We start from the raw sequence: 57671 nt of genomic DNA, 5'->3' as shown, positions 1-57671 counted from the left end.
TTCGAGATAGTGCGCCAGCCCCTGATGATCGTCCGGATCTTCCAGCGAGCCCACGGGAACTACCAGTGCAGAAAGGGATTTCACGGCCTGAGGATCGGATACCAGCAGCACAACCATGCCGTTATCAAGGCGCACGGCCTGATACTGACGGGTATCTTTATCGCTTTTACGGATGGTTTCAGCTAAAGGCTGCCAACCGGTATCTGCCTGACTTACGGGAACCCAAAGGGCGACGAACAACAGTAATGCGCTGAACCAGGTGCTGCGGGGCATTCACAAACCTCATCATTAACGTATTCACCTGTTCACTACAAACCACGCATAAATACATGGTCTGAACAGGGCAAGACTATGTGCTGAACGAGCCAGCATCTTCTCTTTGTAAGAATCAGTCCGTGACAGAATGCGCATCATAGTGGAAGCTATCGAATTGCGCAATTTTTATACAGCCATCATGACTGATTGAAGCGAAAAATCGGTAACAGGTAGCGTTGAGACTGTAAAACAATAGTCTCCAGCGTATCAGCATCCAGTTGACGCCAAAGACGCTGATACCAGATATCATCACCTTCGCCACGTACTATCATGTTGCCTTCATAGGCTTGCAGAAACTTACTGCGCGCTTTTTGCAACGTTGCATCGTCATCTAACATGGCATCATTTGCGGCGTCATAACAGGTTTTTATCCATGCACCGCCGCTTTCCGGCAATACCAGCAATGGTGACGACATGCCTTCCCGATACCCCTCAATGAGTTGCGACAGATACAGCAACGCCTGTTCTGCATCCAGCGGCGGAAAACGCCATTCCCCGTCTTTACGCAGGAATAATCGGCTCTCTCCCGTACCGCCACTCGCACAATAGACAAGATGTTCCAGCCAAAGTTGCACGCCCTGCGCAATGCTTATCAAAGATGGGCGCCAGCGCAACAAACCGTCCTCTTGTACCTGCGGCAACCAACCGGTGATTTGTACGCCGTTACAGTTAAGATCGATTTCCACGCTCTGACAGGGCTGACGACAGGCGATAATACGCTCAGCCAGCGACTGCATATCCTGACGCTGCGTATCCCACAGAATTTCGCCAAATGGCCCATAGGGTAGCGTGCCCGCCGCACGAAAACGGCGGAACAGTCGTTCAGCGTCGTTCTCTTCAACCAGTGTATTAAGCAATTGCTGATTAAGCTGATAGCGGGTTAATCCTTCAAGGGTGAAAGGCTCCGTGTCCGGGATCTCACTCTCTTCAGAGCGGAAGTTGACCCTCAAACGCATCTGGAAAAAGGCGCGTACCGGATGTGCCCAAAATCGCTGCAGTGTTTCCAGCGTTAGCGTTTCTGGCATTTCAAAAGGAAGAGGCTGCACAAAATCCGTGTGCGCTTTTCCTGACAGACTCGCCGCAGGCAGCCATTCCCGGGCATAGCTTTGCTGTTCACCCGGCAAATAGTTTTGTGCATCAAAGGGCATACGGGTATGCAAACGGGTAATGTGCGCTTTTACCCTTGCCTCGCTTTGATCGCAGGTCAACAATTCGTCACCCGGCAGATAATGGCTTTGCCCAATGTAGTCCATCAGTTCTTGCACCAGCACCGACGGGAAGCGCTCACTGTTATCCTGGATAGAGCGGCCAATGTAGCTGATGTAGAGCGTCTGCTGTGCCGAAATCAATGCTTCGAGGAACAGATAGCGGTCATCATCACGACGGCTGCGATCGCCCCGCATCGGTTTTTGACTCATTAAATCAAAGCCCAGCGGCGCAAGCTGGCGTGGATAAACGCCATCGTTCATACCCAGCAGGCACACCACTTTAAACGGAATGGAGCGCATCGGCATCAGCGTACAAATGTTAACGGGACCCGCCAGGAAGCGCTGGCTGATGCGTTCCTGATCAAGGCGCTGGGCCAGCTCATCACGTAACAGAGAGAGCGGTATAGCATCGCCGTACTCGGCCCCTAAACCTTCGGTGATAATAGCCTGCCACTGCTGTTCAATCAGCGTCATCGCCGCTTCGGTATCCGCGTCCGGCAGGAAGAAATCATTGAGCATTTCCCGACAAACAGGTAGCCACTCTTCCAGCGGTCGTTCCTGCGCTAACCCTCTACGCCAAAGATTAAGCTGCATCAGCAACGAGGCCAGATGCCCTACCAGCTCGGCAATCAAACCGCTGGACTCATCGTAAGGCAATACCGATTGCCACTCGCCCTGCGCACTTTCCATCGCGTAGCCGAGCAGCATACGCGTTAAACCAAATTGCCAGGTATGCTGACCTGTAGGCGGAAGTTCCAGTTCACGCACGTTATCGTCGTCAATTCCCCAACGAATCCCTGATTCATTGACCCATAAACGAAGATAGCGCAACCCTTCTTCATCAATGTTGAAACGCGCCGCCAGCACGGGGACATCCAGTAACGCCAGGACATCCTCTGAGACAAAACGGCTATCCGGTAGAGACAGCAGACTAATAAAAGCCTGTAAGACGGGATGAGACTGGCGTGCCCGACGGTCGGAAATCGCATAAGGTAAGTAACGCTCGGCTGGTGCACTGCCAAAGACTGACTGAATGAATGGGCTATAGCTGTCGATGTCCGCCACCATCACGATAATATCGCGCGGCGTCAGCGTTGGGTCCGCTTCCAGCATCGCCAACAGCCGGTCATGCAGAATTTCCACCTCGCGCTGTGGGCTATGGCAGACATGGAAAGTCACGCTGGTATCGTTCAGATCAAGCCGGCGTTTATTGTCACTACGGGAATATTCTTCCAGCGTGACGCCCGCCACGGCATGACTTTCGAGTTCCAGAATATCTGATTGAATATTATGCAAAAGGTTGTCAGGCGTAATGTCGACAAACGCATCCAGTTCCTGACTATTTTCCAGCTCCGAAAGCAAATAAATGTAATCACGCCCCAGCTTGCCCCACGAGGCCAGCATCGGGTTGCCCACATCCTGTTCGCCATCGCTGTTAAATAATCCTTCGGCTTTCTGGTTATCACGAAACAGCGGCAGGTGCCGTTCTTCAAAGCTGTGCCGACGCTGACGCGCCATCAGCTTCGCCAGCCAGGCAGGATCTTTAATATCTCCCCAGTAGTAGCGACAAGGGTTGGTAAACAGCAGATGAATATCGATGTGCTTACCCAGAGCCTGCAATGCCTGCAAATAAACCGGCGGCAGCGCCGAAATGCCGCAAATAAAGACGCGAGAAGGCAGTCCCTGCGGGCACTCGGACGCGTTTTCCAACGTCTGAATAAATCGTTGGTATAAATTGGCACGATGCCAACGCGGCTGGCCCAACTCCGCGGTGTATTCCACCAGCGCTTTCCACAACGGTGCCTGCCAGGCCTGAGACTCGCCGAGTCCCTCAACCAGTCGCCCCGCTTCCCACTGGGTCAACCAGTCAGGGCGGTAGACTAAATACTGGTCGAAAAGGTCAGCCGCGCGCGAGGAAAGCTGAAAAAGCTTACGTTTATCGGTGTCGTCCGTCAGATAGTGGCGCAGCAATGCAAAGTCATCGCCATCCAGCAATTGCGGCAACAGCGTCATCAACTTCCAGCTCATGCTCTGTTTGCTGAACGCGCTCTCTTTCGGGATATCCGGCAGCACACGCACAAACATATCCCAGATAAAACTCGCGGGCAGCGGAAAATCGATATTGGCGGCAATACTAAACTTCTGTGCAAGAGTCATTTGTAACCACTGCGCCATACCGGTACTTTGAACCAGGATCATCTCAGGCTCAAAGGGGTCGTCCAGCCGCTCGCGCTCAACGATAAACTCCATTAACGCTTCCAGCACATCCAGACGGTTGGAGTGGTAGACCCTTAACATAGCGACTCCTGACTACTGACGATTCGGGCAATGCAGACGCGTCATCTGACCCTGCCTGCCGAGGGGTGAAGAAATTATGACGTTGATGCTGACACATCCCGCTCTCGTTGTCTGCATTCGGTTAACCTGCCAGTTCACAGGCGATGAAAACTGGTACAGCTGGCTTTGCTGCCAGGCGTGACGCCAGAGTTGTTGATACTGGTTTCTGATAATAAAGCTGTTCATTAGCACCCGCTGGTATCCTGACAACGCGGTCACAATCATGATCATCAGTACCATTGCCAGCATAACTTCCGGCAGACTAAAGCCACGCTGACTGTTCAGGGGATCTGGCATAACGTCTGCTCCTTAATCGGACAAAAATCGCTCCAGCCATGCGCCGAGAATTCTATGTTGCCATCAATAACCGCCCCCTGACGCCATAAAAATACTCCTTCATAGTGGGCGATTAGCAGCACGAAATTATTGGTAAGCAGGCGCAGGCAAACCGCGGCATTCTGCGTGGGATCGCGCCGACACTGTACGACGGGTTGTAAGTGCCAGGGTTGTATACGCCCCCATTCCATCGCGGATTGCACTACCGCCTGACGCTGCAGCGCCTGACTTTGTGTGACCACACGCGCAGCAAAACTAGCCTCCTGTCTGATAACGCCTTGCAGCAGCAGACTACCGAGCACCAGTAGCAACAGGACCATTGCCAGAGAGGATACGCCTCGCTCACGGTTCACAGGTTAAATCCCGTAACGCTGTAGACCGCTTCAACAACTTTTTGTGGTTCGTCATTGCTCACTCCACGCAAACGCAGCGTAAGAAGCGGGGAATATCCGCTAAAATTCAGCCGTTCAACCTGGAATGCCTCAATCTGGATGGTAGTCTGATCGGTCATTTTCTCCCATCCTTTTCCAGTGCAGCCGGTGGCTCCACGCAGGGTTTCCAATACCTTGTCCTGTAAACGAAACCCGATAGCATCAGCCTATTTCGCGGAACTGCTCTCCCAAACGCCGTTGCCGTTGGCATCCCAGCGTGCAATGACACAGTCCCCCTTAGCCGATATCACCAGTCCCTCTCCGACACAGTTTCCCCGGCAATACCCCGCCCGTTGAAGATGCTTCGCCACGGTGTAGGCCCGCTGCCATATTTCATCTTCCAGCGCTAACTGGCGCGTGTTACGCAGAATCTCTCGCTGTAGCGCCGGTAAAAATCGTGCCGAGCTAAGTAATAAAATACTGCTAATCGCCATGGCAATGAGCACCTCCAGCAGTGAAAATCCCCGTTCGTTTACTGACATAATCTGGCCTCATCGCGCTCACAAAGCCTGATTCGCCCCCAGCCAGATACCACCACGCGCCATTCCCCTGCCGCATTTTTCAGGCGTATATGTCCGGCCCATGCCGTATTGCGCAGTCCAAAAAAAGCCAGTGAAGGCGTGATATCTGCCATTTCGACATCAGCCCAGAGTGGCGCAAATATCAACGGTGAAACAGGCTGACACGAAGCTTGTGATGTCGCTGAGCTTGCCAGACACCATGTCCCCCCTTCGCGGAGTACGTTGATGACGTGATCACGATTGCGCCAGTTAGCATCTTCACGCAGTTGCAGCAGGTAGTCCCGCACCTGGCAGGCGGTCTGCCACAGCTGCTGTTGCTGCTGCCAGCGCTGCCAACCATACAGCCCAGATGCACCAAGCGCCGCGACGATCAGCATCGCAATCAGGGTTTCGAGAAGCGTGTAACCTTGTTGTTTTTTCATGTCGCCAGTATGGCGTGAGGAAAATGAATAACGAGCGGGAAATTCGGTTTCTACGGCGAGCTACGGGAAATATTTGTCGCGTTGCAGACCGTTGCACTATTTCAGGAATGTTCGCCGAAGAACGTGATTTTAGACAAAAAAAACCGACGCTCACGGGCGTCGGTTGTGTCAGCATGAAGCTGGTTAGATAGCCACCGGCGCTTTAATACCCGGGTGGGGATCGTAGCCTTCAATTTCGAAGTCTTCGAAGCGATAGTCAAAGATAGATTCAGGCTTACGTTTGATAACCAGTTTCGGCAACGCGCGAGGTTCACGGCTAAGCTGCAGATGCGTTTGATCCATATGATTGCTGTACAGGTGAGTGTCGCCACCGGTCCAGACAAAATCACCCACTTCCAGATCACACTGCTGCGCCATCATGTGTACCAGCAAAGCGTAGCTGGCAATGTTAAACGGCAGGCCGAGGAACACATCGCACGAACGCTGATACAGCTGACAGGAGAGCTTGCCATCCGCGACGTAAAACTGGAAGAACGCATGGCACGGTGCCAGCGCCATTTTATCCAGCTCACCGACGTTCCATGCAGAAACGATAATGCGGCGAGAGTCCGGGTCATTTTTAAGCTGGTTTAACACGGTGGTGATCTGGTCAATATGGCGACCATCTGGCGTAGGCCACGCGCGCCACTGTTTACCATAAACCGGGCCTAAATTACCGTTTTCATCCGCCCATTCGTCCCAGATTGAGACGTTGTTTTCATGCAGGTAGGCAACGTTAGTGTCGCCCTGCAAAAACCACAGCAGCTCATGAATGATCGAGCGTAAATGGCAGCGTTTCGTCGTAACCAGCGGGAACCCTTCCTGCAGATTAAAACGCATCTGATGACCAAAAATGGAAAGCGTTCCGGTTCCGGTACGGTCGTTTTTCTGTGTGCCTTCATCCAGCACTTTTTGCATCAGTTCTAAATACTGTTTCATGGTTCCTCAGGAAACGTGTTGCTGTGGGCTGCGGCGGTACGCCCAAACCATCATAATAATGCCTGCGACAATCATCGGGATAGAGAGGATCTGCCCCATGCTGATGTACTGTACCCAGGTGCCAGTAAACTGCGCATCCGGCTGGCGGAAGAATTCAACGATAATACGAAACGCGCCATAACCAATCAGGAACAGACCGGATACCGAGCCCATTGGACGCGGCTTACGAATGTACAGGTTGAGAATGATAAACAGCACAACACCCTCGAGCGCCATCTCATAAAGCTGTGAGGCGTGGCGCGGCAGCGAGCCGTAGGTATCAAAAATAGACTGCCATTGCGGGTTAGATTGCAGTAGTAAAATATCTTCGGTACGGGAGCCCGGGAACAGCATGGCGTACTTGAAGTTCGGGTCAACGCGTCCCCACAGCTCACCATTGATAAAGTTACCCAGACGCCCTGCACCCAGACCAAACGGAATCAGCGGGGCAATGAAATCAGAAACCTGGAAGAACGAACGTTTGGTGCGTTTGGCGAAGATAATCATCACCAGGATCACACCGATAAGTCCACCGTGGAAGGACATACCGCCGTCCCAGACGCGGAACAGATACAGGGGATTATCGAGGAATAACTCGAAGTTATAGAACAGTACGTAACCAATTCGCCCACCGAGGAAAACCCCGAGGAAGCCCGCATACAGTAAGTTTTCTACTTCATTTTTGGTCCAGCCACTGCCCGGGCGATTCGCGCGGCGCGTCGCCAGCCACATCGCAAAAATAAACCCCACCAAATACATTAAGCCGTACCAGTGAAGCGCGACGGGTCCGATTGAGAAAATGACCGGATCGAAATCCGGAAAATGCAGATAGCTACTGGTCATCTGTCACCACAAGTTCTTGTTATTTCGCTGAAGTCAGACAGCAATTGATAAGCGCGCCTGCATAATGCAGGCGCTCCAAAGGTGCGAATGATAGCACAAGGGGTTAGAAGCGGATGCCGGGAAGATGTAAAAGATCTGTATAAGTAATCTTTACCCCGTAATGCCTGATGACGCTACGCTTATCAGGCCTACAATCCTCCGCGAATCAATCCCCCCATGCCGCGGCGCTCCATAAAGGCCGCTACCTGATGGCGTACCTCAGCCGCCATCTGCGCTTCCAGGCTGCGCTGCGCCAGCGTTTGCGCCTCATCAAAATCGATATGACGCAGCAGATATTTTACGCGAGCGACAGAACGACCGTTCATCGACAAATGACGGAAACCCAGGCCGATCAGAATAGCCACGCACATCGGGTCGCCCGCCATTTCACCACACAGGCGTAAATCGATACCGCTTCTTTCGGCTTCCTGCGCAATCATCGCCAGCGCACGTAGCATCCCCGGATGCAGACTGTCATAAATGCTGGCTACCCGTGTGTTGTTACGATCGACGGCCAGTATGTACTGGGTAAGATCGTTGGTTCCGACTGAGATAAAGTCAATCCGGTTTGTCAGATGCGGCAACATGAACACCATCGACGGAACTTCCAGCATGATGCCAATACGCGGTTTCGGGATCTCGTAACCGATCATCTCCTCCACTTCGCGTCCGGCGCGTTCAATCAAACGTCGCGCTTCGTCCACTTCATCAATGCTGGTTACCATCGGCAGCAAAATGCTGAGGTTGCCGGTTGCCGCGTTGGCACGCAGCATGGCGCGAACCTGGATCAAAAAGATCTCTGGCTGATCGAGCGTTATGCGGATCCCTCGCCAGCCAAGGCACGGGTTCTCTTCACTGATCGGCATGTAGGGCAGCTGTTTATCGGCACCGACATCCAGCGTACGTAGGGTCACCGGCTTGTCGTTAAACATTTGCAGCATGCCCTGATACTGCGCAACCTGTTCTTCTTCCGAAGGAAAACCGCTTTGCAGCATGAACGGGATTTCGGTGCGATACAGGCCAATACCGTCGATCCTGCTACCCAGCTTTTCTTCATGTTCCGGGCTGAGACCCGCATTGAGCATCACCTTCACGCGCTCGCCGCTTTTCAACTGTGCTGGCTGGTTGACGTCGTCTTCCGCCAGGCGGCTCAGCTCAATTTCTTCACTGATAAGACGCTGGTATTCCTGAATCAATACCGGTTCCGGATCGACCAGCAGTTCACCGCGATAACCGTCCACCACCAGCGTGCGACGATGCAGCACCGACGGCTGGATATCGGCCCCCATAACGGTAGGAATACCCAGCGCACGAACCATAATTGCCGCATGAGAGTTGGCTGCGCCGTCCCGGACAACCACGCCGACTAACCGGTCCTGAGGAAGCTCCGCCAGCGTGGTCGCCGAAAGTTCATCCGCCACCAGTACGAAGCGTTCCGGCCAGGCATTCGGCCCCTGGATAGAGTCGTCGAGGTGGAACAGCAGACGCTGGCCGAGCGCGCGTAAATCTCCGGCCCGCTCTTTGAGGTAGTTATCGCTCAGCGCGGCAAATTGTTCGGCAAACTTTTCAATGATCGTTTTAACCGCCCACTCGGCCACTGAACCGTTATCCACTTCCGCAAACAGCTCGCGGCGCAGACGGGTATCGGAAAGCAAGTGCGAGTAAAGATCAAAGATCGCCGCCGTTTCTTTCTGCGCCCCAGCGGTAAAACGCTTGCTGTAACGGCGGAATTCGTTCGCCGCCTCTTCCAACGCACCGGTCAGTCGCTCGCGCTCAAGCACCGGATCCAGCGTTGAAGCCTGATAGACCTGCTCCATCAGCGGTAGCGTCGCATCCTGCCAGCCTTCAGCTATTGCCACGCCGGGGGCGGCAGGCAATGCACGGATGCGCGTTTGCCGGTATTGACCGAACAGCGCGTTTAGTTGCGACTGCGAAAGTATGGCCGCCATTTGCGTGGCGAGCGTGACGAGGAAAGACTCTTCACTTTCATCGTACTGACGCAGTTCACGCTGCTGCACCACCAGCACACCTAAAAGCTGGCGGCGCTGAATGATCGGTACGCCCAGGAATGCACGAAAACGCTCTTCTTTTACCGAAGGTATGTATTTAAAGCTGGGATGTTTTTGCGCATCGGCGAGGTTGATAGGTTCCGCCAGCCTGCCAACCAGGCCAACGATACCTTCATCAAACGCGAGTGCGACAGTGCGACCACGTGGTTTTTTCAGTCCCCGGGTCGCCATGAGGTAATAACAACGTCGATCGTGATCGGCCAGATAAACCGAACAGACCTCAGTATCCATCGCAAGACAGATGTCGGTAACCAGTATATTCAGCGCTTCATTCAGACGCGGAGCACTGGCCACCTTTTCGACTATTTCGCGCAGGCGGGTGAGCATAATTTGCGTAGCTTAACCTCTTTTACGTCTGTACGCAGGTGTGCTTTGCGGCTTAGGAGTGCTCTCCTGAAGCGCCATGACAACACTTGCGAATTCTTTCATCACCCTGCGATAGACATCGCGTTTAAATGACACCACCTGTCGAACCGGATACCAGTAACTCACCCAGCGCCAGCCGTCGAACTCAGGTGTACTGCTGGTTTGCATATTGATTTCAGCATCGCTGCTGACCAATTGCAGAAGAAACCATTTTTGTTTCTGGCCGATACAAACTGGCTTCGTGTCCCAACGCACCAAACGTTTCGGTAACTTGTAACGCAACCAGTTACGAGTAGAAGCAAGGATCCGTACATCTTTACGACTGAGACCCACTTCTTCAAAGAGTTCCCGGTACATCGCCTGCTCTGCTGTCTCTCCTGCGTTGATCCCACCTTGTGGAAATTGCCAGGAGTGCTGACCAAATCGCCGGGCCCACATGACCTGCCCCTGGCGGTTACAAATTACTATCCCTACATTCGGGCGGTAGCCATCGTCATCAATCACCGGACTACCTCAACATAAACCTTATATACAAACGATTGTTTCACACTCCTGAGGGGCGGTAAACCACTCTGTTAAGGGTGCGATATTCTAATAACAATTGAATAACTCACAGTTAAAGGCCGAGTTATAAACAGAAGAAGGGCAAGCAAGGCGATTTTATTCACCTTTTCTGTGGATATAGTTGTGAAGAAGTACGGAATTACTATGGGAAAACCCAGAACAGTCCGAATAAGACATTCGTCACAGAGTAAAAATAGTCTTATACATTCATAAAGTTAAAACTGATCCACGCAGATAAACACACAGAAATGTGATGTACATCACTCATACGATCTTCACGCTGATGAAAGATCGACCAGCGTCGGTTTTATCCACAGATTATGCCAATAAGTTAGGCACAATTTGTGTGAAAATTCGATTTTCGTCGCACGTCAAGGCTGTAAATTGAAACAGTAGTGGGGGTTTTTCACAGTTATCCCATCTTTCTGTGGATAACATGGTGTAAGATCCTGTTCATTGTCAGTGACCAGAATTGGAAAACCCGCTTCGCTGTTGCGCAACTCTGCAAACGTGAATCTAAAAACCAATATAAATCATATAATTGAATAAAGCATGTGGAAAAAGATAAACTCTGTCCACACGGTATAAAATCATTGCTTATTTTTTCACCTAAGGGTTAACCCGATGCCAGAACTCCGTCCGTTGCTTTCTCCCCCTGAATCTGAAGCCCAGTTGCTGAGCCAGGCACGACAGCTTTCGGGCTACGCGTTAGGAGAATTAGCGGCAATGGCGGGAATCGTTACGCCGAAGGATCTTAAGCGCGATAAAGGCTGGATTGGCGTGCTACTGGAAATCTGGCTCGGTGCCAGCGCGGGCAGTAAACCAGAGCAGGATTTTGCGGCGCTGGGCGTGGAGCTGAAAACGATCCCTGTGGACAGTCTTGGCAGACCGCTGGAAACCACCTTTGTGTGCGTGGCACCGTTAACCGGCAATACCGGCGTCACCTGGGAAACCAGCCATGTACGGCACAAACTCAAACGCGTTCTGTGGATCCCGGTAGAAGGCGAACGCAGCATCCCGCTGGCTGAGCGCCGCGTCGGCTCTCCCTTGCTGTGGAGCCCGAATGAAGAAGAGGACCGGCAATTGCGTCTGGACTGGGAAGAATTAATGGACATGATTGTGTTAGGTCACGTCGAACGCATCACCGCTCGCCATGGGGAAGTACTGCAACTGCGTCCTAAAGCTGCTAACGCCCGCGCGCTAACCGAGGCCATTGGTGCCAACGGCGAGCCCATCCTGACCCTGCCACGCGGCTTTTATCTGAAAAAGAACTTCACCCGCGCATTGCTTGAGCGACATTTCTTGCTCCAGGCGCAATAGGCACCGCCCGGCCTTTCACCCGCCGCGTTACGGGCCTATAATTACCGCTTCTTTTTTTTGGCAGGACTTTGTTCGATGTTATTTGCATGGATAACCGATCCTAACGCCTGGCTTGCGCTCGGTACGCTGACGCTGCTGGAGATCGTTCTTGGGATCGACAATATTATTTTCCTTTCTCTGGTTGTAGCCAAACTCCCGACAGCGCAACGCAATCATGCCCGACGTATTGGGCTGGCGGCGGCGATGATCATGCGTCTGGCTCTGCTGGCTTCTATCGCCTGGGTAACGCGACTGACAAACCCGCTATTCGAGTTGTTTGGCGAGGCAATATCAGCACGCGACCTGATCCTTCTGCTGGGGGGATTGTTCCTGATCTGGAAAGCCAGCAAGGAGATCCACGAATCCATTGAAGGTGAGGAAGAGGGGTTAAAAACCCGCGTATCTTCTTTCCTGGGCGCGATTGTGCAGATCATGTTGTTAGACATTATCTTCAGTCTGGATTCCGTGATTACTGCGGTTGGTTTGTCCGATCATCTGTTTATCATGATGGCGGCAGTAGTGATTGCCGTAGGCGTGATGATGTTTGCTGCTCGCCCAATTGGTGAGTTTGTCGATCGCCACCCTTCAGTAAAAATGCTGGCGCTCTCGTTCCTGATTCTGGTCGGTTTTACGCTGATTCTGGAAAGTTTCGACGTCCACGTTCCGAAAGGATATATCTATTTCGCCATGTTCTTCTCTATCGCGGTAGAGACCCTGAATCTGTGGCGTAATAAAAAAAATCCGCTCTGATAAAATTCATCGCTCCCCGCAAGGGGAGCGAATGCCCACCACACCTACCCCTTCTCACAGTTTAAGATTTTACTGCTTTCACCCTGCACAACTTCGCGTTATTACTAAACTATTGTCAGACGCAGGCCATGTGAGGATAAGCAGATGAAAAAATGGGCAGTTTTGATTTCCGCCGTAGGACTGGCTTTTGCCGTTTCCGGATGCAGCAGCGATTATGTAATGGCGACAAAAGATGGTCGAATGATCCTGACCGATGGAAAACCAGAAATTGACGATGATACCGGTCTGGTGAGCTATCACGACCAGCAGGGCAATGCGATGCAGATTAACCGCGATGATGTGTCCCAAATCATTGAACGCTGATGGTTGAGGTCAGCAGCGCGCTGGCCTTAACAATTTTACTTTCCTTTTTCGCTTCCCTCAGCCATTTTTATAATCCTTATGTCGTGATTATAAAAAGGAAACGGCTATGCAATATCACCGTATACCCCACAGCTCGCTGGAAGTCAGTACACTGGGGCTGGGCACAATGACGTTTGGTGAACAAAACAGCGAAGCCGACGCACATGCACAGCTCGATTATGCCGTAGCACAGGGCATTAATTTGATCGACGTTGCCGAGATGTATCCGGTACCGCCGCGTCCTGAAACCCAGGGTCTCACCGAAACCTACGTAGGTAACTGGCTCGCCAAACACGGCAGCCGCGAAAAGCTGATCGTCGCTTCTAAGGTCAGTGGACCATCACGCAACAACGACAGCGGCATCCGCCCGAATCAGGCGCTGGATCGAAAAAATATCCGTGAAGCGCTGCACGACAGCCTGAAAAGACTGCAAACCGATTACCTGGATCTGTATCAGGTTCACTGGCCGCAGCGCCCGACCAACTGCTTTGGTAAGTTAGGCTACAGCTGGACAGACTCCGCGCCGGTCGTTTCCCTGCTGGATACGCTGGACGCGCTGGCCGAGTTTCAGCGCGCCGGGAAAATTCGCTACATCGGCGTTTCTAATGAAACCGCATTTGGCGTGATGCGCTATCTGCACCTGGCGGACAAACACGATCTGCCACGCATCGCCACCATCCAGAACCCCTACAGCCTGCTGAACCGCAGCTTTGAGGTTGGACTGGCAGAAGTGAGTCAGTATGAAGGCGTTGAGCTGCTGGCCTACTCTTGCCTGGGCTTCGGTACATTAACCGGGAAATACCTGAACGGCGCGAAACCTGCCGGTGCACGCAATACGCTGTTTAGCCGTTTCACGCGCTACAGCGGCGAGCAGACGCAGAAAGCCGTTGCGGCCTATGTGGATATCGCGAAACGCCATAATCTGGATCCTGCGCAAATGGCGCTGGCATTCGTGCGTCGTCAGCCGTTTGTCGCCAGCACTTTGCTGGGCGCCACGACCATGGAGCAGCTAAAAACCAACGTTGAAAGTCTGCATCTGGAGTTGAGCGAGGAAGTGCTGGCAGAGATTGAAGCGGTGCATCAGGTGTATACCTATCCTGCACCTTAACATTTAGCGCCTGATGGCGCTGCGCTTATCAGGCCTACAGACAGCGTTCCCTGTAGGCCTGATTGCAACAGCATATAACAGACTAATGGCGGCGCTGCCAAATCCACAGCGCCGCAATCGCCAGCGCAAACAGTGCACCGAACCCAATACCAATCGCTACCGCCGGGATCCCCACCAGCACCGCCAGTGAGTAAATACCCAGCATCAGTAGCATCGCGCTGTTTTCACCCAGGTTCTGCACCGCAATCGCATTACCTGCGCCGACGCTTTTCTTACCCCGCTCCTGCAGTAACGCATTCAGCGGCACCACAAAGAACCCACCACACACGCCGATAAGCATCAGCAATGCGTAGGCCGGAAGCAGCGAATGTTGAAGAGAAAAAATCAGCACCACGACGCCAATCAGGATCCCCGCAGGCATACAGCGCGACACGGTTTCCAGCGTCACCAGCTTCGCAGCCGCCCCCGCGCCGACGACAATCCCGATCGCTACCATGGCATTGAGATAGGTCGGCGTGGCGTTATCGGTGATGCCGAGCGCCACCGGAACCCACAGTACCAGCAGAAAACGCAGCGTAACGCCCGCCCCCCAAAAAAGGCTGGTTCCCACCAACGAGAAGCGTGTTTCACCGTTGCGCCACAGCGAAGAGGCGGCACAGAAGAAACTGCGCGTCATTTTCCCCAGATGCCAGGACTGGCCAGGGCGAGCCGCGGCCAGTTTCGGGATATACAGGTTAGCGACCACTGCGCCAGCATAGGCCAGCGCACAGGCAGAAAGCGCGGCAATCACGTGCCAGTCGGCCAGAACGCCGCCGGCGACAGAACCGAGCAAAATCGCGGCAATGGTGGAAGCTTCCATCAGGCCGTTGGCTTTCACCAGTTTGTCGCCGGTGGTCAGTTCACCGAGAATGCCATACTTGGCCGGTGAATACGCCGCCGCGCCAATCCCCACTAGCGTATACCCGAGAAACGGATTAATGCCGAAGCAAATACTTGCCGCACCCAGCAGTTTCAGGGAGTTCGCGAACATCATCACTCTGCCTTTGGCAAAGCTATCCGCCACCTGTCCAACAAACGGCGCAAACAGAATGTAAGCACCCACAAACACCATTTGCAGGATAGGCTGGCTCCAGTCCGGATAAAATTGCTCCTTCAGCAACGCCAGCGTAGCAAACAGCAACGCGTTATCGCCAAACGCCGACAGAAACTGCGCGGCGATAACGGACATCATCCCTTTGGACCAGATTGACGTGTTAGTGTGCACTGACTCACTCATGTTGTTTTTCCGGCTCATCGACCCAGCTTTTCAGCGTAACAAAATCCGGCTTACCGCTGCCGAGTAATGGGAGTTGCTTCAGGTGGCGTATATCACGCGGTACGGCGAGTTCAGGTACGCCGTGCGCCCGCGCATACTGCTGTAGTTTTTCACGCGTGAGTTCGCTATCGGTGGTAAACAGCACCAGCGCCTCACCTTTGCTGGCATCACTCTTGATCGCAGTAGCATGCATTTTGTCTGCAGACACCGCCAACGCCAGTTGCTCAACCATTTCCAGCGACACCATCTCTCCGGCAATTTTAGCAAAACGCTTAGCGCGCCCCTGAATCTGTACAAAGCCGTTTTCATCAAAGCGCACGATGTCTCCGGTGTCATACCAGCCGCGCTCAATCTCACCTTGCGCATTCTCTGCCGTTGGCACCTCCAGCACCCCAGGTTTTTCGACGCGCAAATAGCCGCTCATAATATTAGGGCCTTTCAGCTGTAAACGCCCACCGTCCTCAATTCCCGGAACGGCCAACAGTCGAGCATCCATACCAGGCAAGATGCGCCCTACCGTTCCCGATTTTGCCGCCATCGGTACGTTAATCGACACCACCGGCGCACATTCCGTCACCCCATAGCCCTCAAGGACACGCAGGCCAAATTTCTCCTGCCATAGTTGCTTTGTGCTGTCCTGCAGTTTTTCCGCTCCCGCAACCACATAGCGCAGGCGATGGAAATCGTAAGGATGCGCGAAACGCGCGTAGTTGCCGAGGAACGTTGACGTACCAAACAACACGGTGCAGTTCCGGTCGTATACCAGCTCTGGCACAATGCGGTAATGCAGCGGGCTGGGATAAAGAAACACTTCTGCGCCAGTCAGTAGCGGCGTGAATAATCCCACCGTTAGCCCAAAGGAGTGGAACAGCGGCAGCGCCGACATAAAGCGGTCATCGGCGGTGAAATCGGCAATCGTTTTAATCTGCTCAACGTTCGCCAGAATGCTTTTATGACTGTGAACCACGCCTTTCGGATGGCCTTCTGAACCGGAGGTAAAGAGGATCACCGCAGCGTCTTCCGGCTGCTGCTTCACCTGCGCCAGATGCGGTGCCAGCAGATGTGAGAAAATCCACAGCTTATCGCTAAAGGTCACATCGGCTTTCAAGTCCTCCAGATACACCCAACGCACCTGGGTGAGCTGTTCTGGTAAATGCCAGAGTTTGCCTTTATCGAGAAACTGTCGGGATGTGAAGATCGTCTTTATTTCAGACGCAGTAATGGCGCTGGTTAATCCTTTCACACCCGCGGTGTAGTTCATCATGGCTGGAATGCGTCGACGCGCAATGGCGCCAAAAATGACCGCCGCGCTGATTCCCGCATTTGGCAGCATCAGGCCGATTCTTTCACCCTCGGTGCTGTATTTTTCCAGAATACGCGCGACAAACAGCGTTTTCGTCAGCAGTTTGCGGTAGCTGTCCGGAGTGAAATTAATATCTTCAATGCAGTTTTTGCCTGCGCCAAAACGGTATTTCGCCGCCAGCAGCGACTCGTAGAGCGTCTCACGCGGACGAACCGCCATGCGTGCTTCCATCATAATTTGATGCAGCATCTCTCCGGCGATTTTACGGCGATCGCGAGCTCGCGGTGCTTCCGGCATCGGCAGTTGTGTCGGCGGTAGGATGTGTAAGCGGATGCGCGGGAAGAATCGCTGTTTAACCAAACCTTTCAGGCGGCTAAAGCGGGAAAGCTCTGCGCCCTCAATGCGCACAGGTACGACCGTCGCTCCCGACTTAGCGGCGACAAACCCGGCACCGTCATAGATTTTCATTAACGAGCCGGTGGTCGAAATACGCCCTTCCGGAAAGATAACCACCGGGCGGCCCTGTTCGACCAGACGAACCAGATGTTTAATCGACATCGGTTTGGTTGGATCTAACGGTACGAAATCAATCAGCGGGGTTAGCCAGCGCATATACCATTGCTGGCTGATCGAGGTGTAAACAGCGAAGACGGGACGAATCGGTAAAAAGAGCGCCAACAGGATGCCGTCTATAAATGAGACATGGTTGGGAGTGATTAGAACGCGTTCTCCCTGTAGCGCGCTGACATCGCCCGTGACGCGAACGCGGAAAAGCACGCGAAACAGATTACGAAAAAAGCCAAATAGCATCTCAACTCCCTGTGCCATTAATTATATAAACATCAATGGTGGGAGAGTATACGAGTTGGGGAATAGGCGCGACAGGTAACTGTTAAATACAATCCGAAAAAAAACCTGCGCATCCGCGCAGGTTGGTGCAAGAGACAGGTACGAAGTGCGTACCGAATAATCTCACCAATCAATACCTCTGGGATCTTGATTGTGGTCGTCAGCAGCCAGATACGCCAGTGCAAAAACGCAAAGGAATGAACCCAAATGCAACGAGTTGTGTAAATTATCGGTTACTGTTACAGATAGGCTGAAGGTAAAAAAAACCTGCGCATCTGCGCAGGCTGGTGTAATTCTAGTGATCAACCCGAAAGTTGATTTCACCTATCAATACCTCTGGGATCTCAACTCTAGCAATCTGCTCAGTTCCCTCACCAGCGAACAATCGCAACAGCACATCGCAAAGTGTAAGCAAAAATTAGCATTTTCTATTTTCTGTCTTACTTCGCTCGTGTGCGCTCACATTTGCGACGTTCTGACGGGCAATCTGCTTGAACAGCCAGCCATTTTCCGTAACACTGACGGAATGTAAGCGTTTACCCACAACAGGTACTATCATGGCGACCATAAAGGATGTAGCCCGACTAGCAGGTGTATCAGTCGCCACCGTTTCTCGAGTGATTAATGATTCCCCTAAAGCCAGCGAAGCATCGCGCCTGGCTGTAACGAGTGCAATGGAATCACTCAGCTACCACCCCAACGCCAATGCGCGTGCGCTGGCACAACAATCCACAGAGACCATCGGTCTGGTAGTTGGTGATGTGTCCGATCCATTCTTTGGGGCAATGGTTAAAGCTGTCGAGCAGGTGGCCTATAACACCGGTAATTTTTTACTGATTGGCAACGGCTACCATAACGAACAGAAGGAACGACAGGCGATTGAACAGCTCATTCGCCACCGCTGCGCAGCCCTTGTTGTCCACGCAAAAATCATCCCGGATGCTGAGCTGGCATCACTAATGAAGCAAATCCCCGGCATGGTATTAATTAACCGAATTCTGCCAGGATTCGAACAACGCTGCGTTGCCCTTGATGACCGTTTCGGCGCATGGCTCGCGACCCGACACCTCATTCAACAGGGCCATACACGCATTGGCTATCTGTGCTCCAATCACACAATCTCAGATGCGGAAGATCGTCTGCAAGGCTATTACGACGCGCTGGCAGAGAGCAATATACCGGTCAGCGATCGCCTGGTAACGTTTGGTGAACCGGATGAAAGCGGCGGTGAACAGGCGATGACCGAGTTACTTGGTCGTGGCAAAAACTTCACTGCGGTAGCCTGCTACAACGACTCAATGGCGGCTGGTGCCATGGGCGTATTAAATGATAACGGCATTGATGTACCGGGAGAAATCTCGCTGATTGGTTTTGATGATGTGCTGGTTTCCCGCTACGTGCGCCCGCGTCTGACCACGGTGCGCTATCCGATCGTGACGATGGCAACCCAGGCTGCCGAACTGGCGCTCGCGCTGGCGGAGAAGCGCCCCGTGCCTGAAATTACCCACGTTTTTAACCCAACTCTGGTGCGTCGCCATTCCGTTTCGACGCTGACAGAGCCGGGGAATTCATCGTCAAACGATTAACCAGGATAGCGTTATGACTACGATGTTGGACGTTTCACGACACGCAGGCGTCTCAAAAGCGACCGTTTCGCGCGTACTGAATGGCACGGGTCAGGTAAAAGAGAGCACGCGCCAGAAAGTGTTTAAGGCCATGCAGGCACTTGATTATCGGCCTAATTTTTTAGCACGATCTTTGGCAAACCGCACCAGCAACAGCATTGGTCTGGTGGTTTCTACATTTGATGGATTCTACTTTGGCCGGCTGCTGCAACAGGCTTCACGCCAGACGGAATCTCACGGCAAGCAGTTGATCGTCACCGACGGACACGACACACCAGAGCGTGAGCAGGAAGCCGTGCAAATGCTGGCGGACAGACAGTGCGACGCCATTATTCTCTATACCCGCTATATGAGTGAAAAAGAGATAATGTCGCTGATGAACAGCATCGCTATGCCCTTGCTGGTCATCAACCGTGATGTCAGCCAGGCCCGCGATCGCGCGATTTTCTTTGAACAGGAAGACGCGGCCTATCAGGCGGTCAATTATCTTATCTCCCAGGGCCATAGCGATATTGCTTGTATCACTGTGCCAGGCCATACCCCGACCGGTAAATCCCGCCTGATGGGGTATCGTAAAGCGCTGGAAAAAAACGGTATTCCCTGGGATCCCGACAAGGTCAAATACGGCGACTCCACGATGACGCGAGGTTATGAAGCCTGTCGTGAACTGCTGGAGGAAGGGGTGAAATTCAGCGCATTGTTCGCCTGTAACGATGACATGGCATTAGGCGCATCAAAAGCGTTACATCAGGCCGGGCTGAGGATCCCAACGGACGTCTCACTGTTTGGTTTTGATGATGCACCCAGCGCCAAATGGCTGGAGCCGGGGCTGTCTACCGTTTATCTGCCGATTGATACCATGATAACCACGGCAATCGACCAGGCCATCCGGCTGGCCAACGGCGAGAGCGTCGAGCCAATCCCACCGTTTACCGGCAAACTGGTACTACGTGACTCAGTAACGCTCGGGCCGTATTTTAAGTAATTAAATGCCGGATGGCGGCACACGTGCCTTATCCGGCCAACAGCGCCCACAGTTAATTTCGTAGGCCGGATAAGCGTAGCGCCATCCGGCATTTCACCACGCTGTAATCAGATTAATTCCAGCGCTAACAGCTCATCAATGGTCTGGCGACGGCGAATCAGCCGCGCCACGCCGTTATCGAACAAAACCTCCGGCAGCAGAGGACGGCTATTGTAGTTTGACGACATAGACGCGCCGTACGCCCCGGTATCATGCAAGACCAGATAATCACCCGGCACCACCGCAGGCAACAGACGGGTTTCCACATTTCCGCCCTCCTGCTGGGTAAACACGTCGCCAGATTCGCACAGCGGCCCGGCCACCACGGTTTCCCGTTGCGGGGTGTGTTCCAGAGAGCGACCATCCCCAGCCAGCGCGGAGATATGGTGATAGCTGCCGTACATCGCCGGGCGCATCAGATCGTTGAAGCCCGCATCGATCAGTACAAAGTGACGGCTACCCATCTCTTTTACGCTGCGTACCTGTGCTACCAGCACGCCGGCTTCCGCGACCAGAAAACGACCCGGCTCTATCTCAAGCGCGACCGGGTGCCCCAGGTATTTAGCAATCTGCTCACGCGCAGCGTTCCACAATCCAAAGTAGTGATCGGTATCGATCGCCTCTTCACCTTCGCGATACGGGATTGATAAACCGCCGCCCGCAGAGATCGCCTCCAGATCCTGATCAAATTCAATTACCTGACGCACCATCGCACCACACACCTGCTCCAGATGCGCGTAGTCCACACCGGAGCCAATATGCATATGAATCCCCACCAGCTTCAGCTTGTAGCGCTGAATCACCTCCAGCGCCGCGGGAAGATCGCTATACCAGATCCCGTGCTTGCTGTTTTCGCCGCCGGTATTGGTTTTCTGACTGTGTCCATGCCCAAAGCCAGGGTTTACGCGTAGCCACACGCGATGGCCCGGCGAGACCTGACCCAGTTGTTCCAGCATATCCACCGACCCGGCATTTACCGGAATGCGCAATTCATGCACCCGCGCAAGCGTCGCTTCATCAATCATATCGGCGGTAAAGACGATTTCATCTTTCCCCGGTACAAAACCTGCCGCTAGTGCACGTTCAATTTCGCCAAGCGAGACGGAATCAACCTTTACGCCCTGCTCGCGCATCAGGTGCAAAATATGAATATTCGAACATGCCTTCTGGGCAAAACGCACCACGTCAAACTGACTCAGTTTGGCAATCTGGGCGCGTATAATCTGCGCATCATAGACCCACACCGGGCAGCCGAATTCGGCAGGCAGGCGCAGCAGGTTGTCGGCGGTCAGGTCAGTGTCTGTGTTGTTGAGTGGGCGTGGCATGGTGTACTCCGGCATTGGCTTTTTTATGATTACGCCACAGCCCGAAAAGAATAAAAAATATCGTTTTATCGTGAGTCTATGCAAAAATGATATGGATTGGTTCATTCGAGGATTGCCCATGCCCGCCGTTAGCCTGCGACACATCGAAATTTTTCACGCCATCATGACGGCAGGCAATCTGACGGAAGCCGCGCGCATGCTACATACCTCGCAGCCCACCGTCAGTCGGGAACTGGCCCGATTCGAGAAAGTACTGGGATTAACGCTGTTTGAACGCACGCGTGGCCGGCTGCACCCAACCGTGCAAGGGTTACGTCTGTTTGAAGAGGTGCAACGTTCGTGGTATGGCCTGGACAGAATTGTGAGCGCCGCCGAAAGCCTGCGCGAGTTCCGCCAGGGCGAATTGTCGATTGTTTGCCTGCCGGTATTCTCACAGTCCTTTTTACCGCCACTACTGCAGCCATTCCTCGCACGCTATCCGCAGGTCAATATTCAGATAGTGCCGCAGGAGTCACCGCTACTGGAAGAGTGGCTGTCGGCTCAGCGCCACGATCTGGGGTTAACGGAAACGCTGCATACGCCTGCCGGAACAAAACGCACCGAATTGCTGGCGCTGGATGAAGTGTGCGTGCTGCCCCAGGGGCATCCGCTGACTAAGAAAGCGGTGTTAACTCCGCAGGATTTTCAGGGGGAAAACTACATCAGCCTGTCACGGACCGACAGTTACCGTCAGCTACTGGATACCCTGTTTAATGAGCACCAGGTGAAGCGCCGTATGGTGATTGAAACCCATAGCGCCGCTTCAATTTGTGCAATGGTGCGGGCAGGCGTGGGGATCTCGGTGGTAAACCCACTGACCGCGCTGGATTACGCCAGTAGCGGGGTCGTCATCCGCCGCTTCAGTATTTCGGTACCCTTTACGGTCAGCCTGATTCACCCACTTCATCGCCCCGCCTCGGCGCTGGTTCATGCTTTTACGACGCATCTGCAGGACCATCTACCAAGTCTTATTGACCCGCTGGAGGCTATTTTGCATCCACAACCGAAAGCATAAATGCCACCGCATCTTGCGCATGGATTGCCGCGGTGTCGAAAACCGGTAGTGGGCTTAGCTCGGCGGGAACCAGCAGACCAATCTCAGTACAGCCAAATATCACCCCTTGCGCCCCCTGTTTCGCCAGTTGGTCGATGACGCCCAGGTAATAATCGCGGGAAGCCTCGCTGAACTCACCGAGACACAGCTCATCGAAAATAATCTGGTTTATTTTCTGACGGTCATCAGCTTCAGGAATCAGCGTGCTAATGCCAAATTCAGTCTGTAAACGACCGCGGTAAAAATCCTGTTCCATGGTGTAGCGCGTACCCAGTAGCGCCACGTTGCTCATCTGCTGCTTTTGTATCGCCCGCCCCGTCGCGTCGGCAATATGCAGGAACGGCACATCACAGGCGCTTTCAATCGCCTCAGCAACTTTGTGCATGGTATTGGTACACAGCACAATCCCTTGCGCTCCGGCTTGCTGTAGCGCTGTGGCGGCCTGCGCGAGGATCTCACCGGCTCGCTGCCAGTCACCGCTTGACTGACAGACTTCAATCTCGTGAAAATCCACGCTGTGCAACAGAATCTGCGCAGAATGCAGGCCACCCAGACGCTGTTTTACCCCTTCATTAATGAGTCGATAATAAGGAATGGTAGATTCCCAGCTCATACCGCCTAACAGACCGATCGTTTTCATCATTTCCCCTGACTCGTTGTTGTCTCTCCAGTGAACCAAAGATGTGATCAACTTTCCACATCTGTTGGCGTGCATTTCTTTTTTTAATTTTCTGATATAGGTTTAATGAAACATTGTTTTAATTAATTACAGGAAGGCCGGATGTTTATTTTTCATAAAGAGACCACGCTTGACGATCTGGGCAATGGCGTTACCCGGCGCATTCTTGCTCACGACGGTAACATGATGGCGGTTGAGGTGAACTTCGAGCAAGGCGCGATAGGCCCGATGCACAATCATCCGCACGAGCAGCTGACTTACGTGTTGTCCGGTGAGTTTGAATTTACCATCGGCGAAGAAAAGCATGTCGTTAGGGCGGGCGATACCCTGTATAAACAACCCAACATTATGCATGGCTGCGTCTGTTTAAAACCGGGAACGCTGCTGGATACCTTTACGCCCATACGCGAAGATTTTCTACACGGGTAATTTCGTTGTTCTCAAGCCGTGCTACTGACCGGCTTGAGAACACGCTAAAATGCGTACTCAGTTCCCTAAAAATGAATACGTTACAATGTGGGGCATTTTCCTTCGATACCAATTCGCATAAGCATTAATCACCCGATGCGTCTCGCCATGTGGGCGATTACAGTCACGTTATCTTAATTAACGGCGACGGATCGCCATGACAAAAATGACAACATCCACTCCACATGACGCAGTCTTCAAACAGTTCTTGTACCATCCTGATACCGCAAGAGATTTTCTGGATATCTATCTTCCATCAACCTTGCGGGAGCTATGTGATCTGCAAACACTAAAACTGGAATCAGGCAGTTTTATTGAGGATAGCCTGCGAGCCAGCTACTCCGACGTACTGTGGTCATTAAAAACAAATGAAGGCGATGGGTATATCTATGTTGTTATCGAGCATCAGAGTTCGCCAGACGCTCACATGGCATTTCGGCTAATGCGCTATGCAATGGCCGCAATGCAACGCCATCTGGATGCTGGCCATAAAACATTACCTTTGGTGATACCGATGCTGTTTTATCATGGCGCACTCAGCCCCTACCCCTTTTCACTCTGCTGGCTGGATGAGTTTGACGACCCCATAGTGGCACGACAGCTATACTCAGCAACATTTCCGCTGGTAGATATCACCGTAATACCCGATGACGAAATTATGCAACATCGCCGTATAGCACTGCTGGAATTGATGCAAAAACATATCCGCAAGCGTGATTTAATGGGATTAGTGGAACAACTGGTCTCGTTGCTGGCTACGGGATACGCTAATGACAGCCAGCTCAAAACGCTATTTAATTACATGATGCAGTTTGGAAATACGCCTCACGTAGATAAATTTATCCGTGAAGTCGCTCAGCGGGTACCACAGCAAAAGGAAAGTCTGATGACTATTGCGGAAGTGTTGCAACAAGAAGCCAAACAACAAGAAGCGTTACGCATTGCCCAGATGATGTTAGCGAATGGTATTAGCCATGAAATTATACTAAAGATAACCGGGCTGTCTGCTAAGGATCTCCTCGCAAGGCAGGCGGCTCCACACTGAAATAAGTAGTAATGAGAGCCCGATAATCAGTTGTTCTATCGGGCTCCCTGCTCACTTACACGCCAATATCTCTTAACTTCTCACCTGCCATCAGCTTACGTTCGATATGCTCAAGCGTGACGTTTTTGGTTTCTGGAATCAGCCAGAACGTAATACCGATAAACACGACGTTCAGCGCAGTATATAGCCAGAACGTACCGGCGGCACCAATGCTATCGAGCAGCGTCAGGAACGTTGCACCAATGATCATGTTCGACACCCAGTTGGTGGTGGTGGAGCAGGTAATACCAAAATCACGGCATTTCAGCGGCTGAATTTCCGAACACAGGATCCACACCACCGGCGCGGCGCTCATCGCATAGCCTGCAATACACATCATCGTCATGCCAACTGACAGCCAGGATAGTCCACTGGAAGCCGTGCCGTTATCAAACTGCATCAGGCAATATCCGAGCACCAGCGTCCCGATGGCCATTACGCTGAACCCAATTTTCAACGCCGGTTTACGTCCTGCTTTGTCGACCGTGAAGACGGCAATAAAGGTAGCGAACATAAACGTTAAGCCAACCACCAGCGTGGCAATCATCTGCTGCTCTGTGGTGGTAAAACCCGCCATTTTGAAAATGCGCGGCGCGTAATACATGATGATGTTCATCCCGGTGAACTGCTGCATCGCCTGCAGTAACATCCCAAGAAAAACTGCGCGGCGCACGTTACGGTTAATTTTAAACAGCGCCCAACCACCCTGCTTCAGCTTCAAGCTTTCACGGATTTCGTTCAGCTCATCGCGGGCCTTTTCTGACGTATCGCGCAGCATGCGCAATACTTCTTCAGCTTCAATGTGGCGACCTTTTTCCGCCAGCCAGCGCGGGCTGTTGGGCAGGAACACAACCAGAATAATCAGCAATACAGCCGGAAGCGCCAGCACGCCCAGCATAGCGCGCCAGTTACCGCTGTAGCTGAACGCGGTATCAGACAAAAAGGCCAGAACGATGCCCAACGTCACCATCAGTTGATACATGCTGATCATCTTGCCACGCACGTTTTCGCTGGCCATTTCGGAGAGATAGAGCGGTGCGGTGTAAGAGGCGATCCCCACCGCAACGCCCAGTACCACGCGGGCAAAAATGAGCATTTCTACGCTGGAGGCAAACGCCGAGCCCAGAGATCCGACGACGAAAAGGATCGCCCCCGCCATCAGACTGTATTTACGTCCCAGACGGAATGACAGCCAACCGTTAAACAGCGCACCAATTGCCGCGCCCAGCATCATGCTGCTGACCACCCACTCCTGCAGGCGGCTGGCCAACACAAAGTGATCGGTGATGAAAGGCAACGCCCCGGCAATCACGCCAATATCCAGGCCGAATAACAACCCTGCGACAGCCGCAGAGATAGAAACAAACATATTCATACGTCGCGTATCGCGCACTGAGCGCGGCGCTAAAGCAGCATCATTATTTATTGAGACCATTTTTTCCTGCCAGATACAGAGTAACCATGCCATTGAAAGTAAGGGATCCCTTGCAGGAAGCGTCAGGCGGGAAACGGCAAAAACATGGATTAAATAGCTACACCACATCGTTATGTGATGGATATTCCAATTTTAAAATTTACCGACAATCACTCAATTAAATTTAAATTATTGATATTAAAGAATATTAAAAACAATAAATTGATACGTATGAAATTTAATATGGAATAATTTATAACCACAATATGGATTTTAATGATTCAAAAGTAAAAAAAACCCTGCCATTTAGCAGGGTTTGTTGGCTCTGGAAAGCAATTAACGCGCCAGCCAGCCGCCGTCTACCGCAACGGTATAGCCGTTGATATAGTCAGATGCGCTGGACGCCAGGAACACGACAGGCCCCATCAGGTCGCTCGGCAGACCCCAACGCCCCGCCGGAATACGATCGAGGATTTCTGCGCTACGCTGCTCATCAGCACGCAGCTGTTGAGTGTTATTCGTCGCCATGTAACCCGGTGCAATCGCGTTGACGTTGATGTTATGTTTTGCCCACTCGTTCGCCATCAGACGGGTAACACCCATTACGCCGCTTTTAGACGCGGTGTAAGACGGCACGCGGATCCCGCCCTGGAAGGAAAGCATAGAGGCGATGTTGATAATTTTACCGCCGTTACCCTGGGCGATAAAGTGCTTCGCCGCGGCCTGAGACATAAAGAACACGCTCTTAATGTTCAGGTTCATCACGTCATCCCAGTCTTTTTCGCTGAAGTCGATCGCATCGTCACGACGGATAAGACCCGCGTTGTTGACCAGAATATCGATATGGCCGAATTCTGCCACTGCGCGCTCCAGCAGCGCAGGAATACCGTCGATTTGACGCAGATCGGCGGTCAGGCTTAAAAAACGGCGGCCCAGTGCGGTCACACGTTCGATGGTTTCTGTCGGTTCAACAATGTTGATACCGACGATATCGCAGCCCGCTTCCGCCAGGCCCAGCGCCATACCCTGACCCAAACCGGTGTCACAACCGGTCACAACGGCGACTTTACCTTCAAGAGAGAATGCATTCAAAATCATTGTAAATCCTTAATTTTTTATAATGCCCGCCGCAGCAGGCACGGCTGTCGCCCGCAACTAGCGCAGATCTTTTACTGCAACATGGTCCATATCATCAAAGACCTGGTTTTCGCCGACCATGCCCCAAATGAACGTATACGCTTTTGTGCCGACACCGGAGTGAATAGACCAGCTTGGAGAAATCACCGCCTGCTCGTTGTGCATCACAATATGACGCGTTTCCTGAGGCTGCCCCATCATGTGGAAGACGCAGGTATCTTCTTCCATATTGAAGTAGAAATAGACTTCCATACGACGTTCATGGGTATGACACGGCATGGTGTTCCACAGGTTACCTGGTGCCAGTTCAGTCAGACCCATGCTCAACTGGCAGGTTTCCAGAACATCCGGCACAAAGTATTTGTTGATGGTACGACGGTTACTGGTGAGGTTATCGCCCAGCGTCACTGGCGCAACGTCTGCAGGCGTGACTTTCTTAGTTGGGTAAGTCGTGTGGGCCGGCGCGCAGTTGTAGTAAAACTTCGCCGGTTTTGTCGTATCAATACTGGCGAATACCACTTCTTTTGCCCCTTTTCCGACGTACAGCGCGTCGCGATGGCCAATTTCATAGCACTGGCCGTCAACGGTAATCGTGCCCGGGCCGCCGATATTGATCACACCCAGCTCACGACGTTCGAGGAAATAGGTTACGCCCAGCTGTTTGCCGACTTCGCCACCCACAGAGACGGTTTTGGCCACTGGCATAATGCCGCCAACAATGATGCGGTCGATGTGGCTGTAGACCATGGTGTATTCATCTGCGACAAACACTTCTTCGACCAAAAACTCATTACGCAGCCCCTGAGTGTCCAGGGTTTTCGCATGCGCACTATGGATGCTTTGTCTTACGTCCACATTTACCTCCAGTGATAAATTGACCGTGAATGCTTAAACGAATAGCAAAACGCTGTTCCGTTTTATCTTATGCACTCATGATATTCCTCCCTGAATGTGTTTTCAATTATAAATAAAACGATGTTTCACTTTTTTTCGCATCTTATTATCAAAAGTGTAAGTGCGATCACGCTAGCGCGTATGAATAGCGAAATGGACCTTAATAAAATGATTGAATAACAATACGATAAATTTATTTATTCATTAGGGGCGGGGATAAAAAATGGAAAATTCAGCCGAGATGATCAGTCGAAAAGACACCTTTTCTAACAAAGTGCGCAGTTAATCACATGAAATGAAACAATGTTTTGATAAGTTAACTGTGTTTAGAGTGTATGTTTCTGTAACTGGCCTTGCCCTCCTGCTGGAGGGCTTTTTTACAGGTGCAGGGAAAACACGTAGAAAGGCGTTTAAGACGGTAAATGTAAGATCGTTAATCTCGTTCGATAGCGAGCGCCACACCCTGACCACCACCGATACACAGCGTTGCCAGGCCCTTATGCGCCCGACGCTTCACCATTTCATGCACCAGCGAAACCAGAATTCGGCAGCCAGATGCGCCAATCGGGTGACCGAGCGCAATGGCTCCGCCGTTAACATTCACCCGCCGTTCATCCCACTCCAGCATTTTCCCAACGGATAATGCCTGCGCGGCGAAGGCCTCATTAGCTTCGATAAGATCAACATCAGCCAGTTGCCAGCCCACACGCTCAAGGCAGCGGCGCGTCGCATACACTGGCGCAATCCCCATGAGCGCAGGGTCGACCCCGACGCTGGCAAAGGCGCGAATACGGGCCAGTACAGGTAAGTTCAACTCTTGCGCCTTGGCCTCGCTCATCATCATCACCGCAGCGGCGCCGTCATTGATGGATGACGCGTTACCTGCCGTTACCGAACCGAGCCTGTCAAAGGTAGGATCCAGACGCGCCAGCCCTTCGGCGCTGGCATCGGTACGCGGCTGCTCGTCGGTATCCACCACCAATGATTGCCCATTACGCTGTGTTACCACCGGCACGATTTCATCTTTAAAGCGTCCAGCATCAATTGCCATCCGCGCTTTGTGCTGCGAGTGCAGCGCGTAGGCATCCTGTAATTCGCGGCTAATGCCGTATTCTCGCGCCAGGTTTTCCGCAGTAACGCCCATGTGATAATCGTTGAATGCATCCCACAGACCGTCATGTACCAGGCTGTCGACCAGTTGGCTGTTCCCAAGCTGTGCGCCGGTGCGGCTATCAGTAAGGACATGCGGGGCACGGCTCATATTCTCTTGCCCGCCCGCAATCACAATGTCGGCTTCGCCGCACTGAATAGCCTGGGTCGCCAGATGCAGCGCTTTCAGGCCCGAACCGCAGACATCGTTAATGGTGATGGCGGAAACGGTATTGGGTAGCCCACCATTGATGGCAGACTGACGCGCCGGGTTCTGTCCGGCGCCTGCGGTAAGCACCTGACCGAGGATCACTTCATCCACAGCATGAACGTCCACGCCCGTGCGTTCCAGCAACGCCCTGACCACCATGCTGCCTAATTCAACGGCAGAGTGGCGCGCCAGCGTCCCCTGGAAGCAGCCAATCGGTGTCCGTAACGCCCCGACTATCACAACCTCTTTCATCACCACCTCAGCGCAAAATAACACCGCAATAGTAGATGATTGTTAAAAATAGTTATCAAGGTTGTTTAAGAATGGTGATTTTTATCACAAAGGAAATTCGTATCATTTATTGGTCATCTGAACGCCACTCTGCTGTAAATGGTCGCGCAGCCAACTTCCCGCCACGCCAGGCGGTGATTTCTTATTCCACAACAGATCGATAGAGATTGCCTTTGGCCAGCCGGGCAGCTTTAATTGAACCAATGGTTTTTCTGCCGCAAACTCCTCCACCAGCGCACACGGGAGCGCGCACCAGCCGAATCCCTGAACAGCCATACTTAGCAATAACAGGTAGTTAGGAGCCGACCAGACGGGACCGCGCGCCACGTTAGTCCCGCTTTCCAGATAGGTATTCAAACGCAACTCGCGCCAGGTGTGTAGCTGCTCCCACTGCAGTTTTTCTTGAGCCGCCAACGGATGCGATGCCGCCACGTATAATCCCATCCAGGTTTGCATCGGCAGACGCGTAACGCCCATGTCGGTCGGGTAATCCTCCCGCGCTTCGATCAACCCCACCTGAGCACGTCCTTTTTGCAGCAGATCGATCACGTCCTCGTCTTCGCCAATCAGACATTCAAACTCGGTATGGGGAAACTTGCGATCAAACTGCACCATCAACTCTTCCAGCACATCCGGATGCAGCGTGTCTGACAACACGAAGGTCAGACGCGCTTCCGTTTCACCCGACAGCGAAATCGCCGCTTCATCCAGACGATCGCTGGCCGTCAGAATCGCCTGCACATAACCCAGCACCCGCTTACCTTCTTCGGTCAGCGTTGGCTGGCGTGATGAACGGTCAAACAGCGCAAAACCAAGGTCGGCTTCCAGATGCGCAATGGCCGTACTGATAGTGGACTGGCTTTTACGCAGCCGACGAGCCGCAGCAGAAAATGAGCCGCAGGAAACGGTCTCTACAAATGCCGTTAACGCTTCAGGAGAGTAACGCATGAACTATCTACTTTATCGATGGATACTATCTTTTAGATATCACATTAAACGATAAAATTGCCACCATTCCGTTATCCGGGCATCAAAGAAGGTTTTAGGTTATGCAACACGATACAGTCCAACGTCGCTCGTTAATGGAGCGCATTTTTCATGCCGTCTGCTTTGAAGGCATTGCCACCGCTGTTCTCGCACCAACCACCGCATGGTTGATGCAGCGCTCGGTGCTGGAAATGGGCGGACTGACAATTCTTCTCGCCACTACAGCGATGATCTGGAATATCATTTATAACGCCCTGTTTGACCGTCTGTGGCCGTCGCACCTGGTAAAACGTACGGCGAAAGTGCGAGCATTTCACGCCTTAGGTTTTGAGAGCGGTTTTATTGTGATCGGGGTGAGCATCGTGTCGTATGTGCTGAACGTCAGCCTGCTTCAGGCATTCACGCTGGAAATAGGTTTCTTCCTGTTCTTCCTGCCGTATACCATGTTCTATAACTGGGCTTATGACACGTTACGCGAGCGTGTTATGAAGCGCCGCCAGCAGCGCGTTACTGCCTGATTATTCAAACAATAGTCGGAATTTTCTCGGTTCCGGCTATTCATCCATTCACCAGCCCGCTTGTTCACATCTCCCCCAGCCCCTGCCATTTGTGGTAAATTGCGCTTCTTTTTGTTTATTTTATAGTTGATACGTTCAAATAATGTCGAAATTTTGGTCAAAAGAAGAGACTCTCTGGAGCTTCGCACTATATGGGACTGCCGTCGGCGCAGGAACCCTCTTCCTCCCCATACAGCTGGGTTCTGCAGGTGCGGTGGTATTGTTTATCACTGCTCTCGTCGCCTGGCCTTTAACCTACTGGCCGCACAAGGCGCTATGCCAGTTTATCCTGTCTTCAAAAACGTCGGCTGGTGAAGGGATTACTGGCGCGGTTACACACTACTACGGCAAGAAGATTGGCAGCCTGATCACCACCCTCTATTTTATTGCCTTCTTTGTGGTGGTGCTGATCTACGCCGTGGCGATAACCAACTCACTCACTGAACAGCTGGCAAAACATATCACTATCGACCTGCGGATCCGCATGCTGGTCAGTCTGGGCGTGGTACTGGTGCTGAATTTAATTTTTCTGATGGGTCGACAAGCCACCATCCGGGTGATGGGCTTTCTGGTGTTCCCGCTCATCGCGTACTTTTTGTTCCTTTCGCTCTACCTGACCGGAAGCTGGCAGCCAACGTTACTCACCGGCCAGATGTCTGTCGATCAGCACACGCTTCATCAGGTTTGGATATCTATTCCCGTGATGGTTTTCGCTTTTAGCCATACGCCAATTATCTCCACGTTCGCCATCGACAGAAGAGAGAAATACGGCGAGCAGGCCATGGGTAAATGCAAAAAAATCATGAAGGTAGCCTACGTTATCATCTGCCTGAGCGTACTGTTTTTCGTTTTCAGCTGTTTGCTTTCGATTCCGACAAACTATATCGAAGACGCGAAAAATGAAGGTGTGACCATTCTTTCCGCGCTGTCGATGATGCCTAACGCACCGGCATGGCTGTCGATTTCCGGGATCATCGTTGCCGTCGTAGCGATGTCAAAATCGTTCCTTGGCACCTACTTTGGCGTGATTGAAGGGGCAACGGAGGTAGTAAAAACATCGTTGCATCAGGTGGGTGTGAAGAAAAGCCGGGCCTTTAACCGCGCTTTGTCCATCATGCTGGTCTCGGCTATCACGTTTATCATCTGCTGCATTAATCCTAATGCTATTTCAATGATTTACGCGATTAGTGGGCCGCTGATTGCCATGATTTTGTTTATCATGCCGACATTGTCTACCTATCTGATCCCGGCGCTGAAGCCATACCGTTCAGTGGGTAACCTGATCACCCTGATTGTCGGTCTGCTGTGCGTATCTGTGATGTTTTTTGGCTAGAACGTGTTGCTTAACGGCTCATTCCATCACGTGGATGAGCCGTTAAACTGGCTTATTTGATGTACGAATCCAGTACTTTCAGAATCACATCCAAATCTTCTTCGCGCTTAATTTCATCGCCCTGATGCACAATGTGCTCGGTCAGATGACCTTTAATCACTTCGCGCATTAATCCATTTACCGCCCCGCGGATCGCCGCTATTTGCTGCAATACCGCCGCGCATTCATGCGGTTCATCCAGCATGGTTTTCAACGCCGCTACCTGCCCCTGAATCTTGCTGGTTCGGGCTTTCAGCTTTTGTTTGTCGCGGATCGTATGTGACATAACTTTACCTTTTTAACGTCTGGCTATAGGGACAATACCATCGACATTCTACTGGGGGGTAGTATTTGATACTGGGGGGGAGTAGAATCAGGCGAAATTAAACAACTAAGAATCATTCTCATGGGTGAGTTTTCTACGCTTCTTCAGCAAGGCAACGCCTGGTTTTTCATTCCCAGCGCGATTCTATTAGGTGTGTTGCACGGTCTGGAACCAGGGCATTCCAAGACGATGATGGCGGCCTTTATTATTGCTATTAAGGGGACCATCAAACAGGCGGTGATGCTGGGACTGGCAGCGACGCTGTCGCATACCGCCGTAGTATGGCTGATTGCGCTCGGTGGGATGTATATCAGCAAAGCGTTTACCGCCCAGGCCGTTGAGCCCTGGCTGCAATTTGTCTCGGCGATAATTATTCTCGGGACCGCATTCTGGATGTTCTGGCGAACCTGGCAGGGAGAGCAGAACTGGCTGGCCCAGACGCATCACGACCACGATCACGGGCATCACCACCACCATGATCATGACGACCATCACCACCATCATCATGACCACGATGACGATCATCACCATCATCATCACGAACACGAGCATAATCACGACCATGGCGCACTGGCCGGACTCACCGAAGGCTCAAAAGAATATCAGGATGCCCACGAACGGGCGCATGCCACCGATATTCAGCGCCGCTTTGCGGGCAAAGAGGTCACCAACGGCCAAATATTACTGTTCGGTCTGACCGGCGGGCTGATCCCGTGCCCAGCTGCCATTACGGTACTGCTGATATGCATCCAGCTCAAAGCCTTCACGCTGGGCGCCACCATGGTGCTGTGCTTTAGCCTCGGGCTGGCGATAACGCTGGTAACAGTGGGCGTGGGTGCGGCAATCAGCGTGCAGCAGGCAGCCAAACGATGGAGCGGATTTAACACGCTGGCACGCAAAGCGCCCTATTTTTCCAGCGTGCTCATTGCAATGGTCGGCGTATATATGGGGATTCACGGCTATATGGGGATCGTCGGTTAATATATGGGAGCGCAGCAGCGATAGCCGCTGCGCGGAAAACCAAACTAGCTTGCGACATTCCCCCACACCAGTTGGCCTTTGTGGAAGGTCGCAGTGCGTGGGGAGATTCGCGCGACCGCTTCCGCTGAGCATGAGGCATCTACCAGCACAAAGCTGGCTTCATCCTGCGCTTTCGGCCAGACGCGCTCACCTTTATCGTTAAGCGGCAGCACATCACCGGTAGCGAGGAACAGCGCCCGCGACAGATTAAGTTCATTCGGGCGAATATAGAGCTGCGCGTACAGATTCGCCTTCTCCAGCATGTCTCCCAGCCCGTACGGCGACCAGTGGTCAATCACGCTGTCGGTTCCGGTAATCACTTCCACACCTTTGTCACGCAGCTGCTTGAGCGGCATGTGCATCGTGCCAATCGGCACCGTCGAGGCAATGGTAATCTGCTGCGCCGCCATGCGGGTTGCGAGTTCATCCACCTGCTGTTCGTTCAGCGTAGACAGCGCAAACGCGTGGCTGATGGTCAGTTTGCCCTTTAACTGCGGCGTTTTCTCCACCGTTTCTACCATGTAATTCACCGCCGCCACGCCCGCCGGACTGGTTTCATGCAGATGGATATCCACGCCTTTGTTGTAATCGAGCGCAATCTGGAACATGGTGTCGAGGGATTTTTCCATCGCCCCATCCACGCTGGTTGGGTCCAGACCGCCGACATAATGCGCTCCCGCCTGCATCGCTTCACGCATTAGCGGTTCAGATTTTGATAACAGCAGACCATGCTGTGGAAATGCCACAATTTCACAGGCAAAACCCGGCTGGCGACGCGCCAGCACCGCCTGCAGGTTCTCCAGGTTTTTCAGTCCGGAAACCGGTTCTATGTTGCAGTGGCTGCGGGCAATCGAGGTACCTTTTGATTGCAGCAGATCGATCAGCTTTTCCGCGCGCTCCTGGGTGTAAGGCTGGAGTTCAGGCAGCAGCTTTTGTTCCAGGCGGATCATATCCTGAATGGTGGTGCCCGCCGGACGGTTCAGCGAACGCCAGGGACCGCCGTAAAAGGTTTTATCCAGATGGATATGCATGTCGCGCATGGCGGGCAGCATCAGCTTTCCACCCGCATCGTAGTGCGGCAGCGTCGCATCCGGATGCTGCTTATTCTCGCGCAGCGCAACTATTTTCCCGTCCTGGATTTCAACGGTTTGCAGCGCGGTTCGGGTGTGCACCACCACTGAGTTTTCGTAATCAAACCCCGCTTCCAGCAGGACGTTATCCAGGTAATAGTGCTTATCGTTAATCGTCATTGTGCTCTTCGACCCGCAGGTGTTCCCGACAGGATTAGCAGCATACGCGACTGGGGCGACTGCGCCAAACAGCGCGGCGGCAGTGACCATTTTTCCGCTCTGGCTTAAAAATTCACGGCGGCTGTTACTTTCCTTCATTCGCATCTCCTCTCAGGAATGGACAATATGGGTGCCCGTTTCGCCGCGCAGTGCGGTGGGCAGGCATTCCGGCGTGGTGATGATCACTCGTTTACCGCCACGCTCCAGAAACGCCAGGCTGGCAACAATCTTGGGTAACATGCTGCCCGGCGGGAAATGTCCCTCCTGCATGTAACGGGTCATCGTGGCGACATCCACCGTATCCAGCGCCTGCTGGTTAGGTTTGCCAAAATGAATACAGACCTGCTCGACGCCGGTGGTGATCACCAGAATGTCGGCGCGGATCTCCTGTGCCAGCAACGCCGTGGAGAGATCTTTATCAATCACCGCATCCACGCTCTGGTAATCCCCCTGATCGCTACGCACCACCGGGATGCCACCACCACCCGCACCAATCACCACGAACCCCTGCTGAGTCAGCGTTTTGATCGCCTCTGCTTCAACAATACGTTTTGGTTCAGGGGAAGCCACAACCCGGCGGTAGCCGCGTCCCGAATCCTCAACAAAGCGCCAGCCTGGATTGACCCGTAGCAACTCATCGCGCTGCACTGCGCTAAAGAACGCCCCGATAGGCTTGGTCGGATTAGCAAAGCCCGGATCGTTTTTGTCGACCTCCACCTGCGTGACCACCGTGACTGCCTTCTGCTCGCCGCGCCGCGCCAGACGGTTGTTCAGCGCCTGTTGGATCAAATAGCCGATGCCCCCCTGCGTATCGGCGACGCAGTTTGCCAGCGGGGTAAGCGGCAACCCTTCACGCTCATGCGCGATTTCCGCACGTCGGAGATCCAGCCCCACCTGCGGCCCGTTACCGTGCGTCAGCACAATGTTGTAGTCCGATGCCAACATCTCCAGCACCGTATCCGCCACCGCCTTCACCGCTTCAGCCTGGTGCTCAATCGACTGGCTGGCGTTATCTTTGATAATGCTGTTGCCGCCAATGGCAACGACCACAAGTTCTTTCATAGTGTTATCTTCCGCTTACAGGCGATTCAGGTCGTTTTCGTCGGTTCCTGCTCAGGCGCAGTCACCGCTTCACGGCTATCAAGAACATGCTTGAGGACAAACATGCCGCTCATCATCAGGTAGGCCACAACAAACATCATCGAGCTGCCCTCAGCAAAGCCAACTGCCGGGGAGTGGATCACGCCAAACAGCGATAACAGTGCCCCAAAGGCTGCGGCAATCGCCCCGCGCAGCGGCTTATTCATAATGGCGAAGATAGCGACGCAGCCCCACAGCATGCTGGCCAGCGGCGCGCCGCTTCCCAGATGCACCAGTCCGTCGTAATAGACACCTTTGCTGTGCAGTAAGTCGCTACCCAGTTTCCCCGCGGATGTTCCGGCGGCGCCCATCACGCTGTTAACGATGGTCAATGCCCAGTTAGCGATCCACGGGAACAGGCAGATGAAGATAACGGGAACCTCGACTTTGGGCGTTTCTCGCACCACCTGGTTGGCGGTCACCACGCCGATAAACACCAGAATCGGCACTATCGCAGTCATCGGAATAATGGCGAGCATAAACGCGCCCAGGCCAAACAGCGGTACCAGGAACATGGTGATGCCTGAAGCGAGGGTATAGCCGATACTGGCGCCCATCGCTTTCCAGCCCGCATGCCCAACATACACGGTCACCGGGAACGGGTTGCCCAGCATGCAGCCGAGCATGGAGGCAAAGCCGTTCGCCATCATCACCTTACGGGTGTTGTACTCATCCCCCGCCGCGTGCGCACTTTCAATGTTCTCAAGGTCGAAAATGTAGTTCGCCAGACCCAGAGGAACCGCAGAAGCCAGATACGGCAGTGCATGCGGCAAACCTTGCAAGAAGCTGTCGACATGAATTTCCGGCGGGTTGAAGCCAAAGGAAGACATCGACGCTTTAATGGCTTCCGGGCTTTGTAAACCGGAGATCCACGCCAGGGCCGTACCGGCAATCAGCAGCAGCAAGCCGGTAGGAATGCGGGCAAAAATCGGCTTCTTACCGAACCAGTTAATGAAGATCAGCAACAGGACGATGAAAGAGACGGTCGGCGCTTCGAATGCCTGCAGCATCGGGTTCATCGCCAGCAGCAACAGTCCCAGGCCGGACAGACAAGAAAGCAGTACCGTACGTGGAATCATCTTGCGGATGGTCTCGCCCAGGAAGGAGCCGCCGACCAGGATCAACGCTTCGACAAAGCACCACACCAGGGCTATCTGGATAGCAAAGTTGGCATCTTTGGTTTGCTGATAAACCGGCATCAGTACCAGGAAGGTTACGGTAAAGATTGACGGTGCGCTCGGTCCGGACGGCAGCGCCGTCACGTCTTTACGCCCGGTGTGCTTTGCCATCTGCAGTCCAAACCAGGCGTAGCAGACGCTGGCCACCAGCACCGCCAGACCAAAGGCAGGCGCAATGCGACCATAGACAATTTCGGTAGGGATCCCGACGACAAAAATGAGCAGCCCCATCATTGTCAGCAGGTTAGTCAGGTTGTTGGTCATCAGCCCAAAGTAAGCTGCCCAGTCACCACGTTTCCATTCTAGTTTTATGCTGTTCATGGAATATCCTTAACAGGTTAAGCATCGTTTGCGATCGCGGAGATCGCCCAGCCCTGCAGGTAAGCAACGTTTTTCGCTTCGCTACTGTGGGGCTAACCGCGTTAGCCCCGATTGTTGTTATTGGCAGTAGCGGTCGCGCCAGTTGAGGATCGCCTTTTCAAAACAGGCGAACGGCGGGTGGACTATTCCGGCGCCGATCATGCCGATCCCCGCGTCTTTGTGCGCAATGGCGGTGTTAATCACCGGCAGAATGCCGGTGCTGCCCACGCGCGTAATATCGATAGCAGTCGGTACGCCCATAAAACCCAGCAGCGGAATGGTGACGTTGGGGTTTTCGCCGAGAGTGATTTCACGCATCTGGCGCGAGAAATCAACGGCCTCTTCGACCGTACCACCCACCAGTGCCACGATGGCCGGTGCCGTCGCCATGGCGAAACCGCCAATGCCGTAGGTTTCGGTGATCGCGCTATCGCCAATATCACGTCCGGAATCTTCCGGCTTGTAGCCTGCAAACATCGGGCCAATCACCTGCTGCGCCGGACCGGTAAACCACTGACCCGGTAAGCCGCTGATGCGCAGACCGAACTCAACACCGTTTCGCGCCATCGTCGTCACCACGGTGCTGTATTCAATGCCGTGGGCGGCGTCCATTGCGGCTTTACACATCGCCATCCAGGTCGGCCCGGAGAAGTAATCGCTGCTGAGGACGAACTCGAACACCTCACGCTGCTGCTCAACCGGATAACCGGTCTGAATAATCCACGGCGTCAGCGCCTGAATCAGCAGCGCCGTCCCGGCGTTGTTACGGTTATGGCACTCATCGCCCATGTGTAGCGCCTGCGCCAACATCAGGCGCAGATCGATTTCGCCCGCCAGCTTCATGGCGTCGCGCAGCATCGGTCCCAGCACATCACGCATCCAGTTCAGACGATCAATAACGCTCTGATCGTTCGCGCCCATACGCAGGATCTTCGCCATCTGCTCGCTCATATTGGTATATGCGCGGTTGCCGTAGGTTTTGTTCTCAACGATGTGCATAAACATCGACGCAGAGGTCACACCCGCCATCGAGCCAACGCAGTCATGCTCGTGACATGGTGAGAAGATAATTTCACCCGAGGCGGCCAGTTCGGCAGCTTCATCCAGATCTTTCGCCAGTCCTTCAAACACCAGCGCCCCGGTGACCGCGCCCTTCATCGCACCGCACATTTTTTCCCAGCGGATCGGCGGCCCGGCATGCAGGATGGTGTTGCGGGTCATCCCCGGTACGACATTGATTGCCTGGTCATAGCCAATCAGCACCGGATGCGACTGGATAATACGTTCCAGCGCCTGCTGGTTAGCGGCAGCGATTTTGTCTGCCAGCGGCGAATCGGCAATCTCGTCCAGTGCAGCAACCACCTGCATGTTGCCCTGACCCGGCGGCGTCCAGTCTAGCTGGGTCACGGGAACGTTCTGCTTTCTCAGGTCATCGCTGAACATCGCGATACCGACATTAATCACATTCAGCGGCTGGTTAAACAGTGTCTGGCTCATCAGGCTTCCTCCCCTTTACAGATAAATTCACGCGCCAGCAATCCGGTGTTGGTGCTACTGCTCGCCCAGATAACGCCCGCATCAGTCAGCATCTGACATTGTTTTTCCAGCGACGGCGTATCAAGATCGGTTCCCAGCACATAGCCGAGGATCTCAAGCGGACGACCGTCTGCGGCGGCGATCGCTTTGGCTTCAACGATCGCGTCGAGCATCACGCCAACCGGATCTTCATGCGATCCAAAACCAAGGACGAAGTCCATCACGATCACGCCGACTTCAGGATCGCGCGCTTCCTGCAACAGACGACTAATGCGGTTGGTGGGATCGATCATCGGGTGCGGTTTACCGTTGGTAAAATCGTCATCACCGAAATCGAGGAAGGTATGCGCCACGCTGCGGTTGAGATCTTGCAGGCGGAACGCCGGGTCCGGATGAATGTTGCTGTAAACTTCGGCATGTTTTTCCATGGCAGCAAACATCGCCTCATCGCACAACGTGCCACCGCAGAACAAGCCACGGATGTACTTTTGTTGCGGGGTCAGACGGGCGCGAACCTCTTCAATCAGCGGCCAGTTGAGCGGATGCAGATCCAGGCTCTCTTTTTTCACGCCGGTAAGTAGTACAGCTTTCAACGCCGCCTCTTTAGTACCGCGGGCAAACTGCAGGCCTTTTTCATCCGCAGGCGCGGCTTCACGTCCGAGGAAACACACCACCACGGGCTTATGACAGGCGCGCGCACGTTCCAGCACCTTGCGCGCCACCGCTGGCGCAGGAGGTTTGGAGATAAGCGCGATGATCTCAGTTTGCGGATCGGCCTCCAGCATGCCAATCGCGTCAAGCATCATCAGGCCGCCAATCTTCTCACTCAGATCGCGTCCACCGGTGCCAATCAGTTGAGAAATTCCGCCGCCAAACTCGTGAATGCGTACGCTCAGCTCCTGGCTACCGGTACCGGACGCACCAATAATTCCGATGTTGCCGCGACGCACTGCGTTGCCAAAACACAGCGCCGCGCCGTTAATGATGGCGGTTCCGCAGTCTGGCCCCATCATCAACAGCCCTTTTTCGTGCGCCAGTTGCTTAAGCTTCAGCTCGTCTTCAAGAGAGACGTTGTCAGAGAACAACATCACGTTGAGGTTATTTTGCAGCGCCTGACGCGCTTCACGCGCGGCAAACAGGCCGTTGACCGAGATCACCGCCAGGTTGCTGTCGGGAACGTGCTTCTTCGCGCTGGCGAGCGTGGCATAGCGCGCTTCGTGCTGGCCACCCTGCTCTTTATGCGTAAACAGATCGTCAATCGCCACCAGCGTTTGCGCGTTTGCTTCGTCGCTCGCGCCTTTAATGACAATCATCAGATCGCCACTCTTCGCCTCTTCCAGCTCAGGCGTGAGCAGGCCGAGATTCTTCAGCACGCCCTTATTCATTTCTGTCGCCATAGCCACGAACGCCTGCTCAACACCATCGAGCTTATTTGCGCGCGTGGAGATAGACATCAGTGAGACAGAATCAAAATACGTGTTCTTTTTAACAACTATCCTGATCGACATAATTCCCTCCGGACCTGTAGCTCAGGGCGCAGGCATCCGCCATGCCATACAGCATGTCGCAGCCAGAACTTGAGCCAATATTTTTAATGTCAGTAATATATTGTGTAGAAACGGGTTGTTGCTCAGTAATAATATGGTTGAGCAGCCGTCCAACGCTTTCCCGATAACGCTGATGAAAAGCTTCCTCTAATGTTATTTTGCTGAGTAGCGTCGTATTATTTCCGGCACATTGTAAAGCTGCTAAAAAATCTTCACGATATTTCCTCAGCGGATGTCCGGGAATAAATAGAATAGTGCTTAGGCCCACTAAATAATCATCCGATGAGGGCGTCAGACCAATCCCCAAACCAATTAAATGGCTGACCGCTGTAGAGATATTTTCTCCTGTACGCAACGCCGTCAGTAATGTTTGTCGGCGGTTGTGTAATTGACGGGTGATTTCCTGAAAAAACGGATTGTCACCCTGATACAGAAATAATGTGTCGTCGCTTCTTAGCTGTTGGCGGATAACCTCTTCCCAATGCTGCCAGCCGACTGCGGCAAGACTTGCTGCATCAGATGTCCACAGTGGTATTCGCCACAGCAGGCAACCGGCGGTTTCTATCCATTTATCATTGCCAACAACTATTCCCGACCCGCTAAAATTGACCAGCTCACCGGGGTGAAACAGGTCTTCACAATGCGTCAGCGCCAGCCGACAGCTGTTAGGTGCGTTATCACAATCTTCACTCAGTAACGTCAGCAGCCGCTGCTGTTCAGGTATCAACAGGTTTACCGCGTGGGAAAAAACCTGTTCAACCCGTCCCGTTCCCCGGAAAGTGAGAAACGCGCTGTCTGCGGTTAGCGCCCGTACGCATCGCCGTGATGGCGTAGCGATAATGGCGCTCCTGTGTCAGGCTCCGGCCGCAATCAGCAGCTCGGCAATTTCGTGGTACCCTTTCTCTCGCGCCAGTTCCAGCGGGGTTTTACCGTATTTATCCGTCATGTGCGGATTTGCGCCATGGTCGAGCAGCAGCTTAACGATCTCCTGCTGCTACGCGCCACCGTCATTAAGTACGATGGCTTCCAGGAGCGGCGTCCAGCCAACAAAATTAGTATGGTTGACATTGATATCGGTACGCAGCAGCAGCTCACGCACGATCTCGACATGGCCTTTTTCGCTGGCTGGCGTAATACCGACACCGCCAAAACGGCTCAGACAATTAAGGTCTGGGTTAGCCGGTAATACCGTACGCAACAGCGTTAAATCATTCGTCAGGCAGCTAATCAGGAAGGGGTTAAAACAAGTTTGATCTTGTTTATTAATATCGGCCCCCTCAGCAATCAATAAAGAAACACAGTCATAATGTTTATTCAGGCTGGCAATAATAATGGCAGTACGCCCCTGGCGGTTAGTGGCATTAATATCCACATTTTTTACCAGACAGGATTTTAATCCATCGGCATTGCCCTGTTCTGCCGCCAGCAGAAATTCAGTAATGAGTTCTTTCTCTGACATAATCGCTCTCCTGCAGTTTTTTAGACTTTTTAAATATCCGATAACCTGAGAATAGCAACAGAGTGCAGAGAATAACATCCGCTTAAATTTCATTCATCGTTAGCGCATCGATTATTGAATCAATTTTAACAATGAGAACAAAACGTGCTGTAGTGCAATCTTTCCCTTATGGCTGGGGCCCTTTTAGCCACTAATCAGTAGTCCGGTGAATCAGGCGGTATGCTGCACGGATAGCGGCCTGCAATTAAAATACAGAAGTGTGATTGCCTTCAAATCAAATGTAAAACTAGTGTTAAATTTTGTTCAAAACTGATTGCTCTGTATAAGGATTACAAATACATTCAACAATCATCGTGTTGCGGATGCGCATTGTCGCCGGAGGGGAGAAAGATGAATTCAATATTTACCGAGGAAAACCTACTGGCGTTTACGATGGCTGCCCGCTACAGCAGCTTTAGCAAGGCGGCTGAAGAGCTAGGCTTAACCACATCGGCAATTAGTTACACCATTAAGCGCATGGAAATGGGTCTCGACGTGGTGCTGTTTACCCGCAGTACTCGCAGCATTGAACTGACCGAGTCCGGGCGCTACCTGTTTCGCAAGGCGACCGACCTGCTCAACGATTTCCACGCCATCAAGCGCAGCATTGATACCATCGCTCAGGGCATTGAAGCCCGGGTACGCATCTGTATTAACCAGCTGTTGTATACCCCTCAACATACAGCGCGGCTGCTGCAGGTACTCAAGAAACAGTTTCCAACCTGCCAGATAACCGTCACCACCGAGGTGTATAACGGCGTCTGGGATTCGATCATCAACAACCTGGCTAATATCGCCATTGGCGCGCCCGATACGTTACTGGATGGCGGCGGAATTGATTACACCGAGATCGGCGCGATCCGTTGGTCGTTTGCGATTGCACCGGATCATCCCCTTGCCTTTATGCCGGAACCCATTTCTGAGAGCCAGTTACGCCTGTACCCGAACATCATGGTGGAAGACACCGCACACACCATCAACAAGAAGGTCGGCTGGCTGTTACACGGACAGGAGTCGATTCTGGTTCCCGATTTTAATACCAAGTGCCAGTGCCAGATCCTGGGTGAAGGCATCGGTTTTCTGCCGGACTACATGGTGCGCGAGGCGATGGAAAAGTCGTTGCTGGTGACGCGGCAGATCCACAACCCGCGTCAGGATTCACGAATGCTGTTGGCCACCCAGCATTCGGCAACCGGTCGTGTAACTCAGTGGATTAAAAAAGAGTTTGGGCCACAAGGGATACTGACGGGGATTTATCAGGATCTGCTGCATCGGGAGTGATGAACCGGATGGCTGTTATACCTTCCGGTACACATAAGATGATCAGGCGCGGATATCGTCGTACTCGCGGGTTTTATCAAATTCATGTTTGGCAAACGGGCACAGCGGAATAACTTTGCGGTTTTCAGCGCGCATCTTCTCTACCACTTTCGCCACCAGCTGTTTGCCGACGCCCTGACCTTTCAGGCTGGGGTCGACATCGGTATGTTCAATGATGCTCAGATGCTCGCCCGTCGGCACAAATACTATCTCGGCAACCTGGTTGCCCTCAGCATCATTGACATAAAACTTGTTGTGGCCTGCAAGAATTTCCATGGTCCCCTCACTCATTTCTGGCGATATTTCAGCGCACCGCTCGGACAGGTATCGATGACCTTGATGACCGTCTCGACATCCACTTCATCCGGAATGATCCACGGTTTACGTTTCAGGTTAAACAGTTTCGCGCTTCCCCGCACGCAATTGCCCGAATGCTGACATATCGCCGTGTTGAAATAGACGTCAATCTTCTCGCCGGTATAGGCCCGGTAACCTGCATCCAGTAGTTCCTTATCCACGACATTGCCTCACATTTTTTTATTGTCTGGGTCTAATCATAGACCTATGCGAGGCTGAAGGAAGCTGCTGAAAGCAGAAATATCACTCGGGCCTGTTCTGCAACGACGGCTGCTGCTCTGGTGGCAAATACTCCAGCATCGCAGGCGTTGGCGGCGGGAGGCGGTTATCGGCAATATCCCTGTCCACATCGATATGGCTGATTTCGCCACTCTCATGATGGTGGACCGTCAGCACCCTCGCCTTGTTCAGTTCCGTAACCAGCTCCCGGGTAATACGCAAACTTTCTGCCAGCTCATGGTCTTCCAGCCCGGGTCTGCGACTGCGGCGTTCCACCCGAAAACGAAACTGGTTGTACTTCGCCCAGCCAATTAGTACCAGGCCGTTGACCAGGGCGACAAGGATATAAAACGTGACCGTATCCAGCGTGGTGAAAAAGGGTCGCACCCCCATATACGGTGAATGCGCCAGGGCCGTGATCAATCCTTTATAGATCAGGTATAAGAAACCAACCCAGGCGATGAGCGTCAACAACACATCGATAATGCGAGGCAGCAGACGCCGCTCCGTAAAGATCAGTGGCTGATTCACGATTCGATCCTCCCAATTCCACGGTCAGGACTCACCCAACGCGCTCTGCCGCGTTTGCGTTTGAGCATCACTTTCGGGAACGCGACCAGCGTGGTGAACAGGCTTAGCATCCAGTACACCACCGGGAACCAGATAATCCAGAACAACGAGGCGCCAATGCCTTTTTCATAACGTCGTTCAATCATCAGGCTCACCGCAAACTGCAGCAAGCACACCACGCCGAGGATAAGTCCGGTAAAGGCTGGCGGGAACAGATGCTGCACATACAGCGAGTCCGGCATCGGGATCATCAGCCCTAACAGGAACAGCACGATACTGATCGCATAGGCAAACGACCAGGCGGTAGAAAAACAAAACTCAAGAAACAGCGGCCACATGCGGCGGAACTCCCACGACCACAGACGACGCATGTTAACGATAAACACCTCTGCACCACCCTGCGCCCAGCGCAAACGCTGCTTCCACAGCCCTTTTAACGTTTCAGGCATCAGGATCCAACACAGTGCGCGCGGCTCAAAGAATACCGACCAGTGGCGCAATTGCAGCTTCCAACTGATATCGATATCTTCAGTGATCATGTCCGGGCTCCAGTAACCGACCTCGGCCAGCGCGCGACGACGAAACGCCGCAACTACGCCAGAAACGGTAAAGATCTGCCCATAGACTCGCTGAGTACGCTTAATTAAGCCGATAATGGAAGAGAACTCACCGACCTGCACACGACCGATTAACGTAGAGCGGGTTCGAATACGCGGATTCCCCGTCACCGCACCAACGCGCGGGAACTGGATCAGCGGAGCCACAATATAGGCAACGGCATCACGATCCAGTAACGCATCGCCATCAATGCACACCAGGTAATCGCTGCGCGCCGCGGCCGCACCGGTCTTGAGCGCCAGCGCTTTGCCCTGGTTTTCAGCCAGATGAATCACCCGCAGGCTGGGGTATTCCACTGCCAGTTGTTCCAGCACGTCGTGAGTGTCATCCGTTGAACCATCGTTGATGGCAATCACTTCGATATTCTTATATCGCTGTGCCAGTGCGGCCTCAATGGTTTCACGCGCGTTGATCCCTTCGTTAAAACAGGGGATCAGAATGGAAACCAGTGGATTCCCCGGCAGGGTCGGTGGTGGCGTGTCATCTCCCCATTTCCAGTGACGTTCACGGTAAAACCAGAAATAGACTCCGCCGCTTATCCACAAAGCAGACATGAACAAAGGCCAGAAGAAGACGAAGTTCAACATCACTTCACCTGTAAAGATGACAGCCACGCCAAACGGCAGGCTGAACATCAGGCAAAGTATCAGGAAAGCAATAATGCGATCGGTCATTTTTGCGGATACCAGTATGAGGAGAACGTCGAGCGAATCTCTGACATCTCAGGTTTGTCGCTGATGAAATCATCCGGGTAATAGCCGTAGTTACCTGCACCGCTTAATTTCAGCTGGCGCATCCATTCGGCTATTTGTTTTCCGCTGATTTCAGCCTGATCCCCGGATTTACGCCAGTCTCGCGCCTGCAGTTCAAACACGGTTTTATCCAGCGCCCCAGGGTTTTGTGCAACGGCATTCACCAGTCGGTCAAGCCATGCGTTGGCATCATTGGCCGGGATCTGTTCCATGAATGGCATCGCCATCGGCGCCGTCCAGTCATAGGTATTGAGGAAATCATTCAGGTTTTGTGCAAACCAGGCTTCACTTTCAGGCTCCAGTACCGGCATGGCGTAAATATTGCGCGCAGTTTGCACCTGTGGACCGCGAATATTACGCACAGACTGAGTCAGCTGTTTGGTGAAATCGATCAGCATCTTACTTTTCAGGCGCGTCCAGCGCTCGAACGCCTGAGGATTATTACGTATTTGCTCGATACTGCCCGGAAGCCCTGCGGCACGGTAGGCGGCTAACGCCTCCGGTGACGCATCTTCAAAGTCCGTCAGGAAAGCATCGTCATGAAACAAAATACCTTTGAAACTGGCGTGCTTCGCCAGGTCTTCATAGATTTCAGTGATGCGCTGACGCGCTTCGCTGCTCCAGGGTGAAAGGCGGACATAGTTCTCGTGATTGATAGCAGTACGTCCCGTTTTCGGATCCCATGCGGTTACGCGTGGAATAGACGCGTCGAGATCGAAAGCCAGAACCGGCATCCAGGCATATACCGTCACCCCTGCCCGCGTTTGTAATTGCCAGGAGATATAGTTAAAGAGATCGGCACGCATCGGCAGCCAGCGGTTGGGGAAATAGACCTCACGAATATTCCCGTCGCCTTGCGGATCGGCATACGCCTGCAGGAAGACATGAGAAATACGCATGTCATAAACGCGCTGGATCAGCTTATCGATATTTCGCTTCTGCTGAGCAGGGTCCTTGTCATACACGTAATCCAGATCGACATGCATCACGCGCATCGTCTGTGGCTCACGGACCTGAGCGACCTGACTGGCAAAGCGCTTAAGGGATGGGTTATCAGAGATCAGCACGCGCGGAATATCATCGAGAAACGCGGCATTCGCCAACCCTTCATTAAGCGTAAAGGCCATCTTATAGCCATGCTCTTTGGCCAGGTTTAACGTCGTGCCGTTGGCTGCGCCGTACGGCCATACCCACGCGCGCGGCGATTTCCCTGTCACCGATTTTATCTTGTTAGTGATCAGAGAAATATCCGTGTTTATACGTCGCGTGTACTGTTCGTCCGTTTCGTAAGTGCCAGTTTTCTTATCATACAGGCGGTTCGCTACAGCTGGCTCTTTACTCCCCTGCGGATTGGCCTCAGCGCCAAAGTGCGAGTTCCAGGTGTGCGCACCGACTTCCACCAACGGCGATTTCCCCATTTCTTCGACCATTTTCCAGGTGGCGAATTTATCTCGCGCTGTCATTAAGCCGCCAAAATCGACTTTTTTGTTGGCTGGTGCATCAACCCAACTGCCTACTGGCGCCCAGAGCGCAGGCCAGTTGTAGGCTTTCAGCAATGGCCAGACGCGGGTATAAAAACTGCTATACCCGTCATCAAAGGTGAGTAATACCGCTTTTTCCGGCAGTACAATTTTACCGTCATGGGCATCCAGAATTTGCTGCACGCTGATCGGCTGATAGCCATTATCACGCAGCCAGGCCATTTGGTCGCTCAACGCGCTGGTACGCACAGAGAGGTAACGCTGGTCGGCAGCACCATCTTCAACATCGTGATAGCCCAGTACCAGGAAACTATTTTTCGGCCACTGATGATCCGCCGTCAGCGGTGTTCTCTCCCCAGGAGGAACATAGCGAGGCGTTGTATTGTGCGCGCTGCTGCACGCGGTAATCATCAACCAGCCAGCGATTAATGCGCTAAGCCACAGGCATCTTTTCAGCATGAACAATCCTTAAAACCTGACATTTAAATCGAAAGCGAGGGAGATATTCCGCTCACGTTTACCGTCATAGGGGCGTTTATCCCAAATCAGCATCACCCCGCCATCTACGACGTTGTTCCATTTAAGCCGTTGTCCGTATCCTACCTGGACGATAGCGCCTGCATCTTCACCTTGCTGCCAGTAGCCACCTACGCCTGCCAGACCTTGTTGCGTCCAGACGGTATCATAGTGGCGGTAAAGAACCTGCTCTGCGCTCAGGCCAGGGACAACCGAAAAATCACTCTTCGGGTTGTAATACGGCACATTCTCTTTGGTGTTGGTGCTCCCGCCAATGCCCGGCGTAAAGTCCAGCGTGAAGCGAGGCGTGGTCCAGATGCGCTCTTTTCCGCTGAGTCCGTATTCGATGCGATCGTTACCGTCTGAGAAATGTGATGCAGCAAACGACAGTTGATATTCACGTCGTTCGTTTTGATACCAGCGAACGAACATATCGCCGCCGTTGGCATACACACCGCTACGCAGCGCGCGCAATGGCGTATTACGCGACAAGCGCTCGGCCGAACCGCCTACGCGCCAGTTGTCATTAAAGTCATGCCAGCCGGATAGACGCCCACCAATCTTCTGACCATCGCCATAATTTCGGCCAGACACTTCCATTTCCGCCCAGTAATCACGGGAAGTCCATTCTGCACCCGCCGCCAGATCGCGGCTGATGCCCTTCCCTTCCTCAAATTCACCGGTAGCGAAGTTGAATCCAGTAAACAGTCGCCAGTTGTCATTAATCGGCGGACTGTAAATAGCCGTGTTGATGTTGAAGTCATTCTTACCGCTGACCGGGCTATCGGACGAGATCCCCTGCGTGCCGCTAATGCGCACTTCCGACATTTTGTGGACATCACGAATACGCGCGAGGCGCAGCGTCGCTTCATCATCCGGGCTACGGGCAATAACGTCATCCGTCAGTTCATCGGCCTGCTTCCATTCCTGGAGATCCAGCGCAACGTAAGCCTGCTGACGCTCCAGCTCCAGGTTGCTTGGCTCAATCACTTCCGCCAGCTTAAGCTCTTTCTCCGCCGCATGCGGCAATCCACGCGCTTCAAGCACAGAGGCATAGGAAATGCGCAGTCCCTGGTTACCGGAGCCTGTTCGTGCCAGATGCTCTGCGAGCTTTTCTGCCTCTGGCAGTTCATTGGCAGCGATATGATATTGCGTCAGCAGCGACTGTCCGAGCAGCCAGTTATCGTTAGGCTGCGGCGTTGGCGAGCCATAGATACGCCGCAGATACGGACTTTCTTTGATCAAATCATCGACTTGTTTTTTGGCAGCATCGAAGTTTTCATTATCAATGTGTGCATAGAACAGATCTTGTTGATCCTCTGGACTGAGCGGCGTCACCGGGATAGGCCCATTTGGGTAGTAGATGCTCGCCAACATCGCTTCGGTTTTTTCCGGCTGACGCTCGCTTAACCATGCTGATGCCACCCAACGTTTTGCGTAGTTTGGTACTTCGCCGCTTGCGGAAAGGGACTCATATTCCTCGATCACTTCGGCAGTACGCTTACGCACCAACAGGGCACCCATACGGTCTATTCTCGCCCGGCGGACATCATTCTGCGCAGACGGCTCATCTTTCCAGGCCGCCAACAACTGGTCATAACGGGCCAGCGCTTTATCCGCTACGATAAAACGTTCTTCTTCATTACGTGCGGACGTATAAGAGGATCGGACCATTTCAGCCGCCGCATCAAGCTCAAGGCGACGCTTCACAGGATCTGCCGTAGGTACGATTTCCGCCATATTTAAGGCTGGTCCGGAAACACGGTTCGCTGACAGCGCAGACAACAGCGTGGATTTTGCATTTTTGTTGCCAGGATCGACGTCATCCGCCTGGCTGGCAACCAACAGTGCATCCCAATTTTTCCCCTGAGAATGATATACATAGGCAAGCAATGCGTCGGAATCTGCGCCCGGATGTGCCTGAGCCCATTTATTCGCTTCGGTAAGGGCTTGCTGATTGTAGCGCGCATCTGCCAGCGTCATTATCCAGCCGGTGCGTACATCAACGTTATCAGGTTCTTCCTGTAAAACGCTTTCCCACACCGCCAATGAATCATTCCAGTTTTTCTGGTTACGATACGCACGCGCTGCGGCGACTTTTCCCCGTGCAGGTACATCCATCTGCCCACGATACCGCTGCCAGATTTCAATTGTTGTTTTATCGTTGTTCTCAACCCAACTGGAAACTTGCAGCCAGTCGGCAACCTGGTTTGGCGTTAGCGCACTTTTCTTTCCCTGATCCTCAAGGTAGCGCAATAGCGGCGCACTATTCCCCCCCCGCGCTTCAATAACCAAAGCATCATAATCTGATACCGCAGCAGAGATTTGCATAGGGAAAAGAATGCTGGCCGTAAATAAACAGCTTACAGACTTAAAACGTTTAATGAAGTTGGCATGTCGACGCATACTGAACATATCTGCCCTTATATCTTACATCAGAGTAAAAATAAGCGTTTTCAATAAGTTAAGGTCAATCCCTGACGATTGCCGACCATGTAAGATGCACTGCCGCTTATTTCGTAATAGGGTTATAAAGCAATTAATTCTTTCGTCTTATTGACTACCCGCACCGCGTCCCCTAATCGTTGAGCAGGAGGCATAAACTCGGGAATTTTATCACTCCATGTAGTTCGTGGCTACGGAATAAGAAAAGTCTTAGTCAAAAAAGTATTTTAGACTAAATAATCCTAATACTCTTGGGATTGAATTCTGGATTTAAACAAAGTTTGCCCGGTGACATCATGTGACGATGCTTACTATTGCTGGTTAGCATAGCTACACCGCGCAACTGTTTGCATGGTAACTATTTTGAGAGGTGAATAGAGAAAAGTCTGATAATAGGCTCTCTGCTAACAACAAAATATAACTTAATTTTTAGGGCTCAAACAGGGCCAATGAAATGAAAATAAGGGTACAGGCGCAAGAAGAATTAGATACAGAAACAACACATTGAAATCAAATAACTTTCTTCATCATTTTTCGAAACCTACCATAATTGGTATTTGGATACACGCTCGAAGACGTGCACAAATAATTGTGTATTACTCTACGCGTTAATGTATTTACCAACCTTGCGTATTATTGACAACATCAACCACAATCAATTATTTCCCCTTACAATATGAAAGCCTATTAGCATTGCAAGCAACTGATCGAAGCATAATTTTTTGCACTTACCTTCCCCTCAGTCTTTCAGGTAATCTGGGCAAAGACGCCAATGGGAGCCGGTCAATGAAAATCGTTAACGCAGAAGAAAAGCACATCCCCGCCATACGCGATATCTATGCACATCATGTTCTTCACGGTACCGGCAGCTTTGAAACCGAGCCGCCGGATGCTCACCAGATGTTTGCTCGTCTGGAAAAAATCCGCAGCCTCGGGCTGCCGTGGGTCGTCGCGCTACAGGAAGATAAGGTCATCGGGTATTGCTACCTCACCCGCTATCGCGAGCGTTATGCCTACCGCTATACCCTTGAGGATTCGATTTATATTGCTCCAACGGCTCAGCGTCAGGGTGTAGGAAAAGCTTTACTGCGTCATGTGATCGGCTGGGCTGAAGCACAGGGCTATCGGCAACTGATTGCCATCGTCGGCGACAGCAATAATCAGGGATCGTTAAAAGTCCATCAGCAGGCCGGATTTACGGAAATCGGCACACTGAAAAACATTGGCTTCAAACATGGACTATGGCTCGACACGGTATTGCTACAACGTAATCTGGGTGAAGGTAACAGCACACTACCACCGGATTTCGGTGTCGCTATTTAACATTTATAAAGAATAACTACAGGGAGAGAGTTTTGGAGCGGCGAAGGGATTAGAACAAGCCAATCAATAACTTGAAAAACATAGAGTTTTCAAGTTATATCTTAACTTATACCCCCAAAGATACCCCCAAAGCACAGAGGCTTTGAATTCAAGTAATTACCTTTGTCGATAAATCAGCAGGAAGCGAGATGATAGCAAATGGCAGGCATACTCGAAAGCAGCGACACCGTTAGTATCAGACTAATTACGATTTAATAAACCCAGATCCCGGCGGGCCCTCATGATATCAATAATCGTGAGATATGGCGTTTGTTCTTGCCAGCTAAACCCTCTGCGATCGATACGAACCAGTTCGTACTTTTCCACTAGAAAGTTAATGGCATCAGCCAGCGTGATACCGGCATCGATATGTTCCTGTATAACACGTTCCTCACTGAATGGTGTGTCGTTGAGGGTGAGACCATAGTGCTGTTCCAGCAGACGTGTCAGTAACATTTGCCAGACATCCACGGGTGACAGGCAGGGCTTCGCCGCCCGCTGAGTTGTTGCAGGTTGAGATTTCATGTTTGCTCTCGTGGAAGTTATTAGCGCTGAGTGGGATAAATGGCGATATATACGTAGCCGCAACTGCCAAGGGTATCGGCTTCGCAGGTGAAACCGTTGCGGTACAGAGTGACGCAGTGGGTGTGGCGAGGATTCAGTTCACCGGTAGTCAGCATGGATTCCATCTGGCGGATAAAGTACGGAAATGCCACATCCAGCTTCCGGCATTCTGCGTCACTGAACTGGCCGGTGATGCTGGCCCGGTCAGCTAAATAATGCAGCCGGTTCCCCTCCTGTACCAGACGGGCTCCCAGGCGTGGCGTAATATCCCGCTGCAGGCCCCATGTGATGTTGCTCATTGATAACCTCCGTTATTGTCAGTTCAGGGTAATACTCATCAGGCAGGCATACGGCCCGTTGCGGTCCTGGCGACGTTCGGCGTATACCGCCAGGACACCTGAGATATCCGGCACGTCCCTGCCGGTGTAATGGCAGACGCTACCGTGCCACTGATATTTTCCACTGCAGTATCGAAAAATGCGTGAGGCCGGATGCTGGCGGTATATCGTCATTGCCCGGCGTTTACTGATAATTTTCATGTCATACCTCACAGCAGACCGTGTTCAGCGAACGAATAAATTTGCCTGCCGCCGACAATCAGGTGGTCAGGGACACGGATATCCACCAGCTGAAGTACCTGCACCAGCCGCTGCGTGAGGGTTTTGTCGGCTAGGCTGGGCGTCGTCTCGCCGGAAGGATGGTTATGCGCCAGTATCACCGCCGCCGCATTGAAGTGCAGTGCACGTTTGACTACTTCCCGGGGATGCACCTCGGTGCGGTTAATCGTGCCGGTAAAGAGCGTCTCATGGGCAATCAGTTGATTCTGGTTGTCCAGATACAATACCCGGAACTCTTCCCGCTCAAGCGTGGCCATATGCAGTCGCAGCCACTCCCGGACGGCGTGAGTGGAGGTGAAGGCCACCCCGGGCTCATGCAGATGCCGGTCAAGAATCCTCAGCGCCCGCTGAATGAGATGCCGGTCCTGTGGCGTCATCTCGCCGGGTAAAAAGGAAAGCTGTTTCATTCGTTGTTCCTCCGGTCAGTCAATGATGCGCAGAATGGCGTGGGCTTCTGGATGCTGCAGGGCGTAGTCCCGCAGGCGGTAATAGTGCGCGGTCATTGCGTCACACTCTGTACGGCAGGCATGGTGGCTGTATTCAATCAGGCAGACCGCGATACCGGCAGCGTCTGCACTCATATCTGCACCATTGCCGTTCATGCTGTTGAACAGATGCCATTTATCGTCACTGTCAGCATCAGGGGCCATAAACGCGCCGCCATTGCTGAGGGTGTAAAAGGACCAGATACCACCGCTGTAATCCGCACAGAAGCGGCCCATCCAGGCGAAAATATGCGGTTCCAGCGTTGTCCATTGTGGAATGGTGCCAAAGTGCTGCGGCCAGAAGCAGATACGCTGTTCGTCAGGTAGCTGCGTTACGGTCAGTTCAAATTCGGATTCGTTAGCAGATGCGAGGTTGTTTTGTGTCGCTGTAGTCATGGGTATATCTCCATTAATAAAAAATGCCAGCGACGATGGCTGGCGCATGGGGTAATAAAGTGGGTTCAGGAAGGTTAAATATTGGTGGTAAATGATTCGGGGTCAGCGGGTGAAAATGTCAGTGCGGATACCTGACCTGCGGATATAACGGTTAAGCCCTTCACCGGCATCCGGTTCAAAGTTCCATGCCCGCCAGACCATCCGGCCTTCGGCGTCGCGAACCACCAGGCGGAAGTGACTACCCTGGTCGTCTTCAATGCCGATGTTGCGATACCGGCGGGTAACTGCTTCGGCCTGCTGTCGGGTAAAAGGTCCCGGTGGCAGCATGTGAGATTCAGGCATTCGATGTACCTTAAAAACAAAAGCCCCTGACGCAGATGCGTCAGGGGCTGTGGGAGTTTGCATGTGTAGGGGGATTGTCAGTAACCGGTTTGCACCTTATACAGCCGTAAGGTTTTGCTGCCCCGGACAATCTTCACATACAGGGCATTATCTTTCGTGCCGCGCACAAACCCGGCCTGCACATCGCCCTTGCAGTCACCACCGTCGTAAGGAATGTTGACACCGGTCTGGTGCACCAGGTCGATAACCCCGAAGCTTAAGTCTTCACAGGCCGGGCCCGGCAGGTCCTGAATCAGGGCAAATTTATGGTCGTCGCTGACACCGGTCAGTGAGCACATGGAGGTGTTGATGTCGTTTCCCTGGCACCAGTACTCCTGGCCGGGATTGTCTTTATCCATCAGGTTTGCCGGAAGCTGAGCGGCACTGGCACTGAAGGTGGCGAGCAACAGAATGAGGGCGGATATGGCTGAAGTGATAATACTTAACATGGCATTCTTCCTGAATTAATGGGTGCCAGATGACACCCGATATATTTGCAGGGCATCTGGTGTGATTTAAAACGTCTTTAATCAGATGCTCAGCAGTTACCGGTACGGCGGCACAGTTCTTTTAGGCTTTGCTGAGAGGCCCACTGTTGCAGTTGGCGATCCTTTTCTGTCTGCCTGGCCTTAATGGCAGCCAGTTGTTGTTTATTTGTGCAGCTTTCAGGCAGCACCATCAATACACGGGGCTCCGCCTTTTTATTAACCATCTCAAGCTGCACCTGTGTATCGACGATACTGAAGTAACACCCTTTACCGTTATCCTCACCCTGGTACACCACATCAAGATCAGAAGCATATCCGCTAGCCGTTTTCAGGTTCAGGTAACGGACGGTTTTTGTTTTTTTGTCAGCTAGATACAGAGGGGTGTTATAGGCCTGGCGCAGCAAAAATGTATTCGTCCACGGATAATAACCAATGATGTCAGCCTTCAACCCAAGCGCATTGAGCATTTTCACATCATCATAGCCATTCGCAGAGGTCCAGCCGCTTTTCTTCATGTCGTACCAGTTGGTGAGACGACCGGTGACATCGTAGGCATGTGCGCTGGTCGTGAGCAGCAGGAGCCCTGTGACAGCCAGAGTAGTGAGTCTTTTTTTCATCGTGATATCCTTTTATTGCATCATATAGGCATGTTGTTGTCTGAGCAGGATTCAGGCCATAACGGCCAGAACCAGCATTGCCAGCCATACCCAGAAGTAAGCCGGTTTCTGACCGAGGGTTTTCGCCCGCCGCCACAGATAGAACGGTACCAGCCAGGCCAGTTTGCCGAACGTGGTGGTATCCACTCCGGCCTTACGCAGACGGCGTTCATCGAGATACCCTAGAGCGATATTGAGCAACAGCGTGATAAACCAGTACTGCCCACCCGAGACGGCCTCATACGCTTCCTCAAACGCCATCCCGTTCAGCCCTGCCGTCCAAAGCTCGAGCGCATAACCAATAAAAGGCGCAAATGCCAGCGTCCATACCACTCCGCCCGGAATGCGGCTCCCCGGCAGTGCTGGTGGTGTGGTGCTGTGGAGCAGCGCCGAAGCCAGCGGGGTGGCGGAGACCGGTTGCCAATCCGTCATACCCTGTCGCCACACCAGCGTGGTTGCCGTCAGTTCACCGCGCACAATCAGGCCAGTGATGTCGTCTTCGGTCACATTGTCGTGACGTATGCCATTTTTTTCGTAATGCCAGGTCATAGCTTTTCCTTCTTAACAGAGGTTATTAAAATGAAGTCCATCCCGATTCCCCGTTATCAGCAACCTGTGACAAAACTTCATGGATGAAACTGAAGTGCGGAAGAGCCCGGATAAAGCCCGCCTGTGTGGTTAGCTGGCTGAGACGTTTTTTCGGGATAAAAGTGGTATTGAGGACCGTTACTGCATGAATGGCCGTCAGAGGATGCACGGTGATATGCCCGTTAAGTTCACCGGTGAGGTACCAGCAGCCGTCGAGTGATATCAGGCGGTACGGGGCCAGTCCGTCACAGCGCTCTCCCTCAGCCAGCAACAGTACCCGCTGGCAGGCGGTAATGGCACTGACGAGACGGTAGAACACCAGTGAGATGGCGGGTGACACAGACTGTGGTGGCTGCCACACCAGACAGGGCATCCCTCCTGCTGTGAGCAGCATGCCCGCCAGACGCCGGTCCAGCCCCGGAAAGATATCGGCCAGTCCGGACCGGTGAGCAAAGGTCAGCGCATCCAGCTCGCCCTGTACGCCCCCGCCGGTGCTGCGCAGGCGACATTGCCCCCGTCGATACTCAAGGTCGAGGTACATGAGCCGTTCGCGAAAATCCCGTCGCAGGGTACGGACTGACACACCAAACTCTGCAGCCAGCCGCGCCATGTTCAGCGTTTCACCGGCAACCAGGCGGCTGATTATCAGTGACAGCCTGACAGCCAGCCGGTCATGACGGCGCTCTGCCTGTGTCATCTCGGATCTCCGTAATAATTAACTGACTGAATATGAAATGATTCTAAAGAGGGGGGAGGACAGGGTATGGACATGGAATGAACTATTTTTTATCTGCCACCGGAGGCAGGCCCGACGCGGTACTCCGTGGAATGCGGTGATAAAACACTCAATCCAATGGAGGTAAAACGGACAAGGAGTGTCCCTTCCTAACATATTGATAACAAGCTCAGGACTGAAACCCACTCAGCATCGCTTCCGCCATCACCCAGAGAGCCCGGTTGAGCTTCACATCACCGTCAATACCGCGCACCGCACGGGTATGCGTTCGTCCGCCTTTCGCACTCCGTCCACTGAGCCCGCCCTTAATCAGGTTCTCCTGAATACGCTGGTATGTGGTCCACAGATCATTGCTCTCATCCT

Annotated in this window: 55 protein-coding genes and 3 pseudogenes (1 of these 58 cut by a window edge); 14 read left to right on the top strand and 44 right to left on the bottom strand. The window is 52.8% G+C overall.

Features of this window, described 5'->3' with window-relative positions:
- The 10 genes and pseudogenes from ptrA to rppH all read right to left on the bottom strand — a co-directional run.
- Positions 1-273: the 5' portion of a pitrilysin gene (ptrA, locus tag OGX67_RS12675; protein ID WP_257651636.1), read on the bottom strand. It extends 2616 nt beyond the left edge of the window; only the first 273 of its 2889 coding nucleotides appear in the window; its start codon is at positions 271-273; the stop codon falls past the left edge of the window.
- 179 nt (positions 274-452) lie between these two features.
- Positions 453-3821, bottom strand: coding sequence for an exodeoxyribonuclease V subunit gamma (gene recC / locus OGX67_RS12670; RefSeq protein WP_257651637.1), 3369 nt, complete (start codon positions 3819-3821; stop codon positions 453-455).
- Positions 3822-3833: 12 nt separating this feature from the next.
- Entirely contained in the window at positions 3834-4157 is a 324-nt protein-coding gene (locus OGX67_RS12665; RefSeq protein ID WP_003846470.1) for a prepilin-type N-terminal cleavage/methylation domain-containing protein, read from the bottom strand.
- Positions 4142-4549 (bottom strand): DUF2509 family protein, encoded by a 408-nt coding sequence (locus OGX67_RS12660; protein WP_071697460.1) that lies wholly within the window; start codon positions 4547-4549, stop codon positions 4142-4144. The genes OGX67_RS12665 and OGX67_RS12660 overlap by 16 nt, the downstream gene beginning before the upstream one ends.
- A pseudogene (locus tag OGX67_RS12655) lies at positions 4546-5109 on the bottom strand (prepilin peptidase-dependent protein). The gene OGX67_RS12660 and the pseudogene OGX67_RS12655 overlap by 4 nt, the downstream one beginning before the upstream one ends.
- Positions 5100-5570 carry a prepilin peptidase-dependent protein gene (locus OGX67_RS12650; RefSeq protein ID WP_046670338.1) on the bottom strand — a complete coding sequence of 157 codons (471 nt, stop codon included), beginning with the start codon at positions 5568-5570 and terminating at the stop codon, positions 5100-5102. The pseudogene OGX67_RS12655 and the gene OGX67_RS12650 overlap by 10 nt, the downstream one beginning before the upstream one ends.
- Positions 5571-5753: 183 nt before the next feature.
- Positions 5754-6548, bottom strand: coding sequence for a thymidylate synthase (thyA, locus tag OGX67_RS12645; protein WP_003033990.1), 795 nt, complete (start codon positions 6546-6548; stop codon positions 5754-5756).
- 6 nt (positions 6549-6554) lie between these two features.
- On the bottom strand, positions 6555-7430 hold the full coding sequence (gene lgt / locus OGX67_RS12640) for a prolipoprotein diacylglyceryl transferase (RefSeq protein ID WP_003033987.1): 876 nt from the start codon (positions 7428-7430) through the stop codon (positions 6555-6557).
- A gap of 188 nt (positions 7431-7618) precedes the next feature.
- Complete coding sequence (ptsP, locus tag OGX67_RS12635) at positions 7619-9865, bottom strand: phosphoenolpyruvate--protein phosphotransferase (protein ID WP_003033984.1); 2247 nt, start codon at positions 9863-9865, stop codon at positions 7619-7621.
- Between the two features lie 12 nt (positions 9866-9877).
- Positions 9878-10408, bottom strand: coding sequence for an RNA pyrophosphohydrolase (rppH, locus tag OGX67_RS12630; RefSeq protein ID WP_003033982.1), 531 nt, complete (start codon positions 10406-10408; stop codon positions 9878-9880).
- A gap of 684 nt (positions 10409-11092) precedes the next feature.
- On the opposite strand from rppH, the gene mutH reads away from it, so the two are divergent.
- The 4 genes from mutH (at position 11093) to OGX67_RS12610 (ending at position 14087) form a co-directional block, all read left to right on the top strand.
- Positions 11093-11788 (top strand): DNA mismatch repair endonuclease MutH, encoded by a 696-nt coding sequence (mutH, locus tag OGX67_RS12625; RefSeq protein ID WP_071697461.1) that lies wholly within the window; start codon positions 11093-11095, stop codon positions 11786-11788.
- 75 nt (positions 11789-11863) lie between these two features.
- Complete coding sequence (locus tag OGX67_RS12620; RefSeq protein ID WP_003033961.1) at positions 11864-12577, top strand: TerC family protein; 714 nt, start codon at positions 11864-11866, stop codon at positions 12575-12577.
- A gap of 144 nt (positions 12578-12721) precedes the next feature.
- Positions 12722-12940 (top strand): lipoprotein YgdR, encoded by a 219-nt coding sequence (gene ygdR, locus OGX67_RS12615; protein WP_000758660.1) that lies wholly within the window; start codon positions 12722-12724, stop codon positions 12938-12940.
- Positions 12941-13046: 106 nt separating this feature from the next.
- Positions 13047-14087, top strand: coding sequence for an NADP(H)-dependent aldo-keto reductase (locus OGX67_RS12610; RefSeq protein WP_003033954.1), 1041 nt, complete (start codon positions 13047-13049; stop codon positions 14085-14087).
- An 82-nt stretch (positions 14088-14169) separates the two neighbouring features.
- Here the strand turns inward: OGX67_RS12610 and lplT are convergent, their stop codons facing one another.
- Positions 14170-15363: a lysophospholipid transporter LplT gene (lplT, locus tag OGX67_RS12605; RefSeq protein WP_003033951.1), complete on the bottom strand. Its 1194-nt coding sequence runs from the start codon at positions 15361-15363 to the stop codon at positions 14170-14172.
- Entirely contained in the window at positions 15356-17515 is a 2160-nt protein-coding gene (gene aas / locus OGX67_RS12600) for a bifunctional acyl-ACP--phospholipid O-acyltransferase/long-chain-fatty-acid--ACP ligase (RefSeq protein ID WP_003033949.1), read from the bottom strand. The genes lplT and aas overlap by 8 nt, the downstream gene beginning before the upstream one ends.
- Before the next feature lie 596 nt (positions 17516-18111).
- On the opposite strand from aas, the gene galR reads away from it, so the two are divergent.
- Both galR and OGX67_RS12590 read left to right on the top strand, forming a co-directional pair.
- Positions 18112-19140, top strand: a complete 1029-nt coding sequence (galR, locus tag OGX67_RS12595) for an HTH-type transcriptional regulator GalR (RefSeq protein ID WP_003033945.1) — start codon at positions 18112-18114, stop codon at positions 19138-19140.
- Positions 19141-19153: 13 nt separating this feature from the next.
- Entirely contained in the window at positions 19154-20164 is a 1011-nt protein-coding gene (locus OGX67_RS12590; protein WP_003033942.1) for a LacI family DNA-binding transcriptional regulator, read from the top strand.
- 107 nt (positions 20165-20271) lie between these two features.
- On the opposite strand, the gene lysA is transcribed toward OGX67_RS12590, so the two are convergent.
- Complete coding sequence (lysA, locus tag OGX67_RS12585; protein WP_003033941.1) at positions 20272-21528, bottom strand: diaminopimelate decarboxylase; 1257 nt, start codon at positions 21526-21528, stop codon at positions 20272-20274.
- 118 nt (positions 21529-21646) lie between these two features.
- Here lysA and OGX67_RS12580 point away from each other — a divergent pair, with 118 nt between their 5' ends.
- On the top strand, positions 21647-22582 hold the full coding sequence (locus OGX67_RS12580) for a LysR family transcriptional regulator (RefSeq protein WP_257651641.1): 936 nt from the start codon (positions 21647-21649) through the stop codon (positions 22580-22582).
- Here the strand turns inward: OGX67_RS12580 and OGX67_RS12575 are convergent.
- A complete protein-coding gene (locus tag OGX67_RS12575) occupies positions 22554-23261 on the bottom strand; it encodes an aspartate/glutamate racemase (protein WP_032937454.1) in 708 nt (235 codons plus the stop codon). The two genes, OGX67_RS12580 and OGX67_RS12575, sit on opposite strands and share 29 nt — an antisense overlap.
- Positions 23262-23402: 141 nt before the next feature.
- Between OGX67_RS12575 and OGX67_RS12570 the strand changes: the two genes are divergently transcribed.
- Complete coding sequence (locus OGX67_RS12570) at positions 23403-23729, top strand: cupin domain-containing protein (protein WP_003033932.1); 327 nt, start codon at positions 23403-23405, stop codon at positions 23727-23729.
- A gap of 196 nt (positions 23730-23925) precedes the next feature.
- Positions 23926-24813 carry an Rpn family recombination-promoting nuclease/putative transposase gene (locus tag OGX67_RS12565; protein ID WP_003033929.1) on the top strand — a complete coding sequence of 296 codons (888 nt, stop codon included), beginning with the start codon at positions 23926-23928 and terminating at the stop codon, positions 24811-24813.
- 55 nt (positions 24814-24868) lie between these two features.
- Here the strand turns inward: OGX67_RS12565 and araE are convergent, their stop codons facing one another.
- The 5 genes from araE to OGX67_RS12540 all read right to left on the bottom strand — a co-directional run bounded on the left by araE (position 24869) and on the right by OGX67_RS12540 (position 30896).
- The gene (gene araE, locus OGX67_RS12560) at positions 24869-26287 is read right to left on the bottom strand and encodes an arabinose-proton symporter AraE (protein ID WP_257651651.1); all 1419 of its coding nucleotides are present in this window, start codon (positions 26285-26287) and stop codon (positions 24869-24871) included.
- Between the two features lie 315 nt (positions 26288-26602).
- Positions 26603-27364 carry a 2-dehydro-3-deoxy-D-gluconate 5-dehydrogenase KduD gene (kduD, locus tag OGX67_RS12555; protein ID WP_003033923.1) on the bottom strand — a complete coding sequence of 254 codons (762 nt, stop codon included), beginning with the start codon at positions 27362-27364 and terminating at the stop codon, positions 26603-26605.
- Positions 27365-27421: 57 nt separating this feature from the next.
- Complete coding sequence (gene kduI, locus OGX67_RS12550; protein WP_003840972.1) at positions 27422-28258, bottom strand: 5-dehydro-4-deoxy-D-glucuronate isomerase; 837 nt, start codon at positions 28256-28258, stop codon at positions 27422-27424.
- A gap of 472 nt (positions 28259-28730) precedes the next feature.
- Entirely contained in the window at positions 28731-29909 is a 1179-nt protein-coding gene (locus OGX67_RS12545; protein ID WP_003033912.1) for an acetyl-CoA C-acetyltransferase, read from the bottom strand.
- Positions 29910-30011: 102 nt separating this feature from the next.
- Positions 30012-30896 (bottom strand): LysR family transcriptional regulator, encoded by an 885-nt coding sequence (locus OGX67_RS12540; protein ID WP_071697464.1) that lies wholly within the window; start codon positions 30894-30896, stop codon positions 30012-30014.
- Positions 30897-30997: 101 nt separating this feature from the next.
- Between OGX67_RS12540 and OGX67_RS12535 the strand changes: the two genes are divergently transcribed.
- Positions 30998-31453, top strand: coding sequence for a multidrug/biocide efflux PACE transporter (locus OGX67_RS12535; RefSeq protein WP_071697465.1), 456 nt, complete (start codon positions 30998-31000; stop codon positions 31451-31453).
- A gap of 142 nt (positions 31454-31595) precedes the next feature.
- Complete coding sequence (locus OGX67_RS12530) at positions 31596-32825, top strand: amino acid permease (RefSeq protein ID WP_048218539.1); 1230 nt, start codon at positions 31596-31598, stop codon at positions 32823-32825.
- A gap of 52 nt (positions 32826-32877) precedes the next feature.
- Here OGX67_RS12530 and rcnR read toward each other — a convergent pair whose 3' ends face one another.
- Complete coding sequence (rcnR, locus tag OGX67_RS12525; RefSeq protein WP_003033900.1) at positions 32878-33150, bottom strand: Ni(II)/Co(II)-binding transcriptional repressor RcnR; 273 nt, start codon at positions 33148-33150, stop codon at positions 32878-32880.
- A 120-nt stretch (positions 33151-33270) separates the two neighbouring features.
- On the opposite strand from rcnR, the gene OGX67_RS12520 reads away from it, so the two are divergent.
- Entirely contained in the window at positions 33271-34170 is a 900-nt protein-coding gene (locus tag OGX67_RS12520) for a nickel/cobalt efflux protein RcnA (RefSeq protein ID WP_048232734.1), read from the top strand.
- A gap of 44 nt (positions 34171-34214) precedes the next feature.
- On the opposite strand, the gene OGX67_RS12515 is transcribed toward OGX67_RS12520, so the two are convergent.
- The 7 genes and pseudogenes from OGX67_RS12515 to OGX67_RS12485 form a co-directional block, all read right to left on the bottom strand.
- Complete coding sequence (locus OGX67_RS12515; RefSeq protein WP_048218541.1) at positions 34215-35597, bottom strand: amidohydrolase family protein; 1383 nt, start codon at positions 35595-35597, stop codon at positions 34215-34217.
- A 12-nt stretch (positions 35598-35609) separates the two neighbouring features.
- A complete protein-coding gene (locus tag OGX67_RS12510; RefSeq protein WP_257651643.1) occupies positions 35610-36560 on the bottom strand; it encodes a carbamate kinase family protein in 951 nt (316 codons plus the stop codon).
- 26 nt (positions 36561-36586) lie between these two features.
- A complete protein-coding gene (locus OGX67_RS12505; protein WP_003840986.1) occupies positions 36587-38137 on the bottom strand; it encodes a hypothetical protein in 1551 nt (516 codons plus the stop codon).
- Positions 38138-38254: 117 nt separating this feature from the next.
- Complete coding sequence (locus OGX67_RS12500; RefSeq protein WP_071697467.1) at positions 38255-39673, bottom strand: YlbE family protein; 1419 nt, start codon at positions 39671-39673, stop codon at positions 38255-38257.
- Complete coding sequence (gene fdrA, locus OGX67_RS12495) at positions 39673-41220, bottom strand: acyl-CoA synthetase FdrA (protein ID WP_257651644.1); 1548 nt, start codon at positions 41218-41220, stop codon at positions 39673-39675. Before fdrA ends, OGX67_RS12500 begins: the two co-directional genes overlap by 1 nt.
- The gene (locus OGX67_RS12490) at positions 41198-42097 is read right to left on the bottom strand and encodes an oxamate carbamoyltransferase subunit AllH family protein (protein WP_493524538.1); all 900 of its coding nucleotides are present in this window, start codon (positions 42095-42097) and stop codon (positions 41198-41200) included. The genes fdrA and OGX67_RS12490 overlap by 23 nt, the downstream gene beginning before the upstream one ends.
- A gap of 15 nt (positions 42098-42112) precedes the next feature.
- Positions 42113-42718: pseudogene (locus OGX67_RS12485) on the bottom strand (ankyrin repeat domain-containing protein).
- A 390-nt stretch (positions 42719-43108) separates the two neighbouring features.
- Between OGX67_RS12485 and OGX67_RS12480 the strand changes: the two are divergent.
- Entirely contained in the window at positions 43109-44038 is a 930-nt protein-coding gene (locus tag OGX67_RS12480; RefSeq protein WP_003033874.1) for a LysR substrate-binding domain-containing protein, read from the top strand.
- Between the two features lie 42 nt (positions 44039-44080).
- On the opposite strand, the gene OGX67_RS12475 is transcribed toward OGX67_RS12480, so the two are convergent.
- The 6 genes from OGX67_RS12475 to pgaA form a co-directional block, all read right to left on the bottom strand.
- Positions 44081-44353 carry a GNAT family N-acetyltransferase gene (locus OGX67_RS12475; protein WP_003033869.1) on the bottom strand — a complete coding sequence of 91 codons (273 nt, stop codon included), beginning with the start codon at positions 44351-44353 and terminating at the stop codon, positions 44081-44083.
- An 11-nt stretch (positions 44354-44364) separates the two neighbouring features.
- Positions 44365-44595 carry a 4Fe-4S mono-cluster protein YjdI gene (yjdI, locus tag OGX67_RS12470; RefSeq protein WP_003033864.1) on the bottom strand — a complete coding sequence of 77 codons (231 nt, stop codon included), beginning with the start codon at positions 44593-44595 and terminating at the stop codon, positions 44365-44367.
- Between the two features lie 82 nt (positions 44596-44677).
- A complete protein-coding gene (pgaD, locus tag OGX67_RS12465) occupies positions 44678-45184 on the bottom strand; it encodes a poly-beta-1,6-N-acetyl-D-glucosamine biosynthesis protein PgaD (RefSeq protein ID WP_032949990.1) in 507 nt (168 codons plus the stop codon).
- Entirely contained in the window at positions 45181-46515 is a 1335-nt protein-coding gene (gene pgaC, locus OGX67_RS12460) for a poly-beta-1,6-N-acetyl-D-glucosamine synthase (protein ID WP_003033859.1), read from the bottom strand. The genes pgaD and pgaC overlap by 4 nt, the downstream gene beginning before the upstream one ends.
- Positions 46512-48533, bottom strand: a complete 2022-nt coding sequence (gene pgaB, locus OGX67_RS12455; RefSeq protein WP_003033857.1) for a poly-beta-1,6-N-acetyl-D-glucosamine N-deacetylase PgaB — start codon at positions 48531-48533, stop codon at positions 46512-46514. Before pgaB ends, pgaC begins: the two co-directional genes overlap by 4 nt.
- A gap of 9 nt (positions 48534-48542) precedes the next feature.
- Positions 48543-51005: a poly-beta-1,6 N-acetyl-D-glucosamine export porin PgaA gene (gene pgaA / locus OGX67_RS12450; protein ID WP_130715393.1), complete on the bottom strand. Its 2463-nt coding sequence runs from the start codon at positions 51003-51005 to the stop codon at positions 48543-48545.
- An 816-nt stretch (positions 51006-51821) separates the two neighbouring features.
- On the opposite strand from pgaA, the gene OGX67_RS12445 reads away from it, so the two are divergent.
- A complete protein-coding gene (locus OGX67_RS12445; RefSeq protein ID WP_032949993.1) occupies positions 51822-52358 on the top strand; it encodes a GNAT family N-acetyltransferase in 537 nt (178 codons plus the stop codon).
- A gap of 240 nt (positions 52359-52598) precedes the next feature.
- On the opposite strand, the gene OGX67_RS12440 is transcribed toward OGX67_RS12445, so the two are convergent.
- The 11 genes and pseudogenes from OGX67_RS12440 to OGX67_RS12390 all read right to left on the bottom strand — a co-directional run.
- Complete coding sequence (locus OGX67_RS12440; RefSeq protein ID WP_048997879.1) at positions 52599-52922, bottom strand: TA system toxin CbtA family protein; 324 nt, start codon at positions 52920-52922, stop codon at positions 52599-52601.
- A gap of 20 nt (positions 52923-52942) precedes the next feature.
- Positions 52943-53260 carry a type IV toxin-antitoxin system YeeU family antitoxin gene (locus tag OGX67_RS12435; RefSeq protein ID WP_048997880.1) on the bottom strand — a complete coding sequence of 106 codons (318 nt, stop codon included), beginning with the start codon at positions 53258-53260 and terminating at the stop codon, positions 52943-52945.
- Between the two features lie 18 nt (positions 53261-53278).
- A complete protein-coding gene (locus OGX67_RS12430) occupies positions 53279-53500 on the bottom strand; it encodes a DUF987 domain-containing protein (protein WP_048997881.1) in 222 nt (73 codons plus the stop codon).
- Between the two features lie 8 nt (positions 53501-53508).
- Positions 53509-53985 carry a JAB domain-containing protein gene (locus tag OGX67_RS12425; protein WP_257651646.1) on the bottom strand — a complete coding sequence of 159 codons (477 nt, stop codon included), beginning with the start codon at positions 53983-53985 and terminating at the stop codon, positions 53509-53511.
- 15 nt (positions 53986-54000) lie between these two features.
- Positions 54001-54459, bottom strand: coding sequence for an antirestriction protein (locus tag OGX67_RS12420; protein ID WP_049016518.1), 459 nt, complete (start codon positions 54457-54459; stop codon positions 54001-54003).
- 102 nt (positions 54460-54561) lie between these two features.
- The gene (locus tag OGX67_RS12415; protein WP_048998188.1) at positions 54562-54801 is read right to left on the bottom strand and encodes a DUF905 domain-containing protein; all 240 of its coding nucleotides are present in this window, start codon (positions 54799-54801) and stop codon (positions 54562-54564) included.
- A gap of 77 nt (positions 54802-54878) precedes the next feature.
- On the bottom strand, positions 54879-55289 hold the full coding sequence (locus OGX67_RS12410) for a hypothetical protein (RefSeq protein ID WP_048998189.1): 411 nt from the start codon (positions 55287-55289) through the stop codon (positions 54879-54881).
- 89 nt (positions 55290-55378) lie between these two features.
- Positions 55379-55945, bottom strand: coding sequence for a hypothetical protein (locus tag OGX67_RS12405; protein ID WP_048998190.1), 567 nt, complete (start codon positions 55943-55945; stop codon positions 55379-55381).
- A gap of 51 nt (positions 55946-55996) precedes the next feature.
- On the bottom strand, positions 55997-56533 hold the full coding sequence (locus tag OGX67_RS12400; RefSeq protein ID WP_048998191.1) for a DUF4339 domain-containing protein: 537 nt from the start codon (positions 56531-56533) through the stop codon (positions 55997-55999).
- A gap of 25 nt (positions 56534-56558) precedes the next feature.
- The gene (locus OGX67_RS12395) at positions 56559-57269 is read right to left on the bottom strand and encodes a DeoR family transcriptional regulator (RefSeq protein ID WP_048998192.1); all 711 of its coding nucleotides are present in this window, start codon (positions 57267-57269) and stop codon (positions 56559-56561) included.
- Between the two features lie 208 nt (positions 57270-57477).
- Positions 57478-57671: pseudogene (locus tag OGX67_RS12390) on the bottom strand (DUF932 domain-containing protein); the annotation flags it as partial.

Origin of the sequence: Citrobacter sp. Cf118, from assembly GCF_030334095.1 — a bacterium.
Lineage (GTDB): Bacteria > Pseudomonadota > Gammaproteobacteria > Enterobacterales > Enterobacteriaceae > Citrobacter > Citrobacter freundii.
The sequence above is the reverse complement of the archived record's forward strand: the minus strand, read 5'-3'. Positions and strand labels throughout refer to the sequence as shown.

Bases quoted from the DNA above. Each gene is read 5' to 3' on its own strand.
- recC (WP_257651637.1), bottom strand. From the start codon at position 3,821: ATGTTAAGGGTCTACCACTCCAACCGTCTGGATGTGCTGGAAGCGTTA.
- OGX67_RS12665 (WP_003846470.1), bottom strand. From the start codon at position 4,157: ATGCCAGATCCCCTGAACAGTCAGCGTGGCTTTAGTCTGCCGGAAGTT.
- OGX67_RS12650 (WP_046670338.1), bottom strand. From the start codon at position 5,570: ATGAAAAAACAACAAGGTTACACGCTTCTCGAAACCCTGATTGCGATG.
- thyA (WP_003033990.1), bottom strand. From the start codon at position 6,548: ATGAAACAGTATTTAGAACTGATGCAAAAAGTGCTGGATGAAGGCACA.
- lgt (WP_003033987.1), bottom strand. From the start codon at position 7,430: ATGACCAGTAGCTATCTGCATTTTCCGGATTTCGATCCGGTCATTTTC.
- ptsP (WP_003033984.1), bottom strand. From the start codon at position 9,865: ATGCTCACCCGCCTGCGCGAAATAGTCGAAAAGGTGGCCAGTGCTCCG.
- mutH (WP_071697461.1), top strand. From the start codon at position 11,093: ATGCCAGAACTCCGTCCGTTGCTTTCTCCCCCTGAATCTGAAGCCCAG.
- OGX67_RS12620 (WP_003033961.1), top strand. From the start codon at position 11,864: ATGTTATTTGCATGGATAACCGATCCTAACGCCTGGCTTGCGCTCGGT.
- ygdR (WP_000758660.1), top strand. From the start codon at position 12,722: ATGAAAAAATGGGCAGTTTTGATTTCCGCCGTAGGACTGGCTTTTGCC.
- OGX67_RS12610 (WP_003033954.1), top strand. From the start codon at position 13,047: ATGCAATATCACCGTATACCCCACAGCTCGCTGGAAGTCAGTACACTG.
- lplT (WP_003033951.1), bottom strand. From the start codon at position 15,363: ATGAGTGAGTCAGTGCACACTAACACGTCAATCTGGTCCAAAGGGATG.
- aas (WP_003033949.1), bottom strand. From the start codon at position 17,515: ATGCTATTTGGCTTTTTTCGTAATCTGTTTCGCGTGCTTTTCCGCGTT.
- galR (WP_003033945.1), top strand. From the start codon at position 18,112: ATGGCGACCATAAAGGATGTAGCCCGACTAGCAGGTGTATCAGTCGCC.
- OGX67_RS12590 (WP_003033942.1), top strand. From the start codon at position 19,154: ATGACTACGATGTTGGACGTTTCACGACACGCAGGCGTCTCAAAAGCG.
- lysA (WP_003033941.1), bottom strand. From the start codon at position 21,528: ATGCCACGCCCACTCAACAACACAGACACTGACCTGACCGCCGACAAC.
- OGX67_RS12580 (WP_257651641.1), top strand. From the start codon at position 21,647: ATGCCCGCCGTTAGCCTGCGACACATCGAAATTTTTCACGCCATCATG.
- OGX67_RS12575 (WP_032937454.1), bottom strand. From the start codon at position 23,261: ATGAAAACGATCGGTCTGTTAGGCGGTATGAGCTGGGAATCTACCATT.
- OGX67_RS12570 (WP_003033932.1), top strand. From the start codon at position 23,403: ATGTTTATTTTTCATAAAGAGACCACGCTTGACGATCTGGGCAATGGC.
- OGX67_RS12565 (WP_003033929.1), top strand. From the start codon at position 23,926: ATGACAAAAATGACAACATCCACTCCACATGACGCAGTCTTCAAACAG.
- araE (WP_257651651.1), bottom strand. From the start codon at position 26,287: ATGGTCTCAATAAATAATGATGCTGCTTTAGCGCCGCGCTCAGTGCGC.
- kduD (WP_003033923.1), bottom strand. From the start codon at position 27,364: ATGATTTTGAATGCATTCTCTCTTGAAGGTAAAGTCGCCGTTGTGACC.
- OGX67_RS12545 (WP_003033912.1), bottom strand. From the start codon at position 29,909: ATGAAAGAGGTTGTGATAGTCGGGGCGTTACGGACACCGATTGGCTGC.
- OGX67_RS12540 (WP_071697464.1), bottom strand. From the start codon at position 30,896: ATGCGTTACTCTCCTGAAGCGTTAACGGCATTTGTAGAGACCGTTTCC.
- OGX67_RS12535 (WP_071697465.1), top strand. From the start codon at position 30,998: ATGCAACACGATACAGTCCAACGTCGCTCGTTAATGGAGCGCATTTTT.
- OGX67_RS12530 (WP_048218539.1), top strand. From the start codon at position 31,596: ATGTCGAAATTTTGGTCAAAAGAAGAGACTCTCTGGAGCTTCGCACTA.
- rcnR (WP_003033900.1), bottom strand. From the start codon at position 33,150: ATGTCACATACGATCCGCGACAAACAAAAGCTGAAAGCCCGAACCAGC.
- OGX67_RS12520 (WP_048232734.1), top strand. From the start codon at position 33,271: ATGGGTGAGTTTTCTACGCTTCTTCAGCAAGGCAACGCCTGGTTTTTC.
- OGX67_RS12515 (WP_048218541.1), bottom strand. From the start codon at position 35,597: ATGAAGGAAAGTAACAGCCGCCGTGAATTTTTAAGCCAGAGCGGAAAA.
- OGX67_RS12510 (WP_257651643.1), bottom strand. From the start codon at position 36,560: ATGAAAGAACTTGTGGTCGTTGCCATTGGCGGCAACAGCATTATCAAA.
- OGX67_RS12505 (WP_003840986.1), bottom strand. From the start codon at position 38,137: ATGAACAGCATAAAACTAGAATGGAAACGTGGTGACTGGGCAGCTTAC.
- OGX67_RS12500 (WP_071697467.1), bottom strand. From the start codon at position 39,673: ATGAGCCAGACACTGTTTAACCAGCCGCTGAATGTGATTAATGTCGGT.
- fdrA (WP_257651644.1), bottom strand. From the start codon at position 41,220: ATGTCGATCAGGATAGTTGTTAAAAAGAACACGTATTTTGATTCTGTC.
- OGX67_RS12480 (WP_003033874.1), top strand. From the start codon at position 43,109: ATGAATTCAATATTTACCGAGGAAAACCTACTGGCGTTTACGATGGCT.
- OGX67_RS12475 (WP_003033869.1), bottom strand. From the start codon at position 44,353: ATGGAAATTCTTGCAGGCCACAACAAGTTTTATGTCAATGATGCTGAG.
- pgaC (WP_003033859.1), bottom strand. From the start codon at position 46,515: ATGACCGATCGCATTATTGCTTTCCTGATACTTTGCCTGATGTTCAGC.
- pgaB (WP_003033857.1), bottom strand. From the start codon at position 48,533: ATGCTGAAAAGATGCCTGTGGCTTAGCGCATTAATCGCTGGCTGGTTG.
- pgaA (WP_130715393.1), bottom strand. From the start codon at position 51,005: ATGTTCAGTATGCGTCGACATGCCAACTTCATTAAACGTTTTAAGTCT.
- OGX67_RS12445 (WP_032949993.1), top strand. From the start codon at position 51,822: ATGAAAATCGTTAACGCAGAAGAAAAGCACATCCCCGCCATACGCGAT.
- OGX67_RS12440 (WP_048997879.1), bottom strand. From the start codon at position 52,922: ATGAAATCTCAACCTGCAACAACTCAGCGGGCGGCGAAGCCCTGCCTG.
- OGX67_RS12435 (WP_048997880.1), bottom strand. From the start codon at position 53,260: ATGAGCAACATCACATGGGGCCTGCAGCGGGATATTACGCCACGCCTG.
- OGX67_RS12430 (WP_048997881.1), bottom strand. From the start codon at position 53,500: ATGAAAATTATCAGTAAACGCCGGGCAATGACGATATACCGCCAGCAT.
- OGX67_RS12425 (WP_257651646.1), bottom strand. From the start codon at position 53,985: ATGAAACAGCTTTCCTTTTTACCCGGCGAGATGACGCCACAGGACCGG.
- OGX67_RS12420 (WP_049016518.1), bottom strand. From the start codon at position 54,459: ATGACTACAGCGACACAAAACAACCTCGCATCTGCTAACGAATCCGAA.
- OGX67_RS12415 (WP_048998188.1), bottom strand. From the start codon at position 54,801: ATGCCTGAATCTCACATGCTGCCACCGGGACCTTTTACCCGACAGCAG.
- OGX67_RS12410 (WP_048998189.1), bottom strand. From the start codon at position 55,289: ATGTTAAGTATTATCACTTCAGCCATATCCGCCCTCATTCTGTTGCTC.
- OGX67_RS12405 (WP_048998190.1), bottom strand. From the start codon at position 55,945: ATGAAAAAAAGACTCACTACTCTGGCTGTCACAGGGCTCCTGCTGCTC.
- OGX67_RS12400 (WP_048998191.1), bottom strand. From the start codon at position 56,533: ATGACCTGGCATTACGAAAAAAATGGCATACGTCACGACAATGTGACC.
- OGX67_RS12395 (WP_048998192.1), bottom strand. From the start codon at position 57,269: ATGACACAGGCAGAGCGCCGTCATGACCGGCTGGCTGTCAGGCTGTCA.